The organism is Streptomyces sp. NPDC002817, from assembly GCF_053592055.1.
Genome location: NZ_JBSFUY010000011.1, coordinates 112,066 through 168,269, shown reverse-complemented (window position 1 = coordinate 168,269; position 56,204 = coordinate 112,066). Strand labels below are relative to the sequence as shown.

The window sequence follows — 56,204 nt, the reverse complement described above, 5'->3', positions numbered from 1 at the left end:
TGTGGTGGCCCTCCCTCTGGGTGTCCTGACCGGCTCCGAGTCCGCACGCGTCGTGGCTCTCTTCAACGTCGGCCGCTACAGCACCCCGCGGCATCTCGCTCTCGCGGTCGGCATCACGACCGCGCAGCTCGTGGCGTGGGCCGCCGTGTTCTGGAGGGGCCGCCAGCTGGAGCACGCCACCCGGCCAGAGGTCGTGACCATGCTGGCCATGACCGCGATGGCGGCGTTCGCCGCACTCGGTCTGCTCAGCCGACTGGCCAGCGCCTACATCGACACCCTCAGGAAGGAACGCGACCAGCAGGCCCGCCTCGCCACCGCACAGGAACGCGCCCGCGTCTCCCGCGAGATGCACGACATCCTCGGCCACACCCTCTCCGTCATCGTCGGCCTCGCCGACGGCGCCGCCGCCCTCGCCGAGACCAAACCCGAACGCGGCGCCCAGACCCTGCGCATCATCAGCAGCAGCGGCCGCGACGCCCTCGCCGAACTACGCCGCCTCCTCGCCGTCATCGGCGAGGACAACAAAGCAACCGACCACGCACCACTCGCCCCACAACCCAGCCTCACCGACCTCGACTCACTACTGGACCGGGTCCGTGCGGCAGGCCCCACCGTCACCCTCGACACCCACGGCGACCTCGCACGCCTGCCACCGGGCCTCCAACTGTCCGTCTACCGCATCATCCAGGAAGCCCTCACCAACACCGTCAAATACGCCGCCCCCGACACCTCGGTCCACGTCTCCCTCACCACCGACCCCAACGCCCTCCACGTCACAGTCGAGGACACCGGACCGCCCCGAACTCCCTCCGCAGACCGTCGCCGCGCGAGCGGTGGCCGTGGCCTGGTAGGCATGCGCGAACGTGCCGCCCTCTACAAGGGCACCGTCACCGCGGGCCCCAACGCCGACGGCGGATGGACCGTCCGCGCGCTCCTCGTACCCGACCCGCAGCCCAACTCCCCGGAGAAGTACCGCTCATGACCACCGTACTCATCGTCGACGACCAGGCCCTGCAGCGCATGGGCTTCAGCATGCTCCTGGAAGCCCAACCCGACATGAACGTCGTCGGAGAAGCCACCAACGGCACCGAAGCCATCCGCATGACCGCCGAACTCCGCCCCGACGTCGTGCTCATGGACGTCCGCATGCCCGGCATGGACGGCATCGAAGCCACCCGCCGCATCATCCAGACCGGCGGCCGCTCCCGCATCCTCGTCCTGACCACCTTCGACCTCGACGAATACGCCTACGCCGCCCTACGCGCCGGAGCCAGCGGCTTCCTCCTCAAAGACGCCCAACCCGAAGAACTCGTCGCCGGCGTCCGCGCCGTCGCCGCCGGCGACGCCGTCATCTCCCCCGGCCTCACTCGCAAACTCATCGACACCTTCGGCGACCGCCTCCCCGGCCACTCCCCACAGCAGCAGCGCCGCCTCGACGAGCTCACCCAACGCGAGTGCGAAGTCCTCACCGCCATCGCCAGCGGCTGGACCAACACGGAAATCGCCGAACGCCTCCACCTCGCCGAATCCACCGTGAAATCCCACATCAGCCGCATCCTGACCAAGATCGACGCCCGCGACCGTGTCCAGGCCGTGATCTTCGCCTACGACACCGGACTTGTCCGCCCCGCCTGACCCACCCCACCCGCCCGGCTCGTTCGAAGCCCGGGTCACACCGACACCGCTCCGTGTTCACCAAAACGTCCCCGCAACCCGGCAACCGCAACACAGAACAGGACACCGTAATGGGACAGCTGACACGAACCGGCATGGGCGTGGCCCTCGCGTGCGGAGTACTCCTCACCGCTGTCAGCATCGGACAGAACTCCGACAACAACGGCAGCAAGGACGAGCGCGCGAAAAGCACCAAGAGCACCGAGATGGAGACACTCAAAGGGCCCTACGTGGCACTCGGCGATTCATACACCTCGGGCCCCAAGATCCCTCCTCTGACCAGCACCCCGATCGGCTGCGACCGATCCAGCCGCAACTACCCCTCTGTCGTGGCGAAAGAACTCGGAATCAAGGCAGCCGACTTCCGCGACGTCAGCTGCAGCGGCGCCACCACCGCCGACCTCACCGCTCCCCAGTCCACCGGCAACGGCACCAACCCCGCACAACTCACCGCGCTGACCGCCGGCACAAGACTGGTAACGCTCGGCATCGGCGGCAACGACATCGGCTTCAGCTCACTGATCACCAAGTGCGTCGGTACCGGCACACTGTTCAAACTGGTCGACCGCATCACGGACATCACCGACAAGGCCCCCTGCAAGGAGAAGTACACCTCCGGCAACACCGACCAAGTAACCCAGAAGATAAGCGCCACGGGCGACCGCCTCACCCGGGTACTGAACGAGATCGAACGCCGCGCGCCGAACGCCCGCATCTACGTCGTGGGTTACCCGTCGATCCTGCCCGTCAAAGGCACCGCCTGCGGTCGCGGTCTGCCCATCGCCCCCGGCGACGTCACGTTCCTCCGTCAGAAGCAGCAGGAGCTCAACACCATGCTCGGTCAACGCGCTCAGGCCGCCGGAGCGACGTACGTCGACACCTTCACGCCGTCCGCCGGTCACGACGCCTGCTCTCCGGCAGCCACCCGCTGGATCGAACCCCTCAGACCCAGCAGCCCCGCCGCCATGGTCCACCCCAACGAACGCGGCGAACGCGGCATGGCCACCGCCGTCCTGAGCGCGGTCAGGGGCTAGGAACACCACAGCGGGGAGTCGTGGGGGCCACCGTGCAGGCCGCCCCGGCCTGCTTCCCGTATCCCCGACTCCGGTCGCGCGTGTTTGAGCGGAGCGCGTGTCCGGTCCGCACCGGCTGCCGGTGGGGACAGGCGCCCGGTGCGGGTGGAGGCCCGGTCACGATCCGGAACATTCCGGGATCCGTGGCCGGGTCATCACCCACACACCGCCCCCACCCCCGCCCCGACCATGGCCGGCCGAACGCGTTCAGAGTCCGGTCCGCCGGGAGAACCCCGCATGACCACCGTGCTCATCGTCAACGACCAGACTCTGCAACGTCTCGGCCTGCGGATGTACCTGGAAGCCCAGCCCGACCTCTCGATCGTGGGTGAGGCGACCGCCTGTGGCCAGGCGGTCCGACTCGTCGAAGACCTCCGGCCCGATGTCGTTCTCATCGACATGGGCCAACCGGACGAGGAGTACCTCCAGGCCATACGCTGCATCACCAGACCCGACCACGGTTCAGGGGCTCCTCACTCCGACCGGAGTGGCGGACTCCCCGCCCGGGTCCTGGTGTTGACCCCTTACGACGCTGACGAGTCCGCCTGCGCCGCCCTGCGCGCCGGCGCCAACGGAGTCCTCCTCAAGGACACCCTTCCCAGCGAGCTGACTGAGGCTCTCCGCAGCCTCGCGCTCGGAGGTGCCGTCCTGTCACCCGCTCTCACCCGCGCACTCGTCGCCACAGTCCGCGAGCAGAACCCGGCCGCCCTTCCCGAACATCGACGCAGACTGTCCCACCTCACCGAGCGCGAGTGCGAAGTGCTCGCCGCTCTCGCCTCCGGCTGGAGCAGCACGGAGATCGCCGAACGGCTGTCGATAGCACCGACCACGCTCAAAACCCACATCAGCAGCATCCTGGCCAAGATCGGCGCCCGGGCCCGTGCACAGGCGGTCGTGTTCGCCTACGAGACAGGTCTGGTCAAGCCTCCCAGCCAGCGCCTCCGCCCGAGCGACACGGAGCCCTTTCCAAGCCAGCGGCGCTGACCGCGAGTTGGAACATCCTGCGCAACGACGAAGCTCCTGGTAGACGGGTTCTCGACCAAGATCACCCATGTCCGCCAGGAGCTACGTGTGCCTGTCTACCCGTCCTCGATTGATCCGTCCAGCCGCACCTTGCGGTTCCTGACCGGACAACTGACAGCCAAGCGGCAGGAGATCGGGACACGATGGCGGCGCCTTTCCGCCGCACGTCAGGGCATGCTCGCCCTGGTCCACCTGCGGTGCAGTGACTTACGCGAAGCCGTCGAGGCACTGTCCACCCTCGCCCCATCCCTGGCCGAGGCGATGAGGATGATCCGGGCCAAAGCGTTCGTCATCATCGACGGCACCCTGCTGCCGATCGATCGCATCGCCGCCGGTACCCCGTACTACTCCGGGAAACACAAACGCCACGGCATGAACGCCCAGGTCCTCACCGATCCGATCGGACGGCTGCTCTGGGCCTCGCCGACGCAGGGTACAAGTGCTGGGCTGCCCCCGCACGCGCGCCTACGGTGCGCGCCGCACGCAGCAGGGGTTGACCAAGAAGGACATCATCCGTTGCCTCAAACGCTTCATCGCCCGCGAGGTCTATCACGCCCTCACTCGCACTCACGTCGGCGGCACAGCCTCAGCGACTTGACTTCTATAGGAGCATCAAGGCATATCAAGGCGCCGGCCGACCCGTCCGAGTACCGTTTCGGGGCCGCCGCCCCAAGAGATGGAAGCGCCGCCACAACACCACCCACGCCAAGATCCGCTGCCTCGGCGAGCGGGCCATGGCCACCCTCAAGGGTTGGCACCTCCTGCGGAAGCTCCGCTGCAGCACCAATCGGATCACCGACGTGATGAAGGCCGTTCTCGTCCTTCACCACGCATCAGCGTGAGGTTGGAAAGGGCTCACTACTCCCACAAGACCGCCGACCCGACGCCCGACCAGCGAAAACGCAGTCCTCAACTCCGGAGTGACAACAGCCTCTCAATCTCCTTGTTCAGGCCCGCGGGCGGATCCGCAGCCCGTGCATGCCGCCGTCGACGGCGAGATCGGTGCCGGTGGTGGAGCCGGAGAGCGGGCTCGCCAGGTAGGCGATGGCCGCGGCGACCTCTTCCGCGCTGACCAGACGACGCCGCTGCGCACGCAACGACGAGGAGGGCAGCCACGCATGTCACTGACCGACAAGGCCATCGACCGCATCAGGGACCTCATCCAGTCGGGCGAGCTGCCCCCCGGGGCCAAACTTCCGCCCGAGCAACAGCTCGCCGCGGAGTTGGGTCTGTCCCGCAACCTGATGCGGGAAGCGGTGAAGGCGCTGGTCGTCGCGCGGGTGCTGGAGATCCGGCGCGGGGACGGCACCTACGTGACCAGCCTGGAACCGGAGCTGCTGCTGAGCAGCATCGGGTCCGCGGTGGAGTTGCTGCGTGGCGACACGTTGCTGGAGCTCACCGAGGTGCGCCGACTGTTCGAGCCGGTAGCCACGGCGCTGGCCGCCACCCGGATCTCGGCCACCGAGCTCGGCGAGGTGGAGCGGCACCTGGACGCGATGCGGGCGGCCCGCGACGACGTGGAGCGCCTCAACGAGCACGACGCCGCCTTCCACCGGGCCGTGGTCGCGGCCACCGGCAACGCCACGCTGGCCACCCTCCTGGAGGGCATCTCCGGCCGGACACTGCGTGCCCGTGTCTGGCGGGGACTGGTCGACGACAACGCCGCCGGCCGCACCCTCGCCGAACACGAGGCGATCTACCAAGCGCTGGCCGACGGCGATGCCGCACTCGCCCAGGCGGCGGCGCTGATGCACGTCAGCACCACCGAGCGGTGGCTGCGCGAGCACCTGGAACGGGCCGGTCGGCTCCCCGGAGACGGCTCAGCCGTGTAGGCGCTCCCTCTCCGACCACCGATGCGCCCTATGTTCCTTTTTCCTTCCTCATGTCCCGTTCCCGGGTACCGAATTGCCAGGTCACCGGGCGGGCATGTTCACCTCACCGAGGAGTACCGATGAGATTTCTGCGCGTGGGCCCGGCGGGCTCCGAGCGGCCCGTGGTCCTTGACTCCGACGGCACCGCGAGAGACCTGAGTCCGCTGACCGTCGACATCGACGGAGCGTTCCTGGCCGAGGGTGGCGTGGAACGCGTCCGTGCCGCCCTGGCCGAGAACGTGCTGCCGCACACGGAGATCGCCGGCCTGCGGGTCGGAGCCCCGGTGGCACGCCCCGGCAAGGTGGTGTGCATCGGGCTCAACTACGTCGATCACGCTGCGGAGACGGACACACCGCCCCCTGCCGAACCGGTCGTCTTCATGAAGGCCGCCAACACGGTCGTCGGCCCCGACGACACCGTGCTCGTGCCGCGCACCAGCGAGAAGACGGACTACGAGATCGAACTCGCCGTGGTCATCGGCCGCACCGCGCGCTACCTGGACTCGCCGGAGGCGGCCGACGACGTCGTCGCGGGCTACGCGATCGCCGACGACGTCAGCGAGCGGGCCTTCCAGCACGAGCGGGGCGGGCAGTGGGACAAGGGCAAGTCCTGCGAGACGTTCAACCCGCTCGGCCCCTGGCTGGTCACCCCGGACGAGACCGGCGACCCGCAGGGGCTGGCCATGCGGCTGTGGGTCAACGGCGAACTGCGCCAGGACGGCCACACCAAGAACATGATCTTCGGGGTGCGCCACATCGTCTGGTACCTGAGCCAGTTCATGGTGCTGGACCCCGGAGACGTGATCAGCACCGGCACCCCGGCCGGCGTGGCCTTCGGCGCCAACGACTTCCCCTACCTGGCCGCCGGTGACGTGGTCGAGGTGGAGATCGACCGGCTCGGCCGCCAGCGGCACGTCCTCGGACAGGCCTGATGACCTCCGCGAGCCCGCCCTGGTTCACCGAGCGCGTCCCGCTCGGCCGCTCCGGGGCCACCGTCAGCCGTATCGGCCTGGGCACCGCACCGCTGGCCGGGCTGTTCTCGGCGGTCGGCGACGAGCAGGCCACCGCCACGCTCGACGCCGCCTGGGCGGCCGGTGTCCGGTACTTCGACACCGCCCCGCACTACGGTGCCGGGCTCGCGGAACGGCGGCTGGGATCCTTCCTCGCCGACACCGGCCGCCCGCGCGCCGAGTTCACCGTGTCCACCAAGGTGGGACGGCTGCTCGTGCCGGGCGACCCCGCCCTCGGGGACGAGGCGTTCCACGGCGAACAGGGGCTGGTCCGGGTTCGCGACTACAGTGCCGGGGGCGTCTACCGTTCGCTCGCCGAGAGCCTTGAGCGGTCCGGTCTCGAAGCCTTCGACACGGTCCTGATCCACGACCCGGACGACCACTGGGAGGAGGCGGTCACGGGGGCGTACCCGGCACTGGCCCGGCTGCGCGACCAGGGAGCGGTCCGGGCGATCGGCGCGGGCATGAACCAGACGGCGATGCTCACCCGCTTCGTCACCGAGACCGACCTCGACTGCGTACTCGTCGCCGGCCGCTACTCCCTGCTGGACCGCGGCGCGGCCGACGTGCTGCTGCCGCTGTGCGCCGAGCGCGAGGTGGGCGTCCTGGTCGGCGGCGTCTTCAACAGCGGCATCCTCGCCAACCCGTCTCCGGGCGCCACCTACGACTACGCCCCGGCCCCCGACGAAGTGCTGCACCGCGCCCGGTCCTTGTCCGAGCGGTGCGTGGCCCACGGGGTGCCGCTGGCCGCCGCCGCGCTGCAGTTCCCGCTGCGCCACCCGGCGGTCACCGGTGTGGTCCTCGGCGCGCGCAGTCCACTGGAGGTCACGGAGAACATCGCGCACGCCACGGCGGAGATCCCCGCGGAGTTGTGGGCGGAACTCGACGCCCTGGCGGGGGCCCGGCCATGACACGGATCGACGCACACCACCACGTCTGGCGGCCCCGGCCCGCGACGCCTGTGGCAGAGACGGCTCCGAGAGCGCCCGGGACCGCTTCCGGCCCGAGCCGTCGCGCGCACGACTGGCTGGACGCCCCCGACATGGCAGCCGTACGCCGTGACTTCACCCTCGACGACCTCGCGCCGGAGGCCGCGGCGGCGGGCATCGACCGGACGATCCTGGTCCAGGTCCTCCCCGATGCCGACGAGACCGTGGAGTTCCTGTCCCTGGCGGGGGCGGCGGACCTGGTCGCAGGTGTCGTCGGCTGGGCGGACCTCACCTCGGACCGCCTGACGGACACACTGGCCGCCCTGCGGTCGGGCATCGGAGGTGAACTCCTGGTGGGGGTCCGGCACTTGGTGCAGGGCGAGGCGGACCCGGGCTGGCTGAACCGGGCGGACGTCCGATGTGGACTGGGCAGAGTGGCGGACGCGGGTCTCGCCTACGACCTGCTCACCCTCCCGCACCAACTCCCCGCCGCCATCGCCACCGTACGGGCCCTGCCCGAGCTGACCTTCGTCCTCGACCACCTGTCCAAGCCGCCCATCGCCTCCGGCGAACTGCACCCGTGGGTCTCGCTGATCCGTGAACTGGCCGCCGAACCCAACGTGTTCTGCAAGCTGTCCGGCATGGTCACCGAGGCGGACCGCACCGGCTGGACCGTCGCGGATCTGCGCCCGTACGCCGACGAGGTGCTGGACGCCTTCGGCCCGTCCCGTGTGATGTTCGGCTCCGACTGGCCGGTGTGCCTGCTGGCCGCCTCCTACGAAGAGGTCGTCCGCGCGGCCGAGGAAGTGACCGACCGACTGACCGCCGCCGAACGTGCCGAGGTCTTCGGCGGCACGGCGGACCGTGCCTACCGACTGCGGAAGGAAAACCTGTGAAGATACGTCTGGCCTACGGGCAGTCGGGCCTCGACATCGAGGTGGATCCGCGGACGGCGACCGTCGTCGAACCCGTTCACCCGTTCACCACGAGGCCGCCGCGGACCAAATGGCCGTACTGCGCGAGGCGTTGCGCGACCCCGTCGCCGGGCCCCCGCTGCGCGAACGGGTGCGACCGGGGCAGACGGTGGCGATCTCGGCCTGCGACGGCACCCGCCCCCAGCCGCGCCATCTGATGATCCCCGCCGTCCTCGCCGAACTCGACGGGATCGTCCGTCTGGAGGACGTGGTGATCCTCGTCGCCACCGGCACCCACCGGGGCAACGGTGAGGCGGAACTGCGCGAGATGTTCGGCGACGAGGTCGTGGACGCCGTACGCATCGTCAACCACGACGCCCGCGACCCCGGACAGCTGACCTGGATGGGGACGTACGGCAACGGCGTCCCGGTCTGGCTGAACCGTGCGTGGGCCGAGGCGGACGTCCGCATCACCACGGGCTTCGTCGAACCGCACTTCTTCGCCGGCTTCTCGGGCGGTCCGAAACTCGTGGCCCCCGGCCTGGCCGCGCTGGAGACGGTCCTCGTCCTGCACGACGCGGCCCGCATCGGCGACCCGCGCGCCACCTGGGGCAACATCCACGGCAACCCCGTCCATGACGACGTACGGGCCATCGCCGAGGCGACCGGAGTCACCTTCTCGCTGGACGTGGTGCTCAACCGGGACAAGGACATCGTGGCCGCCTTCGGAGGCGATCTGGCGCCGATGCACGCGGCGGCCACGGCCACGGCGAAACGCATGGCGATGCGGCCGGTCGAGGCGCCGTTCGACGTCGTCGTCACCACCAACTCCGGCTTCCCGCTGGACCAGAACCTCTACCAGGCCGTTAAGGGCATGTCCGCCGCCTACCAGGTGGTCAAACCCGGCGGCATGATCGTCTGCGCGGCCGAGTGCCGCGACGGCTTCCCCGACCACGGCTCCTACCGGGAGGTGCTGGCCTCCGCTCCATCACCGCAGGCGCTGTTCGACGACATCAGCGCCCGCACCGAAACCGTGCCCGACCAGTGGCAGGTGCAGATCCAGGCGCGTATCCAGTCCGGCAGCCGGGTCGTCATGCACACCGGTTTCCTGAGCGACGCCGAACTGGAGACCGCCCACCTGCGACAGACCCGCGACATCTCGGCCACCGTCGCCGAGGCGCTGGCCGCAGCGGGTCCCGGCGCCCGTCTCTGCGTCCTACCCGAAGGACCGCAGACCATCCCGTACGTCGACAGGAGTGGGGCATGAGCGGGGTACTGGACCTGGGCTTCGCCCGGCTGGACCTCGCCCGCGAGGCCCGGCAGGGACTCCCCGAGGTCGTCTACGGACCCGGCAAGACGGTCGAGCAGATCAGCGGCATCGTCACCGGGCTGCTGGAACACAACACCGGTCCTGTCCTCGTCACCCGGATCGAGGCGGAGACCGCCGAGGCCGTCATGGCACGGCTGGATCCGGGCGGGCACGACGAGGAGACGCGAGGCCCGGAGCCGTACGACGGGCAGCGACACGACCCGGGAACGTACGACGGTCAGCCACACGGTCCGGGAACGTACGACGCCGAGGCCCGGCTGCTGTACTGGCGGCCGTCTCCGGCCGTGGACTTCTGCGTGACGGTGGTGGCGGCCGGCACCTCGGACCGGCCCGTAGCCGCCGAAGCCGCCGCCGTGGCCTCCACCGTCGGCCTGGACACCACCGCCATCCACGACGTGGGTGTGGCCGGCCTCGACCGGATCCTCCAGGTGCGTGACCGGCTCCAGGCCGCCGACGCGTTGATCGTCGTGGCCGGGATGGAGGGCGCCCTCGCCAGTGTCGTGGGCGGTCTGGTGCGCGCACCGGTCGTCGCCGTGCCGGTCTCCACCGGGTACGGCGCGTCCCTGGAGGGCGTCACCGCACTGCTCGCCATGCACGCCTCCTGTGTTGCGGGGGTGACGGTGGTCAACATCGACTCCGGCTTCTCGGCCGCGATGGCGGTCCACCGCATCGCCCAAAGCCTTGCGAACACACAAAGGCGTGTGAACACACCCGGAGGTGCCCGGTGATCGCCTGGATCAACCCGTTCACCGGGCTGGCCGGAGACATGCTCCTGGCCGCCCTCATCGACGCCGGAGCACCGCTGGACGCGATCCGGGCCTCGATCGCCGCCACGGGTCTCACCGGCTGGGAACTGACCGCCGAGCGCGTCACCGACCACGGGCTGGCCGCCACCCGGGTCCACGTGGACGTCACCGACCCGTGCACCGAGCGGCAGGCCGCCGAAGTCGTCCGCCTCGCCTCCCGGGCCACCCCCGAACCTGTCGCCGCCCTCACGGTCGCCACCGTGACCGCCGTCGCCGAGGTGGAGGGCCGCCTGCACGGCGCCGACCCCGCCACCGTCCACCTCCACGAACTCGGCGGCCACGACACCCTGGTCGACATCGTCGGCGTCGCGGCGGCCCTGCACGCCCTGGGCGTCTCCGACGTCTTCAGCGCACGGCTCCCGCTGGGCAGGGGGCGGGTGGCCTCGGCGCACGGAGTACTGCCCTGCCCGGCACCCGCCACGCTGGCGCTGCTCGCCGGAGCGGCCGTCATGGGCAGCGATCTGCCCGGCGAAACGGTGACGCCCACCGGCGCCGCACTGCTGCGCGCGCTCGGGGCACGGTACGAACCGCCGCCACCCATGACCCTGGGCCGCACCGGGTACGGGGCGGGCACCCGCCCCCTGTCGGACCGGGCCAACGTCACGTCGGTGACCCTGGGAATCCCCGCCCCGGCAGCTTCGAGTCAAGACCCTCCGGCGGAGGACGTCGTCGTTCTGGAGACCAACCTCGACGACGTCACCGGCGAGATCCTCGGACACACCATCACCCGGGCGATGGAGTCCGGTGCTCTCGACGCCTGGGTGACGCCCGCCGTGATGAAGAAGAACCGCCCCGCGCACGTGTTGCACGTCCTGACCACCCGCCAGGACGAGCGTCGGCTGCGCGACCTCGTACTGTCGGAAACCGGCAGCCTCGGCATCCGCCGCGTCGGCGCCACCCGCACCGCGCTGCCGCGAGACTTCGAGACCGTGCACGTGGACGGCCACCCGGTTCGGATCAAGCACGGTCCGCACGGCGCCAAACCCGAACACGACGACCTCGCCTCCGTCGCCGCGGCCCTGGGCGTACCCCTCCGGACCGTCGCGGCACGCGCACTCGCGGGGAGCGGCCGGGTCGCCGCCCGTCAGCACACCGACCTTCTCGCAGGAGGACAACCATGACCGTCACAGACGAAGGAGCGTCCGCACTCGCACACGCCGACGTCCTCGCAGACCGGCTTGTGGAGCGCATGCGCGCCATCGGCGCCGTCGCCGTGGCCTATTCGGGCGGCGCGGACTCCGCCCTCGTGCTCGCCGCCGCCGTACGTGCCGTCGGCCCGGAGCGGGTTCTCGCCGTCACCGCCGTGTCGGAGAGCCTGGCAGCCGGTGAACTGCCGCACGCCCGCCGCCTGGCCGCAGACCTCGGTGTCACTCATCTCACCCCGCGCACCAGCGAACTGACCCGTCCCGGTTACCGCGCCAACGGCCCCGACCGCTGCTACTTCTGCAAGTCCGAGGTCCTGGACACCATCACCGTGCTCGCCCACGACCACGGATACGAGTTGGTGGCCACCGGAACCAACGCGGACGACGCCCGGGACCCCCACCGCCCGGGCATCAGGGCCGGCCGGGAACGCGGCATCCACACCCCGCTCCTCGACACCGGCCTGACCAAGGCGCAGGTGCGCCTGCTGAGCAGGCACTGGTCACTGCCGACCTGGAACAAACCCGCGACGCCCTGTCTGGCCAGCCGGATCCGCTACGGCATCGAGGTCACCCCGCACCGCCTGGCCCGCGTCGACCGGGCCGAGACGGCGGTGCGCGCGCTCCTGGCCGACGCCGGACTGACTGTGACCGACCTCCGGGTCCGCGACCTGGGTGACACCGCCCGCCTGGAAGTGGACGCCTCGCTCGTCGGCCGGATCTCCGCGCTCCCCGGGCTCGCGGGGGCACTGTCGGACGCGGGCTTCGCCGAGCTGCCCCAACGGGTGGAGCCCTTCCGATCGGGACGGCTCAACTCCGAGTCCTCAGTCCGTGGCGCGGCGCCCGGCTCAGCATTGGATCGGCCAGTCACGCGATGACGAACAGCACCCTCAGCGAGGTCCCTTTCCCTTGACTCGGCAATTCCTCTGCTGTGTCACGGGTCCGGGACGCTGGGAGGCGACAGCCTCAGTGAACAGCGCGATTCGAGAAACGGGGAACCTGCCCGCGGCCCTCACCAGCTTCGCGGGCAGGCGGTTCGAGGGCGCCGAGGCCCATTGAACCCGAAGCCCGGCAACGTCGCAGACTGGGCCGACCTGATCCCGGGCGAAGCCATCGCCGAACAGGTCGAGCGAACCGAGCAGATCTCACGTGTCGGGCGGCCCGATTCGGCCACCGGGCCGGGCACGGGGTGGTGTGCGCCCACCGGAGAAGACAGCGGAAGTCGGGGCGGCATCGGTCATGGCCCCGGAGTGACGCCACCAGCCTCCGGGGCGCCCCGAGGGCCGCTCGCTACTGCGCACTGCCCGCGGGCGCCAAGAACATCGGCGGGCGCTTCCCCGACCACCGGGCTTGCGCCGCGACACCAATTCGTCATCGAGGTCCGCGCCGACGTGGCGAAAGTCGACGCGCCCAGAGAGGCGAGAACGGCAACGCCGATGTCCGCGCGCCCGGTACCGCCGGTGCCGAGGAAGCCGCGGCCAGCGGCTTCGGCCACCGCAGTGATTCCAGAGTCCCGGAGTGCAGTACGTGCAGATCCCCGAGTTCACCGATTCCGTGGCATCTTCAAACCAGACGGGCTTCCGGGCACGGAGTCGAACTAGATGGACGGCCGCTCCGTCTTCACGGGGAAGGCCATAGGCGACCTACCGGATGAAAGCACCTGGACAAGCACAGTGATGAGCCGCATAACGAGCCTGACCTGTATAAACGCCCTCTCGGCAGGTCGCGCCCTTCTTCACGACGTACAGGGTGACGGATGTGGTGAGGGGCAAGCGCGCTGGCGGCGGTAGCTGCGAGCAGACTTTCCCATTCCTTCCGCGCAGGTCCGGAAGCTCAGCCGTGCGTTTTGAGGCCTGTTGGGACAGGCCGTCAGAGCGACGATGATCGCGGCGGTGAGGACCGCGGTGCCTTTCCGCATGGCTCACTCCTGGGTGATGCGCCCGCACGCGGGATGTGTGGGCGCATCGGAGGGCTCAGCGGATCGGGGTGAAGTCGGCGCCCCTGGGGGTGGGTTCGTGGGGCGCGGGGACTGCGCTGTCGAGCTTCTCGCCTTCGATGTCGACGTGCGGCAGGCGCCGGTCGAGCCAGCCGGGCAGCGACCAGGCCCGTTGGCCGAGCAGGGCCAGGACGGCGGGCACGATGGTCATACGGACCACGAACGCGTCGAAGATCACCGCGACGGCCAGACCGAAGCCGAGTGATTTGATCATGGCGTCGTCTCCGCCGACGAAGCCGCCGAAGACACCCGTCATGATGAGCGCGGCGGCGATGACGACCTTCCCGCTGTGCCGAAAGCCCTCGGTGATCGCGGCTCGCGGCTCGGCGCCGTGGACGTACGCCTCACGGATCCGGGTGACCAGGAAGACCTGGTAGTCCATGGCGAGGCCGAAGACGATGCCGACCAGGAGGATCGGCATGAGGCTCATGACCGGGCCGGTGGCCTGCAGGCCGAACAGGTCCTTGAACCAGCCCCACTGGAAGACCGCGACCACGGCGCCGAGAGAGGCGAGGACGGACAGCAGGAAGCCGAGCGCCGCCTTGAGCGGCACCAGAATCGAGCGGAAGACGAGGATCAGGACCAAGAAGGCCAGGCCGACGATGAGCGTCAGGTAGGGGAACATCGCGGCGGAGAACTTCGCGGCGACGTCGATGTTCATCGCGGTGCTACCGCTGACCAGGGCCTGCGCGCCGGTCGCGGTCTGGACATCCTGGGCCTGGTCGCGGATGGTGTGGACGAGGTCGTTGGTCTGTTCGCTCGCGGGCGAGCTCTTGGGGACAACGGTGACCATCGCGGTGTCACCAGCCGGGTTGTACGTGGCCGGGGTGACGGCGGCGACATCCTTCAAGTCCACGACGTGGTCGGTGAGTTGACCGACCGCTGCCTTCGTGGCCGCAGGGTCGCTGTCACTGACGACGAGGGTCAACGGGCCGTTGAAACCGGGGCCGAACGACTCGGCCAGCATGTCGTAGGCCTTGCGTTCGGTGGTGGCGGTGGGCTTGGAACTGTCGTCGGGCAGACCCAGTTCGAGCTTGGTCGCGGGCAGTGCGATCACACCGAGACCAAGGACCGAGAAGAGCAGAACCTTCCACGGACGGCGAAGGACGAAGGCCGCCCAGCGTTCCGCCACCCGCGGCTTCAGGGCGGGGGTCTTCGTACGGATGGGCTTTCGGCGGGAACCACGCCCCAGGACCCGGTCAGGGGCAAAAGCGAGCAGGGCCGGGACCAGGGTGATGGCGACCAACACGGCGACGACGACGGCTCCGGCTCCGGCCATGCCCATGGCCGTGAGGATGGGCAGGTTCACCACGGCCAGACCGACCAGGGCGATGACGACGGTCAGACCGGCGAAGACCACCGCCGAACCAGCGGTCCCGTTCGCCCGGCCGACCGCCTCGCGGGCGTCAAACCCTGCGGCGCGTTCGGAGCGGTAGCGGGAGACGATGAACAGGGCGTAGTCGATGCCCACCGCGATGCCCAGCATGGTCGCCAGCGCCGAGGTGCTGCTGCTGAGGTCCAGGGCGGCGGTGAGCGCGGAGACGGCACCCATGGTGACGCCGACACCGACCACGGCGGTCAGCAGCGGCATGCCGGCCGCGATGAACGAGCCGAAGGTGATGACCAGGATCAGCGCGGCGAGCACGAACCCGAGCGCCTCGGAGGAACTGCCCGACTCGGCGGGTGCCAGCGCGCTGCCGGACGCCTCGACGGTCAGGCCCTGGTCGCGCGATGCCTCAAGGGCGTCGTCGAGACGTTTGTGGTCGGCGTCGGTCAGGTCGGCGGCCTTGGCCTTGTACGTGACCTGGGCATAGCCAGTGGCGCCGTCGGCGCTGATGGTCTTGGCCGCGAACGGGTCGGCGACCGAGGCGACCCGTGGCGACGAGGCCTTCAAGTCCTTGAGCAGCGAGGAGACTTCGGCCCGCAGACCGCTGTCGGCCAGCTTCTCCCCGTCGGGCGCCCGGACGACGACGAGGGCGCTCGCCCCGTCGGCGTTGGCCGCAGGGAACTTCTCGCCGAGCACGTCGTACGCCTTCTGCGCCTCGATGCCGGGCAGGGTGATGTTCGAGTTGCTGCTGCCGCTGCTGCCCGCCGCCGCGGCACCCGCGACGCCGAGTACGACCGCCCAGAGAAGCAGGGTCAGCCAGCGCCGCTTGAATGCGCCGCGCCCGATCCGGTGCAGAAATGTAGCCATGAGAAACAGAGACTCCGTACGTCAAGAGCGAGACGAGGTAAAGAGGGCGGTGCCCGGGCAACTCACCCGGTACCCCGCCCGGCGCGCCGGGGTCCCATAGCCCGCGGCACACACTCCAGGACCACCCCGTACGCCCGGACGCCGAAGGGACCGGGCGCGGCCCGTCGTCGATGGGCCGGGGGTGGGACACGAGTGCCGGGGGAACGCCCGCGCCCTTGAACCATGCTGCGGCAGCCCGCGCCGGCGCGACGTCAGCCCTGGGTACGGACTGCGGCGCGCCGTGTCGGTCATCCGGCCGACACCACGGGAGCGGTTCTGCTTCCTAGGGTGGTGACGTGGACTGGAAGCTTCCGTTTTCTCCTGGTATCCGGCGCGTCATCTCGGCCGCCGCGATGGTGTCCCTGGCCCTGCTGTGGGCGGCCGACATCCTGGTGCTGCTGTTCGTGACCGAGCCGCCGCTCTCCCCCACCACCTGGCTGCCGGTGTTCGTCACCGGCCCCGCGGCCGCGCTCGCGCTGCCCGGTACCCGCTACTCACCGACGTTCCCGGTCCGGTCGGCGGGGGTGGCCGCCCTGTCCCTCACGCTCACCTGCGTGTGCCTGTTCGTGCCGGTGACCGGAACGGACATCGGCTACCTGGAGGCGTTCGCGCTGCTGTGCCTGATCATCCGGACACTCGGCCAGGTCCAGCCCACCCGCACCATGGCCTGGACCGTCGCCGTCCTGGCCGTCAGCATGGTGACGCAGACACTGCGTACCCGGACGCTGGACGGCTTCATCGCGGGCGGTTACACGGTGACGATCATGCTCTCGCTCGGCATCGCCATGGGGTGCGTCCTCCGCGCGACCGAGGCCCGCCGGCAGCGCGCCGTACAGGATGTCCGGCAGGCTGAACGGCTGGCTCTGGCCAGGGATCTGCACGATCTGATCGCCCACCACATGACGGGCATCATCGTGCAGGCAAACGCGGCCAGGACCGTCCACGCGACCGCACCCGAGAAGGTCGAGCCAGCGCTGGAGGCGATCGCCCGGTCCGGTACGGAGACCTTGGAGTCGATGCGCCGGCTGGTGCGGGTGCTGCGCGAGGACAACCATCGGCCCCTGCGGCCGGGCGATCTGCTCGCCGAACTCGGGGATCTCGTCGGCGAGTTCTCCCGGCACCGCCCGGACGCCCCGGCGACCCGGCTCGAGGCGAGCGCCGCGGTCCGCACGAGCCGACTCAGCCCAGAGGTCGAGGCGACCGTGCTGCGAGTGGTCCGGGAGGCCCTCACCAATGTCCTGCGACATGCGCCGGACGAGCAGGTGACTGTACGGCTGGACGCCACCACGGAGTGGCTGCAGCTGACGGTCACCAACAGCGCGAAGCTGCGCCCGGCGGACCGTCCGGCGGGCGGCCGCGGCGGCTTCGGCCTGATCGGTCTGCGCGAACGCGTCGAGGCACTCGACGGCACCTTCCGGGCCGGTGCCACGGACTCCGGTCAGTGGGAGGTACAGGCCATCCTGCCGCGCCCTGTCACAGACGCTGGTCGCGAGAGGTGACCACGCCGTTCTCCCACGCCCAGGCAGCGATCTCGACACGGTTGCGGGCCTCGACCTTGGCCTGGATCCGGGCCAGATACGTCTTCACCGACGAGAGCGACAAGAACAACTCCTCTGCGATCTCCTGGTTGGTGCGGCCCACCGCCACCAGACGGGCGATCTCCGTCTCCCGGCCGCTCAGCCCGGCAGCCTCCCGGTGCTCCTCGCCGCCGCCGAGTCCGTGCGTCAGTCCGCGCAGCAGCCGCACGGTGACTGCCGGCGAGACCAGCGCGTCGCCACGCGAAGCCGCCCGTACCGCCTCCACGAGCAGCGCGGGCGGAGCGTCTTTGAGCAGGAAGCCACAGGCCCCGTTGCGCAGTGCGTCGCGCACGTAGTCGTCCTGGTCGAACGTCGTGATCACGACGACGTTCGTCGCGGATTCCCCCGACCGCTCCTCCGCCAGGATGCGAGTGACCTCCAAACCGTCCATCCGCGGCATACGAATGTCGACCAGCGCCACCGCGGGGCGCAGCCGGCGGGCCAACTCGACGCACTCGACACCGTCGCGGGCGACACCCACGACCCGGATGCCCGGCTGGGCATCGAGAATCATCTCAAAGCCGGCCCGGACCAGCTCCTGGTCGTCGGCGATCACCACATCGATCAGCTCATCGGCCACAGTCGTCCTTACTGTCTCACGAGAGGCGTCCGCAGAGGGACCCACTGCCATATGACCGAACAGGTGGTACCCCGTGCCAGCGAAGCCGGCAAGCCCATCAGGCTAGTACTCCAGTCGCAGTTCACTATCACTGCTGGTCAGAGCTGTGTTCCTGAGTATACTTAGCTGATGCTCCGTCAGGTGCAGTGAGTTCGTGACCTCGGATGCGGCGGGCCGGCAGCGCTGCACAACAGCCTCGCCCCCCCAAGTCGAGGAGCATCGTTCGCTGTACGTTGCCCTAACCAGAGCACGACGCCTCACCATCGCACCTGACCTATCCAGAGTCCTGCCGTGCATGCGGCCATGCCTTGCCCGTTCTTCAATGGCAACGGGTGTCGCGCAGCGCAACGGGCGTCGCCCGCTGACCCGCACCCAATTGGCCCCAGGCGCTCGAGTTCAACGCTACGTAGTCAGCACCAAGTCAGCACGGGAGAGGTGAAGACGGGTGATGACGTGGGATTTTAGTCAGCACCAAACCAGCACCGGCACCAGCACCGCTCAGTCAAATCACCCCGAATCACGCATCTCTGACACTGCCTGTTGCGCCGTCCCTCAGGCCCTCGGTCCGGGGTCTCGCGAGGCGAACGTATAGGCCACGCTCACAATCCAACGCTGAACTATGTTGTCCCGCCACATGTGCGCCTGACCTGTGGGTTTCTACGGTGTGCCGACACGTACCCGTCCCCACCGCACACGAGGAAGTGGCGCACATGGCCTCCGCAGCAACCGCTCCACCGACGCCGAACAACCTGAAGCGCATAGTCGCCGCCAGTCTCATCGGCACGACCATCGAGTGGTACGACTTCTTTCTCTACGGATCCGCCGCGGCCCTCGTCTTCAACAAGCTGTTCTTCCCGGGCTCCGACCCGCTCGTCGGCACCCTGCTGTCGTTCCTGACGTACGCCGTCGGATTCGCCGCCCGTCCGCTCGGTGCCCTCGTCTTCGGGCACTACGGCGACCGGCTGGGACGCAAGAAGCTGCTGGTGCTGAGCCTGCTGCTGATGGGCGGGGCGACCTTCGCGATCGGGCTGCTGCCCACCCACGCGACGATCGGCTCGGCCGCTCCCGTGCTGCTGACCGTGCTGCGCCTGGTCCAGGGCTTCGCGCTCGGCGGCGAGTGGGGCGGGGCCGTACTGCTGGTGTCCGAGCACGGGGACGCCCGGCGGCGCGGGTTCTGGGCCTCCTGGCCGCAGACCGGCGCCCCCGCGGGGCAGTTGCTGGCCACCGGCGTGCTGTCCCTGCTCACCGCCGTCCTCTCGGACAGCGCCTTCACCAACTGGGGCTGGCGGATCCCGTTCCTGCTCTCCGGCGTCCTCGTGATGGTCGGTTTGTGGATTCGTCTGTCTGTCGACGAATCGCCGGTCTTCAAGCAGGCCCTGGCCCACGCCCAGGCCCGCAAGGCCGAGCAGGGGGCCTCCGCGGAGAAGCTCCCGATCGTCTCCGTACTGCGCCACCACTGGCGCGACGTGCTCATCGCGATGGGCGCGCGCATGGCCGAGAACATCAGCTACTACGTGATCACCGCGTTCATCCTCGTCTACGCCACCACCGCGGCCGACGTCTCCAAGCAGACCGCGCTGAACGCCGTACTGATCGCCTCCGCCGTGCACTTCGCGGTGATCCCCATGTGGGGCGCCCTGTCGGACCGGGTCGGGCGGCGGCCGGTGTACCTGCTGGGCGCGGCCGGGATCGGGCTGTGGATGTTCCCGTTCTTCTCCCTGATCGACACCGGCAGTTTCGGCAACCTGATCCTCGCCATCACCGTGGGTCTGGTGCTGCACGGGGCGATGTACGCGCCTCAGGCCGCCTTCTTCTCCGAGATGTTCGCGACCCGGATGCGCTACTCCGGCGCCTCCATCGGTGCCCAGTTCGCCTCGGTCGCCGCTGGAGCGCCCGCGCCACTGATCGCCACCGCGCTCCTGGACGACTACGGCAGCTCCACCCCGATCGCCCTGTACGTCATCGCCGCGGCCGTCCTGACCCTCATCGCGGTGGGAGTGGCCAAGGAGACCCGCAACCGGGACCTCGCCGACGTCGACGCCCCCGCGGAGACGGAACCGGCGAAGGCCGCCACCGCGGACGCCCGCGCCGTCTGATCTCCCCCGGCCGGCCCCCGTGCGCTCATGCGTGCGGGGGCCGATGCCGTGCCGATGCGCGCACTCAGCGCTGAGTCGGTGCGGACAACCGGTGCAGACGCAGGGCGAGCTGGATCTCCAGGGCGCGTGCGGGGCTCTGCCAGTCGTCGCCGAGGAGGCGGCCGACGCGCTCCAGGCGTTGGGCGACCGTGTTCACGTGGACGTGCAGTTCGTCCTTGGTGCGGGCCGGGCTCATGCCGCAGGAGAAGTACGCGTCGAGGGTGCGCAGGAGATCGGTGCCGCGTCGTTCGTCGTAGGTGACGACCTGGCCGATGGTGCGGTCGACGAACCCCGTGATGTCCCGGTCGCCCGCCAGGAGCAGACCGAGGAACCCGAAGTCCTCGGCGGCCGCCCCGTCGCCGGAACGGCCCAGGAGCCGCAGGGCGTCGAGGCAGCGGCGGCCCTCCTCGTAGGCGGCGGCCACGATGTCCGGGCGGGTGGCCAGGTCCTCGACCGGGCCCGATGCGCCGACGGTGACGGCCTCGTGGACGGCCGTGCCCAGGTGGCGTGCGGTGCGGCGGGCCAGGGCGGTCGCGGTGTCGCCGGGTCTCAGGGGCAGCAGCAGGACGGTGCCGCCGTCGCGGGCGGCGGCCAGTCCGTGCCGGGTCGCCGCGAGGTGGGAGGCGGCGGACCACAGACGTCTGCGGGCGTCCGCCTCCTGCTCGGCATCGGCCGCGGTGCCGTCGAGACGGGCGGCGAGGACGACATGGGTGGCGTCGAGGTCGGCGTGCAGCCGGGAGGCTCGTTCGCGCAGCAGGCGCGGGTCACGGTCGCGGGCGTCGAGGAGGTCGTCCAGGAGTTCGCCACGCACACGCTGCTCGGCCTCGGCCGCCGAGCGTCTGGCGAGCAGCAGCAGCGAGGTGACCATCGCGGCGCGCTCCAGGGTGCGCTGGTCGACGGGGTCGAGTCCGGGGTGGCCGTGCAGCACGAGGGCGCCGAGCAGTTCGCCGCCGGCGGCGACGGCCGCGATCCAGTCGTCGCCGTGCCGTACGGCGTGTCCTTCGGCCCGGGAGGCTTCCAGTGCCTCGGCGGGCGTGGTGACGGCCTCGGTGAACTCGACCTTGCCGTCGAGGACTTCGGCGACCGCGGCCGCCACGTCGTGCACCCCGCCGCCGCGCAGCACGAGTTCGGCGAGCCGGTCGTGGACGTCGGAGGCGCGCTCGATGACGCCGCTGCGGTCGCGGATGATCTCGTTGGCCCGCTCCAGGTCGGCGAGGGCCGAGCGGGTCTCGGTGAGCAGGTTCGCGGTGTCGATGGCGGCGGCCGCCAGGGCGGCGAAGGAGCCGAGCAGGGCGATCTGCTCCCGCTCGAAGACCCGGGCCCGCCGGTCGGCGGCGAACAGCACCCCGATGACGTGGTGCCCCAGCATCAGCGGCACGCCGAGGATGGCGACCAGGCCCTCGTCCCGTACGCCGCCGTCGATGGTGCGGGTGTGCTGGAAGCGCTCGTCCTTGAAGTAGTCGTCGGTGACGTAGGGCCGGGCCGTCTGGGCGACGAGGCCGCCGAGCCCCTCGCCCATGCCGAGCCGCAGCTGCTGGAAGCGGGCGGCGACCGAGCCCTCGGTCACGCGCATGTAGGTGTCGCCGCGGGCCGGGTCGTTCAGGCTGAGGTAGGCGACGTCCGTGCCGAGCAGTGACCGGGCGCGCTGCACGATCGCCTGGAGTACGGCGTCCAGGTCGCGCAGTCCCGCCAGGTCGTGCGCGGTCTCGAAGAGGGCGGAGAGTTCGGCCTCGCGGCGGCGCCGTCCCTCCAGCTCCGAGCGCACGCGCAGCGCGACCGGCTTGGCCTGCTCCAGCGCGGCGATCCGCTCGGCCGGCCGGCCCTCGGCGCGGGCGACCAGCACCGGCTGCTCGTAGGCGTCGGCGGATGCGCCCCTGGCCAGCAGCTCGAGGAACGGTGCCTCGGCGCTGCCGGCGGGGCGCTCGGCGGACTGCACGTGATCGCGGGACATGCTCACAGGATTCCTCATCGCACCGTCACCTCGTCAGCCCTGTGGACAACCCGCCGGGGTGCGGCTCAGTGCGCCGTCCAGCCCCCGTCCATCACCAGGGACGTGCCGGTCACGAAGGACGCCTGCGGGCCGCACAGATACGCCACGGCCTCGGCGACGTCCTCGGGCTCGATGAGCCGCTTGACCGCGCTGTCCTGGAGCAGCACCTCGGCAAGGACGCGCTCCTCGGGGATGCCGTGCGCCTGCGCCTGGTCGGCGAGCTGCTTCTCGACCAGGGGGGTGCGCACATAGGCGGGGTTCACACAGTTCGAGGTGACGCCGTGGGGCGCGCCTTCCAGGGCGGCCGTCTTGGAGAGCCCCTCCAGGCCGTGTTTGGCGGCCACGTACGCCGACTTGAACGCCGAGGCCCGCAGCCCGTGGACCGAGGACACGTTGACGATCCGGCCCCACCCCTGCCCGTACATGTGGGGCAGGGCGCCGCGGATGAGCCGGAACGGCGCCTCCAGCATCACGGTGAGCACGGTGTGGAAGACGTCGGGCGGGAACTCCTCGATGGGGCGCACCAGCTGGAGCCCGGCGTTGTTGACCAGGACGTCGGTGCCGGCCGCGGCGAGCTCGGCGGCGTCCAGGTCGGTCAGGTCGAGGACGTGCGGTTCGATGGCGCCCGCGAGGTTCAGGGCCCCGTCGGCGAGCTCCTCCAGCCCCCGCGCGTCCCGGTCGACCGCTCTCACCTTCGCCCCGGCGGCCGCGAGCCGCAGCGCGCAGGCGCGGCCGATGCCACCGGCGGCACCGGTGACGAGGGCGGTGCGGCCGCCGAGGTCGAGCGGGGAGGCGTGGGGGGCCGAGAGGGCGCTGGGCGGGGTCATGGCTCGACCCTAGGCAGCGCCCCTGACTGACCCCATGTGGTCAGCACCCACACTTCATTCGGAACTCATGGGCTCGAACCATGTGGGTTCATCGGACAGTGCTTGCTTGATCCGGAACATCTGGCGTTCGCCCATCGGGGGCAGCGCGTCCACCTCGAACCAGCCGACCGCGAGGGACTCGTCGTCGTTCACCCGTGCCTCGCCGCCGACGGCCCGGCACCGGAAGGTGATGTCCATGAACCGGCACTTGTCGCCGTTGGGGTAGACGACCTCTTTCCCCGACCGGACGAGGACGACCCGCTCGACGACGCAGTGCACGCCCGCCTCTTCGTGGACCTCCCGGACGGCAGCGGCCGCGGGCTGCTCCCCGGGATCGGGGATGCCCGAGATCACCGTCCACTCGTGGTTGTCCGCGCGCTGCCCCAGCAGGACCCGCCCCTCGTCGTCGAAGACGACGGCGCTGACGCCGGGCAGCCACAACAGCTGGTGCCCGGCGGAGGCCCGGATCTCACGGATGAAGTCAGGAGTTGGCATACGCCGACCCTAACCGGCAGATCCCGCCCGCCTGTTGCGCAGGCCCGAACCGATCGCCCAGCCCAGTCCGCCGGCCGCGACCAGCACCAGCAGCATCTCCGGCAGGATGCCGAGCTTCGTGGCCGGTGTCTCGGAGGAGCGCAGCGGCACCTTCTGGACGAGGGAGTCGGCCACGAACATGCCGGTCTTCTGGGTGATCCTCCCGTCCGGCATGATGATCGCGCTGACGCCGCTGGTCACCGGCACCGTGACGGTCCGGCTGTGCTCCACGGCGCGGACCCGGGACATGGCGAGCTGCTGGTAGGTCATCTCGCTGCGGTCGAAGGTCGCGTTGTTGCTGGGCACGGAGATCAGCTGGGCGCCGTCGGTGACCTCGGAGCGCACGGCCCAGTCGAAGGCCGCCTCGTAGCAGGTGACGAGCCCGACCTTGGCATTGGCCATGGTGAACACGCCCGGTTCGGTGCCGCGGCTGAAGTCCTGGCGGACCATGGACGTCCAGTCGCTGTTGATCGCCCCGATGAGCGAGCGCAGCGGGAGGTACTCGCCGAACGGCTGGATCTGGCGCTTGTCGTAGGTGTCGGTCGGTCCCTTGACCGGGTCCCACAGGATCTGCTCGTTGTAGAGCTTGCCGTCCCGCTCGACGACTCCGCCGACCGAGATCGGCGCGTCGATGGCCTTGGCGGCGGCGTCGATGACGGCGCGCGCGTCCTCGTTGGCGAACGGGTCGATGTCGGAGGAGTTCTCGGGCCACAGCACGATGTCGGGCTTGGACATCTTGCCGGCCTTGACCTGGGCGGCAAGCCGCTCGGTCTCGCGCGCGTGGTAGTCGAGCACGGCCCGTCGCTGGGCGTTGAAGTCGAGGCCCGCGCGGGGCACGTTGCCCTGGATGGCCGCGACGGTGACGGTGCCGTTCTCGGCCTTGTCGCTCACCAGCGGGCGGGCGGCGACGGCCGCCACCACGGGAACGGCCACGCTCAGCAGGGCGACCACGGCAGCCGACCGTCGCACCTCTCGGGAGCGGCGCTTCTCCACCCCCAGCCGGACGGCCTCGTACAGCCCGAAGCCGCACAGGACGACCGCGAAGCCGAGCACCGGGGTCCCGCCCGCCGCGGCAAGCGGGAGGAAGACGCCGTCGGCCTGACCGAACGCGATCTTGCCCCAGGGGAAGCCGCTGAACGGCACGCGCGCGCGTGCCGCCTCTCCGGCGATCCACAGGGCGGCCGCCCACAGCGGAAAGCCGGGCAGCTTCGACACTGTCGCGATACCCGCGCCGACCAGCGCGACGAAGACCGCCTCGATCACCACGAGGGCCAGCCAGGGGCCGGGCCCGACCTCCACGCCGGTCCACACCAGCAGCGGCAGCAGGAAGCCCAGGCCGAAGAGGTAGCCGAGGCCCAGACCCGCCTTCCAGCTGCGGCCACGCAGTACCCAGCCGAAGACGGCGAACGCCGGGAGGGCGAGCCACCACAGCGTGCGCGGCGGGAAGCTGACGTAGAGCAGCACTCCGGAGAGGGCGGCGGCGAGAGCCGGGACGAAGCGCGCGAGGCGGGCCGTGCGCGAGGCGGGCGCGGCCGGCGGCGTCTGGTCCGACTCGTCCACGGATGTTGCGGTGACGGTCACTCCGGGAGTGTACGGCGGTCGACCTTGGCGCCGACAGCGCGGTCCGTACGGCAGCGCAGGGCTCCGGTGAACGCTCCTGACGCATCCTTCCTGCGCAACTCGTCCACAAACCGTCCATCAGCCGTTACCGTGTGCCGGAGCCTTTGTCGTACCGCCGGTCAGGCGGCCGTACGGCGGGGGCCCGGCACAGGTCGCGGGGGCGGCCGGTTCGGGGGGTCGGGTGGGGTCCACGGGGATGACGTCTGCGGCCGGTCAGGCCGAGGACGGCGACAGACGAAACGTTTCGGACGCGACGGGCGTGGTGGTGCTCGGGGCCTGCGCCACCTGGTCCCTGATCACGGCGGCCGTGCACCACGGCCGTCCCGAGGGCGTGCTCCTCGCCGTCCTCGCCGTCGCCGCCGGCTATGCGGCGGGACGGATCTGCGGAGCGATCCTGCCGGTCGCGGCCCTCTGTACGGCGGCGGCCGCCGGGGTGGGCCTCACCGCCGCCGCTCCCCATCTCTCCGCCGGGCCCGAGATCGCCGCACCCCTGGGCCACGCCGGCTCCACCGCCGCCGTGCTGACCCTGTCCACGGGCGCCGTGTGCTGTGCCGCGTGGGCCGTGCGGGCGCCGGTCTGGCGGCTCGTGTTGCGGGCGTCGGCCGTCGGGATCGTGGTGACCGCCGCCGTCCTGGGTTCGGCGAGCGGATGCGTCGCCTGCGCCGCGGTGCTGCTGTGCTCGCTCGCCGCGAGCCGTATGCAACACCACCGCGGCGCGGGTTTCGCCGGTCTCGTCCTCACGGCGGCCCTGGTGACCGGGCTGACCTGGGCGGCCGCCGGAAAGGCGGTTCCGGAGGGACTCGCCGTGTCGCTGGAGGGCCAGCTGACCCGGCACCGCATCGAGCTGTGGCAGGACGCGCTGCACATGGCGCACGGGGACCCCGCCCTGGGCGTCGGCCCCGGCCGCTTCGGCGAGCTCAGCACGACGGCGGCCCAGACGCTGCTGCCGGACGGCAAACCGCACTCGGCGCCGTTGCAGCAGGCCGCCGAACAGGGCGTCGTCGGCGTGATCCTGCTCGCCGCGGCCTTCTGCTGGCTTCTCTACACCCTCTGGCGCTCCCCACGCCCCACACCGGTCGCACTCACCGCGGGTGCGGCCCTCACCGCGCTCGCGGCGATCTCCGCGGTCGGCAACGCGCTCAGCTTCACGACGGTGTCGGTGGGCGCCGGCCTCCTGGCGGGGCTGGCCACGGCCCGCCCGCTGGCCGACGAGTCGGCACGGCGCGAGACGGACGAGATCCGCTCCCGGGACGACCGACCGGCTCCGTGACCTAGTGCGCCGTGCCGTGCGTGCGCGAGCGAAGCCGGTCCCTGATGATCTGCACGGCGGCCTCGGCGTCGTCCACCGTGATCGTGAACGTGTGCCCGTCCCACAGGCTCAGCACGATGCCCTCACCACGGCGTACGACGACGGCGGTGCCCTTCTCGGGCCGCCAGCGGTAGCCCCAGCCACCCCAGTGGCGCGGGGTGACGTCATGGTCGACCTCGGCACCCGCCACGTTCGACAGCAGGATGCGGCGGCGCGGCAGGCCCATGTGGCCGCAGCGCACCTCGAGGGACTCCTCGTCGACCTTGAGCGCGACATGCACGAACGCCAGGGTGCCGAAGAGGACGAGCAGGCCGGCCGCGATGCACCCGACGACCGCCATGGCGAGCGGGGCGATGCTCGAGGTCCACGCCGAGTCCACGGCCAGCTCGATGCCGAGCGCCATGCAGGCGGCGCCGACGAGCGCCAGCAACCACTGGACCCGGTTGGTGGCGCGTCCGGTCCAGACGTCGGGATGCGGCGCGTTCACGCCGCGCGGGTGGTCCCTCATGCATATGAGGTTACTCAGGTTTCGCTGCGCGGGTACCTCGTGGCGGAGGGTGAGTGGGCCGGCGGACTGAGCGGGGCCCCTTTCGTCACCCTCGGTCAGCGGGCGGGGCTGACCGCCGAGAGGAAGCGGCCTTCCTCGTACGTCAGCGCGGTGCCGGGCAGCTCGGCCTCACGTCCGCTGAGCAGCACGGTGAGACCGCCGTCGGCGGGTGCCTCGGGAGCGGGCAGCTCGCCGATCCTGCGCAGTGCCTGGGCGACCACGGCTCCGGCGGTGCCGTGCAGAATGAGCGGCGCCCTACCCGGCCGTTGCACCGCCGCGCGGATGCGCTCGGCGACCAGTTCGTAGTTGGTGCAGCCGAGGACGAGGGTCGTGATGTCGGCGGGAGTACGTGCCGCGGCGGCGGCGATCGCGGCCTCGATCGCCGGCTCGTCGGCATGGTGCACGGCGTCCGCGAGCCCGGCGCACGGCACCTCGGCGACGTCCACACCTATGGCGAACCGCTCGATGAGATCGCGCTGGTAGGGGCTGCCCGTGGTGGCGGGGGTCGCCCAGATGGCTAGCGGGCCGCCGCCCGCGGCGGCCGGCTTGATCGCCGGAACGGTGCCGATGATCGGCAGGTCCGGCTCGAAACGGGCCCGCAGCGCGGGCAGCGAGTGCACCGACGCGGTGTTGCAGGCGACGATCAGCACATCGGGACGGTGCGCCGCGGCGGCCTCGGCGACGGCCAGCGCCCGTTCCGTGATGTCCTCGGGTGTGCGCGGCCCCCAGGGCATCCCGTCGGGGTCCCAGGACAGGACGAGATCCGCGTCGGGCCTGAGCCGGCGTGCCGCGGCAGCGGCTGGAAGCAGGCCGATTCCGGAGTCCATGAGCGCGATCTTCACCCGGCCACGATAGACGATGAGCCCTTGCGGGCCGGTCCGGTGGGGGACACTGCGCGAGTGAGCGCCATGACGTGGACCGCCGCCGCTTCCCTCGCCGCCTGGCTGTGGCTGTTGCTCTGCCAGGGCTTCTTCTGGCGTACGGACGTCAGACTGCCCGAGCGGCGGGAACCCGACGAGTGGCCGTCCGTCTGCGTCGTCGTCCCCGCGCGCGACGAGGCCGCCGTCCTGCCCGCCAGCCTCCCGTCGCTGCTGGCCCAGGACTACCCCGGGACGGCCGAGGTCTTCCTCGTCGACGACGGCAGCTCGGACGGCACCGCGGAGCTCGCCCGGGAACTGTCGCGGCGGTACGGCGGCCTGCCGCTCACTGTGGGCTCGCCCGGCGAACCGCCCGCCGGATGGACCGGCAAGCTCTGGGCGGTGCGCCATGGCATCGGCCTGGCACGCGCGCGTGACCCCGAGTACCTGCTGCTCACGGACGCGGACATCGCACACGAGCCGGCGAGTCTGCGCGCCCTGGTCGCGGCGGCGCGCACCGGCGGCTTCGACGTCGTGTCGCAGATGGCCCGGCTGCGGGTGGAGAGCCTGTGGGAGCGGCTGGTCGTGCCGGCCTTCGTCTACTTCTTCGCCCAGCTGTACCCCTTCCGCCGTATCGGGAAGAAGGGGTCCCGGACGGCGGCGGCCGCGGGCGGCTGCGTACTGCTGCGCACGGAGACCGCCGAGCGGGCGCGGATCCCCGACGCGATCCGGCACGCGGTCATCGACGACGTGGCGCTCGCGCGCGCGGTCAAGGGCGGGGGTGGTCACATCTGGCTGGGGCTGGCCGAGCGGGTGGACAGCGTGCGGCCCTATCCGCGGCTGCACGACCTGTGGCGCATGGTCTCGCGCAGCGCGTACGCGCAGTTGCGGCACAGTCTTCCACTGCTGGGCGGAACGGTGGCCGGGCTCGCGCTGGTCTACCTGGTGCCGCCCGTGGCCCTGGTGGTGGGGCTCGTCGTGGGGAGTACGGCGACCGCGGTCCTCGGCGGGCTCGCGTGGCTCGTGATGACGGCGACGTACCTCCCGATGCTCCGCTACTACCGGCAGCCGCTGTGGCTCGCTCCCCTGCTGCCGTTCACGGCGTGCCTCTATCTCCTGATGACGGTCGACTCGGCCGTCCAGCACTACCGGGGGCGCGGTGTGGCCTGGAAGGGCCGCACCTACGCACGTCCGGACACGGTGCCCGACAAGGGCTGACCCGCTACTTGCGGCCGGGGGTCCAGTTCATGCCCCAGCCGTAGGCGTAGTCGACGGTCCGCTGCGGGCTCACCCCGCGCTCGGGCACCAGGTAACGGGCTTCGCGCTGGACGACGAGGTCGGAGCCGGTGTTGGTGATCAGGGCGAGCGCGCAGACCGTCGAGGGGACCGTGCACTCGTCGAGGGAGAAGTCGATCGCGGCGCCGAACTGCGGCTGCAGGGTCACGGTGGCGTGCAGGTCGGCGAAGGAGCGTGCGCCCTCGTAGATCGTGACGAAGACCAGGATGCGCCGGAAGGCCTGCTTGTGGTCGAGATTGACGGTGAGGTTCTCGCCGCTCGCGACGGCGCCGGTGCGGTCGTCGCCGTCGAGGTGGACGAACGGCGGCTGGTGCAGCGCTCCGAAGGCGTTGCCGAGGGCCTGGACGACGCCCTTGCTGCCGTCGGTGAGCTCGTACAGGGCGCACAGGTCCAGGTCGAGGTCGTTGTGCGTCGCGACCGGGCGGCCCAGCTTGCTCGCCCAGCCCGAGAACTGCTTGCGGACCTCCCAGTTGAGGTTCACACGCATCGCGCCCGAGGTGCCGCCCTGTTTGGTCAGTGAGACCGACGGGGACGCCTTGGTGAGCGTGACCTTGGTGAGGCGGACCGGTTGCGCCGGGGCTGCCGGAGGGGCGGCCGGTGGAGGCGGCACGGTCACCGGCGGGGCGGTGACCGCAGGGGCCACCGGTGCGGGCGGGGCGGCCTGCTGCGGTTCGTCCACGCTGATGCCGAAATCCGTGGCCAGCCCTTCCAGCCCGCTGCCGTAGCCCTGGCCGACGGCACGGAACTTCCAGTTGCCCTGGCGGCGGTAGAACTCGCCGAGGACGAAAGCGGTTTCGACGCTGGCGCCGGTGCTGTCGAAGCGGGCGATCACAGCGCCCTGGGCGGCGTCCTTGACCTCGATGTAGAGGCCCGGCACCTGTCCGAACGACCCGCCGTCGCTGGAGGCGGCCAGGACCACGGTCTCGACGGCGGGCTCCACGCGCGCGAGGTCGACAAGAAGTGTGTCGACCACTCGGCCACCGGTGTTCTGCTTGCCCTCGTGACGGACCGCGCCGGAGGTGTGCGCCGGCTGGTTGTAGAAGACGAAGTCGTCGTCGGAGCGGACCTTTCCGCCCACGAGGAGCAGCGCCGAGGCATCCGCGTCGGGTACGCCCGGTCCTGAACTCCAGCCCAATTCGACCCGCAGTGCCGTCGTCGGCACCGGAGCATTGGACCCTTTCGACATTGACATGTCCGCCCCCATCACGTGTCACCGCGCCGGCATGTCCCGGCAGCCCATTGGTTCTCTACAGGGCCAACCTATTCCCCGCGACAGCGAACTCCCATCCGATGCACAGGAAGATCGCCCGCCAACCCTCGGTAACCCGCCCGGAACTCGGCCTTTACGGGATCTGAACCCCTGCCGCTGCCCCTTTTCCCCACCTTCGCTCGCATTGGGGATCCGAGGTCACTGCCGACACGGAAAACAACCCTCTTATCGGTCTCCCCAACCAGCACATCGTGGGCTTAACTTATGTGCCATGACCTCCCCCCGCTCCACTTATGGCGGCGGCTACTACTCCGCCTCCTTCCCGGACACTCCGATCTACGACTCGCTCGTGGCCGAGCGGGGTACCCCGCAGATCGCCCCGATCCGGGTCCCGGCCGAGTACGCCATGCCGAGCAGCAGCAACCTGCCCGCGCTGCCGTCGGCACTGCCCGCCCTCCCGGCGGGTCCCTCCCAGCCCTCCTACGGCTACCCGCAGGCGCAGCAGCCGGCTCCGCTGCAGCAGGCGCCCGCCGCGTACATCCCGCAGCAGGCCGGCGCCCCGCGCGGCTATCCCGGCCCGCAGGCACAGCAGCCCCGTCCGGCGGCGGCGCAGGGCATGGGCTACGAGGCGATGCGCCCCGCGGCTCCCCGCCCCGCTCCGGCTCCGTACCAGGACCCGTACAACAACCAGCAGTACCGCGGCTACTGAGCCGACCCCTGGACCGTCCGTGCCTGCTGGCACGATGGGTTCATGGGTAATGCGCGGCTTCAGTCGATTCATGTCCATCCGGTCAAGGCGTTCCGGGGCCTCGCGCCCGGGGAGGCCGACGTGGAGCCCTGGGGGCTGGCCGGGGACAGGCGCTGGGCGCTGATCGACGACGGGGGAAAGGTCGTCTCGCAACGCCGGGAGCCGCGTGTCGCGCTTGCCGCCGCCGAGCTGCTGCCCGGCGGCGGCGTCCGGCTGTCCGCGCCCGGCATGGAGCCGCTGGAGGTCCCCGTGCCGCGCCCGGTCGGCACCGTGCCGGTGGCGATCTTCCGGGACAAGGTGGAGGCGGTGCCCGCCGAGGACGCGGCCGTGCACGCCTGGTGCAGCGACTATCTCGGCGCGGACGTCCGTCTGGTGCACATGGACGATCCCGCCACACGCAGGCCCGTCGACCCGGAGTACGCCCTCGAGGGAGAGACCGTCTCCTTCGCCGACGGCTTTCCCCTGCTGCTCACCACGACGGCCTCGCTCGACACCCTCAACTCCCTGATCGCGCAGGGTGATCACGCCGACGAGGGCCCGCTGCCCATGGACCGGTTCCGGCCCAACATGGTCGTGTCGGGCACCCACGCCTGGGCCGAGGACCACTGGTCGCGGCTCGCGATCGGCGAGGTCGTCTTCCGGGTGGCCAAGACCTGTGGGCGCTGTGTCGTGACCACCACCGACCAGTCCACCGCCGCCCGCGGCAGGGAGCCTCTGCACACCCTGGGACGCCACCGGCGCCTGGGCGGAAAGCTGGTCTTCGGGCAGAACCTGGTGGCCCGGTCCCGTGGCACGATCCGGGTCGGCGACCCCGTCACGATCCTCGATCGGTAGAGACCCGCTCAACGCCTGATGCGCGGGAACCCACCGCGGGGGACCGCGCGTTGATAATCGTGAGAAGTTCATGAGAGGTCCGGCTGGTGATTTCGCTCTCTCTTTGACCGGGCCTGCGCGTGAACATCTCCGCCAGGGGTTATCACGGAGCGGGAAGGGGGTGCGGACGGTGCGAGCGATGAGCGGGCTCTGGCGCTGGCGGCACAATCCGCTGCGCCGTGCGACCGATCTGGCCGAGGCCTGGGTCGCCCTCGCGGCCATGGTGCTCATCCTGGTCGTCGCGCCGGTGGCCGGCGCCGTGGTCGGCGGCCTCGCCCAGGACTCCCTCCAGGAATCGGTCCGCAACCAGCGCGTCACCCGTCATGTGGTGACGGCGACCGTGACCCGCAAGCTGGACCGGTCCCCGCTGGACGCCGACCCCGAGACCTCCACCGGGCGGGAGATGCGCACCCGTGTCCTCGCCGACTGGACCGCGCCGGACGGCACCGCACAGCACGGCCCGGTGCTGGCGAACCTCAAGGAACCGCACCAGGGCGACCACTTCACGATATGGACGGACGACCAGGGCCACATAGTGGCCCGGCCGCTGGACTCCGCGACCGCCACGACACATGCCGTACTCGCCGGGTTCGGCGCGGCCCTGCTCGGCATCGGACTCGTCGAGAGCGCCCGCCGGTTGATCGTCTGGCGCATGGTCCGTCGCCGGTACGCCCGTTGGGACCAGGCCTGGGACCGGGCGGGCCCGGACTGGGGCAGGACCGGCACCGGCAGCTGACAGCCTTCCGGCTCTGGTCAACCCACCGCCTGCGCGCACGCTACGGTGGACCGGCCGAACTTCTTCGGCAGCACGAACCCGCGAGCGAGCGAGCCGCAGGGACGTGCCGATGTCGGGCACTTGACGTCGGTACCGGTGTCCCGACGGCCCGCGAGCCATGAGTACCGCAAAGTGGGGGCACGGCAACGCCATGGCACAGGGCACGGTCCAGGTGACGCACACCGGCACCTCGCGGTGGCGGCGCCGCACGGGTGAGTACGCATCGCTCGCCGCCGCCCTGGAGGCCGCGGCCGACGGCGACGTCCTCATCGTCGCCCCCGGCACCTACCGGGAGAACCTCGTCGTCCAGCGGGCGGTGACCCTGCGCGGGCCCGAGGGCTCCCCCGGCTCGGTGCGCATCGCGCCCCTCGACGGAGTGCCGCTGACCGTGCGCGCCTCGGCGGTGGTCCAGGACCTGCATGTGGAGGGCCAGGACGCGGCCGCACCGGCGCTCCTCGTCGAGGAGGGCACACCGGAGCTCACGGACATCCGGATCGTCACCCGGTCCGCGGCCGGGATCGAGGTGCGCGGCGGTGCCCGGCCGACCGTGCGGCGTTGCACCGTCGACAACCCGGCCGGGATCGGCATCGCCGTACTCGACGACGGGGGCGGCGTGTTCGAGGAGTGCGAGGTCGTGGCGGCCGGTCAGGCCGGCGTCGCGGTCCGCGGCGGGGCCCACCCCCGCCTCGAGCGCTGCCGAGTGCATCACGCCTCGGGCGTGGGCCTGTCGGTGACCGGTGAGAACTCCGCGCTGGAAGCGGTGGGTTGCGAGGTCTACGAGGTCCGTGGCAGCGGTGTCCAGATCACCGACAAGGCCACCGCGCACCTCACCGACTGCGATGTGCACCGCACCACCGGGGACGGCGTCACGCTCGACACGGACGCCGTGCTGACCCTGGCCGACTGCAGCATCCACGACATCCCCGAGAACGCGGTGGACCTCAGGTCGCGTTCCGTCCTCACCCTCACCCGCACGACGGTGCGTCAGTTCGGTCGCAACGGCCTGTCGGTGTGGGATCCGGGCACGCGCGTGGACGCCAACCAGTGCGAGATCTTCGACAGCACCGGCGACTATCCCGCGGTGTGGGTGAGCGACGGGGCGACCGTGGTGCTGGACTCGTGCCGGGTGCACGACGTGCCGGACGCACTGTTCGTCCTGGACCGCGGCTCCCGCGCGGACGTCGTCGACAGCGACCTCTTCCAGGTGCGCAACACCGCGGTGTCGGTGAGCGACGGAGCCACCGCGCAGCTCGACGACTGCCGTATCCGGGACGCGGCGACCGGCGCCTGGTTCCGCGACCACGGCAGCGGCGGCACCCTCAACAACTGCACGGTGGACGGCACCCAGACCGGCGTGATCGTCACCAAGGGTGCCGACCCGACGATCGAGCGGTGCACGGTGGACTCCCCCGCCGAGGCCGGCTTCTACGTCTCGGCGGGCGGCCGGGGCAGCTTCCTCAACTGCCGCGTCACCAACAGCGGCGGCTACGGCTTCCATGTGATCGACGGCTCCCGTACGACGCTCAGGAAGTGCCGCACGGAGCGGTGCGCCCGGGGCGGGTACGAGTTCGCGGACGCCGGCCCGGACACGGGATCCGGCGTCGGCCCGGTCGTCGAGGACTGCACGAGCGACGAGAGCGCGGGTCTGCGCCCGTCGGCCGACCCGCAGCCCGCCATGCAGACGGCGAGCCAGTCCCCCGGTCTGCTCGGCGCGATCCCCGGACAGCGCACCACCGAGCCGGAGCAGCCTGCCGCCCCCGCCGGGCCGGAGCAGCCCTCGCGCACCTCCCAGGCCGTCATGGGTGAACTCGACGCCCTGGTGGGCCTGGACAGTGTCAAGCGCGAGGTGCGGGCCCTCACCGACATGATCGAGGTCGGCCGGCGCCGCCAGCAGGCCGGCCTCAAGGCGGCCTCGGTCAAACGGCACCTGGTCTTCACCGGCTCCCCCGGAACCGGCAAGACGACGGTCGCCCGCCTCTACGGCGAGATCCTCGCCTCCCTCGGTGTCCTGGAGAAGGGACATCTCGTCGAGGTGTCCCGTGTCGACCTGGTCGGCGAGCACATCGGCTCCACCGCGATCCGCACCCAGGAAGCCTTCGACAAGGCGCGCGGCGGTGTGCTGTTCATCGACGAGGCGTACGCGCTCTCCCCCGAGGACTCCGGCCGCGACTTCGGCAAGGAGGCCATCGACACCCTGGTGAAGCTCATGGAGGACCACCGGGACGCGGTCGTGGTGATCGTCGCCGGCTACACGGCCGAGATGGAGCGGTTCCTCTCGGTCAACCCCGGTGTGGCGTCCCGCTTCTCACGGACCATCACCTTCGGCGACTACGCCCCCGACGAGCTGCTGCGGATCGTGGAGCAGCAGGCCGACGAGCACGAGTACCGACTGGCGTCGAGCGCGCCGGAAGCCCTCCTCGAGTACTTCACGGCCATCCCCAAGGGCCCCGCCTTCGGCAACGGCCGCACCGCCCGCCAGACCTTCGAGGCCATGGTCGAGCGGCACGCGAGCCGCGTCGCCCAGGTCGCTGAGCCCAGCACGGACGATCTGACGCTGCTGTACGCGGAGGATCTGCCGGAACTTCCCTGACCTGAGCGGCTACCGCGGCGCCGGTACGTCCGGACGCAGTCGGCCCAGCAGCTTCGTCCGCTCCTGAGCGAAGGCCGGGTCGGCCTGGTAGTCGGAGTGACCCAGGATCGGCGTGGGCAGCGGATGCTGCTCGGTGCGGCCGTAGGCCAGCGGGTCCCTCAGGGGTTCGTGGTCGACCTCGGGGCCGCACTCGCCGGACAGCCGGACCGGGCCGCCGATGGGGTCGGTGGGCCGGTACAGGTTGCGCCAGCAGGCGACGTCGTGGTGCAGGGCGCTCAGCGCGGCCGGCCCGAAGTGGGCCGGGAACCAGCGGCCGTAGAGCCGCTCGAGCGGTGAGCCGTACGTCAGCAGCGCGACCCGCCTGCGGTCGGCCGGTGTCAGCTGCCAGGCCGCTGCGGCGGCGAGGACACTGCCCTGGGAATGTCCGGAGATCACCAGGCGGCCGCCGGTGGCGCGCGTCCAGGTGGCTATCCGCCAGGTCAGGTCGGGCACCGCGCGCTCGGCGTAGCAGGGCGGCGAGAAGGGGTGGGCGGCGCGCGGCCAGAACGTGCCGACGTCCCACAGGATGCCGATGGTGCGGCGTGCGGAGGGGTCCTTGTAGGCGCGCCGGCCCCAGGTGACGAACAGTATGAAGCCGAACCCGATGAACCAGGAGCCGAGCGCCTGCGCGGTATCGGCGGCGCCCTGGACGACGGCGTACGTCCGGTCCGCCGCCTCGCCCGGTGTCCTGCCGGTGGCGAGGGCGCCCACCAACGCGCCGGCGCCCAGGAGCAGGGTCGTGGCGGAGGTGACGGCGACGATCAGCGGGGCCCGGTCGGTGAGCGTGGCCAGCGCGCGGGCGTTGGCGATACGCCGGGTGCGGGCGCGGTCCTTGGGCTTGTCCGGGTAGTCGGTGTCCACGGCGGCCAGCTCGGTGCGGCGCAGCCGCCAGGTGCACCGTCCCAGCCAGCCGCACAGCACCAGCAGGACGACGATGAGCGGCGGGATCACCGACGCCTGCCAGGTCAGCAGGACGGGTGGTCCGGTCATGGTGGTTCCGGTGCCGTCCAGCCAGTCGGCCACGCGCTGGGACACTCCGCCGGACATCACCCCGCCGAGGGCGCAGGCGAGCATCGCGACGGCGGGACCGCCCAGGCCGCGCATGGCGGCGCGCGGGTCGGGGTGGGTGCGGTGCAGGGTATGGGCCACGACGGCCATGACGATCACGATCAGTCCCTGGACCAGGGCGATGCCGCCGAACGTGGCGTCGCCCGGCAGCCGCCCCTGCGACTCCCATCCCGGGCGCTCCCAGCCGGCGTACAGCATGGTCAGGGCGAGCAGGCAGAGCGCGGCGAGCGGCAGACGTCGTACGAGATGCTCGTCGAGTTCCCGGTCGAGGCGGTTCTCGCTGCGGCCGCGGCGGCAGACCACCCAGACGACCATGACCGCGCCGCCGGCCAGCGACACCATCAGGAGCCGGCCCAGCGCGTCGAGCAGGGCGGGTCCGTCGGGACGGCGGTCGAAGCGGGCCGCCGCGGAGCCGACGGCCGCGGCGACGGTGAGCAGGGCGGCGGCGGTGTGGGCGGCGCGCAGCCGGGCCACCAGCCGGCGTCCGTACCAGAAGCCGGGGCGGCCGAGGGCGGTGCGTGCCGTGTCCTCGTCGGGCTCGGCCGGGCGGGACATCGGCGCCTGCGACTCGTAGGCGTTCCAGGTGCGGTGGGACAGGTACCACAGCAGGCAGGTGAGCACGGCGGGGAGCAGGGCGGCGAGGGCGAGCCTGCGCCCTGGGCGGCTCCACCAGCCGCCGTCGGAGACGGTCGGCGACAGGAAGCCCAGCCAGGAGTGCCGGTCGGCACACGCGCGTGCGCCCGCGCACTGCCATGCGGTGAGATCGAGGGCGACCTCGCAGACGGCCGCGACCAGCAGCACCGTCAGCGACAGTCCCGCCAGCCGCACCAGCAGCCCGTACAGCCGGACCGTGCGGGTGCGGCCGCGGGCGGCGGGGCGCATCCAGTGGGCGAGGTTGACCACCATGAACGGGAGCAGCAGCAGCCACAGGGCGCGCGAGGCATTGCCGGAGGTGAGGTTGCACCAGACGTACGCCTCGGGCACCGGCTCGCGCCGCGGGCTGTCGGTCCCGGCGTCCTCGGCGCGCCGGAACACGGCCGCCGTGTCGTCGCCGGTGATCCGCACCGTCCGCGGATCGTCGAGCATCTTCTCGGGCGTCGTACCGCCCACCCCGTGGACCAGCAGCTCCAGCGCGGAGCCCTCCGGCCCGCCCGTCGAGGCACGTTCCTGCACATGTTCCACTGTTTCGCTCTTCCCCCGTGACGCGCCGTCCGCATATGTCGGTGCGGGCTCAAGGATCTCCGCTGAGGCCGCGCCGTACACCTCTCGTCACGGAATCTCCCCGTTCTGTGTGACGGTCGGGGCGCAGGATAAGGCCGAAGTGACATGCGCGCGTCGTGACGGTCGGTGGCGCGACCGGTACCGTGCCGTGCGAGGATGGGGCGTCCATGCACCTGGAACGGGGAGAATGTCCTCGTCGGAGCAGGTGTGCGGGGCGTGTCGGACGGGTTGAGGCGAAAGGACCGGAGCGTACGTGAGCGAGAATCAGAACCTCCTCGCGGAGCAGCGGCGCGCCCTCATCCTGGACGAGGTCCGGCGTCGCGGCGGCGTCCGGGTCAACGAGCTGACCCGCAAGCTCGGCGTGTCGGACATGACCGTGCGCCGTGATCTCGACGCGCTCGCCCGGCAGGGCGTCCTGGAGAAGGTGCACGGCGGCGCTGTTCCGGTGGTCGAGGCGAGCACGCACGAGCCGGGCTTCGAGGCCAAGTCGGGCCTGGAGCTGACCGCCAAGGAGGACATCGCGCGAGCGGCGGCCGAACTGGTCGCCCCGGGCTCCGCGATCGCCCTTTCGGGCGGTACGACGACGTACGCGCTCGCCCACCATCTGCTCGACGTGCCGGACCTCACGGTCGTCACCAACTCGGTGCGGGTGGCCGACGTCTTCCACGCGGCGCAGCGCACCACGGGCCCCCGTCAGGGTGCGGCCACGGTCGTGCTGACCGGCGGTGTGCGTACGCCGTCCGACTCACTGGTGGGCCCGGTGGCCGACCAGGCGATCGCGGCGCTCCACTTCGACGTGCTGTTCCTCGGGGTCCACGGGATATCGGTCGAAGCCGGTCTGTCCACGCCGAACCTCGCGGAGGCGGAGACCAACCGCCGTCTGGTGCAGTCGGCTCGGCGGGTCGTGGTGGTCGCCGACCACACCAAGTGGGGCACGGTGGGCCTGAGTTCGTTCGCGGCGCTGGAGCAGGTCGACACGCTGGTGACGGACGCGGGACTGCCGACGGCGGCGCGCGAGGAGGTCGCCGAGCATCTGCGGCGGCTGGTGGTGGCCGGTGAGCCCGGTGGGGCCACAGACAGCTGACCGGGCGTCAGTTAGGGTGTCACCCCTCTGTCGTCACCTGGGGGTGTGACCGTGGCTCACCAACTGCGCGCCGTGGGGCTCGACTTCATCGAGGTCGCTCCCGTGCGCATGGTCTTCGCCCGGGAGATGTCCGCCGGCCCGGAGGCCGTCTACCGGGCCCTCGCCGATGATGTGCCGGGCTGGACGGAGTGGTTCTCGGCGGTCACCTACGCCCGACCGACCGGCGACGGCTCGACGCGCGAGATCCGGCTCAGGGGCGGCGGACGCTTCCAGGAGACGATCCTCGCGGCGAAGGAGCCCGAGGTGTACGCCTACCGCGTCGACGTGGCGAACACCCCCGGCATCCACGCCTTCGCCGAGGAGTGGCGGCTCACCCCCTCGGGAACGGGCACTCTGGTGCGCTGGACGTTCGCCATCGACGGCACGGCCCCGATCCGCTTCGTGGCGAAGCTCGGACGTGCCGGGCTGGGGCGGGCGTTCCGGGGCGCGGTCGCCGCACTGGACCGGCGTATCGCTGCCTAGCAGGGCCAGACGCCCGTCTCGAGCAGCGACTCGATCGCCGCCGCGTACGGCTGGATGTCCAGACCCTGTTCGGCCAGCCACGCGTCCGAGTAGTACTTGTCGAGGTACCGGTCCCCGGGGTCGCACAGCAGTGTCACCACGCTGCCCCGCCGCCCCTCGGCCACCATCTCGGCGACGATCTTCAGCGCGCTCCACAGACCGGTGCCGGTCGAGCCGCCCGCCTTGCGGCCGATGGCCTGTTCCAGTGCCCGTACGGCGGCGACGCTGGCGGCGTCGGGGACCTTCATCATCCGGTCGACGGCGCCGGGCACGAAGCTCGGCTCCATGCGGGGCCGGCCGATGCCCTCGATGCGGGAGCCGCAGTCGCAGGTGACGTCCGGATCGCCGGTGGTCCAGCCCTCGAAGAAGCAGGAGTTCTCCGGGTCGGCGACACAGATGCGGGTGTCGCGCTGGGTGTAGTGGACGTATCGGGCGATGGTCGCCGAGGTGCCGCCGGTGCCGGCCGTGGCGACGATCCACGCGGGTTCCGGGAACCGCTCCAACTCCAGCTGACGGAAGATGGATTCGGCGATGTTGTTGTTGCCGCGCCAGTCCGTGGCCCGTTCCGCGTAGGTGAACTGGTCCATGTAGTGGCCGCCGGTGTCCACCGCGAGCCGGGCCGATTCCTCGTACATCCTGCGCGAGTCGTCCACGAAGTGGCACCGGCCGCCGTGGAACTCGATGAGGCGGATCTTCTCGGCGCTGGTCGTGCGCGGCATGACGGCGATGAAGGGCACGCCGATCAGTCCGGCGAAGTACGCCTCGGAGACGGCCGTCGAGCCGCTGGACGCCTCGATCACCGGGCGGCCCGGCCGGATCCAGCCATTGCACAGGCCGTAGAGGAACAGGGAGCGGGCGAGACGGTGCTTGAGGCTGCCGGTCGGGTGGGTCGACTCGTCCTTGAGATACAGGTCGATGCCCCACTTCTCCGGCAGCGGGAAGCGCAGGAGGTGCGTGTCGGCCGAGCGGTTGGCATCGGCCTGGACCTTGCGTACGGCCTCTTTCAGCCAGTCACGGTAGGCGGCGTCGCTGTGGTCGACGTCGAGGGTGGCGCCGGTCCGGGTCTGCTGGGGGGTGCTCACGGCGGGGCTCCTTAGGCTTCGCGCCGACGGCGGATCGCGCCGTCGACGCATCGATCATATGCACCTTCCGCACGCTTCTCACCTGCATAAACACACCTTTGAGCACCCCAAAGGCCACCCTGGGGGCCGGGCTCCGCAGCGCCATGGGGGCGCATTCGGACGAGTGCTCCGGGCTCCCGTACCGGGGGTCGCATGCGCACTGGTGCTCGACGCCGGGTGCGGGCAGACTGCACCGAACGGGACGCGCCGGTCCCGGACGGGGGCGCACACTGGATCACGTAACGAGCCGGATCATGGGCCGGCACACCGAGAACGCACTAGGGGGCGGGGAGCATGGCGGAGCCGGAGTTCACGGCCACGGGCGTGCGGATCGGGAAGCGGCTGCGTTCGCTCACCCGGGCCGGACAGGTCCGGATCAGCGACGGCAGGCTGGAGTTGCTCACCAGCTACGGCAGCGAGATCGACAGCGCACCGGTGCAGGCGGTGCGGGCGTCCAAACCCTGGTTCGCCGCCGACGACCGGGCACTCGCCGACCTCAACGGCAAGCGGTATCTGCTGACCCTCGGCGATCACGACCCGGCGCCGGGCGAGCCGGGTCCACCCGCGGCACGCCGGTTCATCGAGGCCGTACGGAGGGCCGCGGGACGCAACGGGTGAGGCACCGCGAGTTGCGGGACCCCACCCCCTGAGTCACGCTGTTCTCACGTCACTCTGGGTTTACCGGCGATAACGCTGCGAACCAGCCCGCCGGGCATGGCAGCAGGCAGCCGTTTCACCAGGCGCCTTGCTGGATCGATCCGAACTCCGTGTTCTTCCGGACCTCTTCAGTCGGGGAGTCGCAGCCGTGATCAGTCACCCAAGCAGGCACTGCACGGTGGAGCTCCAAGCCCTGCCGTCGCGGATCGGCCAGGTCCGCAGAATCGTCTCTGCGCAGTTGCGCTACTGGCATCTCGACCCCCTCATAGACCGGGCGGCGCTCGGTGTGACGGAGCTTTTGACCAACGTCCACCGGCACGCCCAGCCCGACAAGATGTGCACCGTGGAGATCGAGCTGGTCCTCGACCGGCTCATGGTCTCGGTGCACGACCACGACCCGCGTCTGCCGGTCGTGGAGGACATGCCCGACAACCTCCTGGAAGCCGACACGCTCGCCACCCGCGGGCGAGGGCTCGCCATGGTGGCCGCTGTCAGCGAGAGCTGGGGCGTGCGGCCGGACGGGGAGGCGGGCAAGGTCGTGTGGTTCGCGCTTTCCGCGCCGGCTGCCGTGAAAGCCGGGGCGGGGCGTCCTCCGCGGCGTGTCGCGGAGAAGACACCTCGGGTGTTCGCCGAGGTCGACGCTCTCAGGACCGAACATGCTCCCGCCCGGCCGGCCGTTGTCGGCTGACCGGGCGGTGACATCGTGCAGAAGCCCCTGTCTCACTCGGTGGCGATCGCCCGCAGTACGTCCAGGCGTGCCGCGCGACGGGCCGGGCGCAGGCCCGCCAAGGCACCCGCAGCCAGGCCCACCAGGGCCACGATCGCGAGTTGCAGCGGCGGCATCGCGAAGGCGAAGTCGCTGTCGCTCGCGCCGTCGGAGGCCTTGACCAGGACCCAGCCGAGGAACCCGCCGAGCGCCAGGCCCCCGGCCGTGCCGAACGCGGCCACCAGGACCGACTCCCAGCGGACCATGGCCCGCAGTTGGGAGCGGGTCTGGCCGACCGCCCTCAGCAGGCCCAGTTCCCGGGTGCGTTCGTGGATCGCCAGGGTCAGGGTGTTGGCGATGCCGAGGAGTGCGATGAGGACCGCCAGGGCCAGCAGGGCGTAGACCAGGGTGAGCATCATGTCGATGCCGCCCGCCGAGGACTGCGCGTACTCGTCCCGGGTCTGCACCTCGGGGTTGCCGTAGCGCTCGGCCACCTTCTCCACCGCGGCCTTGCCGGTGTCCGTGCTCACGCCGTCCTTGAACGACACGGCGACGAGGGTGTCGGCGTCCTGGGTGCGGTGCGGTTCCCAGGCCGCGCGGGTGATGACGTACTCCCCCGCGAGTTCGGACCGGCCGTAGACGGCACGGACCGTGAAGGTCTCCTTCTTGCCGTCGGTGAACGTCAGCCGGGTCGTGTCGCCGGTCTTCAGCCCCTGCTTTTCGGCCTCGTTCTCGGTGATGGCGATGCCGTCCGTGCCGAGGTCGCTCAGGGAGCCCCGGATCGCGCCCAGGTCGAAGGTGCGCTCCAGCGCCAGGGGGTCGGTGACCGTCAACGCCCTTCCCCTGCCGTCGACTTCGGCGACTCCGCGACCGAGTCCGACGGCCGTGTCCACCTCGGGGAGCTTGTCGACGGCGCCGGCCAGACGAGGGCTCAGGCCGCTGCCGCCCGCGCCGAACGCCGGGGTGCTCACCGCGATGTCGCCCGCGAAGGAGCGGGAGACGGTCTGGTCCATGGTCGCCTTCAGGGACGCGGCGAACACGGTGAAGAGAGAGACGACCGCGACGCCGATCATCAGGGCGCTCGCGGTGGCGGCCGTGCGCTTGGGGCTGCGCAGGGCGTTGCGGCGGGCGAGGCCCCCGGTGACTCCGCGCAGTCGGTCGAGGGGGCCGCCCAGCACGCGTACGGCGGTGGTGGAGGCGACCGGGCCCAGGACCACGAACGAGGCCAGAGCCAGGACGGCACCGGTGCCCGCGAGCCACAGGGACGGGGAGACGAGGACCCCGCTGATCGTCACGCCGAGGGCGAGGGCGGCGAGGCCCATGCCGGTGACGGCGCGGACGCCGGAGGCGCCCGAGGCGTCGACGGCGGTTTCGCGCAGTGCCGCCATGGGGGCGGTGCGGCCCGCCCGTACGGCGGGCAGGAGAGCCGAGCCGAGGCAGACCACGATGCCGACCGCGAGCGGCAGCAGCATGGACAGTGCGCTGACCACCAAGTCGCCCTCGGGGAACGGGAATCCGATCGCCGGGAACAGCGCCTGGAGGCCCGCGGCCACGCCTATGCCGCCCGCCAGACCCGCGAGCGACGCCGTCACCGCGACCGCGGTCGCCTCCACGAGCGTCGACGCGGTGACCTGACGGCGGGAGGCGCCCAGGGCGCGCAACAGGGCGTTCTCGCGAGTGCGTTGGGCGACGACGATCGCGAAGGTGTTGTGGATGGAGAAGGTCGCCACCAGCAGGGCGACGCCGGAGAAGACGAGGAGGAAGAGGGTGAAGATGGTCAGGAACTGGCTGGAGATCATCTCGGTGTTCTCGTCGGCCGACTTCTGACCGGTGATCGCCTCGACTCCTGTGGGCAGTACGGGAGTCAGCCGGTCGACGAGCTCCTGCTGGCTGACGCCGGGACCGGCGCGCACCTGGATGGTGGCCGCCTCGCCGGGCCGTGCGGTGAGGTACTTCTCGGCGTCGGCCTGCGTCATGCCGGTGAACGTCACCTGGGCCATGCCGTCCTCGCCGCCGAAGGTCGCCAGGCCGACGATCGTCACCTCGACCGGGTCCGGCGTTCGCAGAGTCGTCGTGTCGCCGATCTTCAGGTCGCCGCGCTTGGCGGTGCTCCGGTCGATGACGACCTCGCCCGACTCGGCGGGGGCGCGGCCCTCGGCGAGCTGGTAGGCGTTGAGCTCGGGGTCGGCGATCCAGTTGCCCGCGAGGGTGGGCGGACCCTGCCCGCCGATGGGGTCACCGTTCGCGTCGACCAGTTGGCCCGCGCCCTGGATGCTGGGGGCGGCGGCCGCCACGCCGGAGACGCGCTCGACGGTCTTCACCAGGTCGGTGGCGACCGGCTGGCGTACGCCCTCGCTCTCGCCCGGTGTGGTGATGGCGTCGGCGCTGCGGACCACGGCGTCCGTGCCGCTGGTCGCCCTGCCGAACATCGTGTCGAAGCCGGCGCGCAGGGTGTCGCCCATGACGAGAGTGCCGGCCAGGAAGGCGACACCGAGGAACACCGCGAGGAAGGTTCCGGCGAAGCGGCGCTTGTGGGCACGCAGGGAGGACACGCTCAGGCGGACGGAGGCGTTCATGACGGCCCTCCGAGGGGTGAGGTGGTGTCGAAGGCCTTCATGCGGTCCAGGACCTTGTCGGCGGTCGGTGCGGTCATACGGTCGACCAGGCGCCCGTCCGCGAGGAAGACGACCTCGTCGGCGTGGGCGGCGGCCACCGGGTCGTGGGTGACCATCACGACCGTGCGGGACGTCTGGCGTACGGCACGGCCGAGGAGGCCGAGGACCTCGCCGCCGGAGCGGGAGTCCAGGTTGCCGATCGGTTCGTCGGCGAAGACGACGTCCGGCCGGCCGGCGAACGCCCTTGCCACGGCGACGCGTTGCTGCTGGCCGCCGGAGAGTTCCGAGGGGCGGTGATGGAGGCGGTCGCGCAGGCCGACGACGTCGACCAGTGCGTCGATCCACTCGCGGTCGCCCTTGCCGCCCGCGAGGTCGAGGGGGAGCGTGATGTTCTCCTCGACGGTCAGGGTGGGCACCAGGTTGAACGCCTGGAACACGAAGCCCACACGGTCGCGGCGCAGCAGGGTGAGGCGGCGGTCGTCGAGGGAGCCCAGTTCGGTGTCGCCGATGTGGGCGGTGCCCGAGGTGAGCGTGTCGAGACCGGCCGCGCAGTGCATCAGGGTGGACTTGCCGGAGCCCGAGGGCCCCATGATCGCGGTGAAGCGGCCGACCGGGAAGTCGACGCTCACCCCGTCCAGGGCCCTCACGCCGGTGTCGCCGGTGCCGTAGACCTTCACGGCGTCGACCACCCGGGCGGCCGACCGGACGGCGGTCGTGGTCGTCATCCCGCACCGCCCTTGCCCGTGCGGCCGAACTGCTCGTCCAGGACGGACAGCCGACGCCAGTACTCGTCCTCGTCGATCTCGCCGGAGGCGAAGCGGCGGCCGAGCATGGCGATGGGCGAGTCACCGGACGGACCGGTGTCGGCCGTCGCACGCCACGGGCCGCGGCGGCCTCGCCGGCCGCTGCGGCGCAGGACGGTGACGGCGCCGGCCACGACGGCCGCCCAGATCAGCGGGAAGAGAAGGATCCACGGGCCGGGCCCGCCGTCCCAGTGCGCCAGGGTCTGCATCTCGGGTCATCTCCCTAGTGGTGTGTTCCGGTGATGTCTCGAGACTGGCCCCGGGGAGGGGTGCGGGTCGTCGTACGGCCAGCGGCGGTGCGTGTACCTCCCGGGGAGTACGAGGGGTCGTTCCGGCTGCTCCGCAGGGGGTCGACTTCTGTAACTACTAGTATGTACAGTGAGGGCATGAGCACCCCGGAGCGTCTGATCGAGTCCACCCGAGAGCTGCTGTGGGAGCGCGGTTACGTGGGCACCAGCCCCAAGGCCATCCTGGAGCGTTCGGGCGCCGGGCAGGGCAGCATGTACCACCACTTCAAGGGCAAGCCCGACCTCGCGCTGGCCGCGATCCGGCGCACGGCCGCGGAGTTGCGGGCTACCGCCGAGGGAGTACTCGGCGGCCACGGCACGCCCTACGAGCGCATCGAGGCGTATCTGCTGCGCGAGCGCGATGCGTTGCGCGGCTGTCCGGTCGGGCGGCTGACGATGGATCCGGACGTCATCGCGAGCGACGAACTGCGCGAGCCGGTGGACGAGACCCTCGACTGGCTGCGTGAACGGATCGCCGGGATCGTCGAGGAGGGCAAGGAGCAGGGGCAGTTCGCGGCTTCGCTCGACGGCGAGGCGATCGCGGCGACCGTCGTCGCCACCGTGCAGGGCAGCTATGTCCTCGCCCGCGCCTCGGGCTCCCCCGCCGCCTTCGACGCGGGCGTCCGGGGACTGCTCTCCCTTCTCTCACCACGGCATTAGGAGTTCACGCACGTGCACATCACGAGGAAGCGTCCCGACACGTGGCAGGGTCCGGCGGAGAACTTCACCGGCACGGTGTGGCTGGACGAGATCGCCGCGCCCGAACCCCCTTCACGGCTGCGGATGTTCAACGTCCACTTCGCCCCGGGTGCGCACACCGCCTGGCACCGCCATCCGCACGGCCAGGTCCTGCACGTCCTGGAGGGCGAGGGACTGGTGCAGCGCGAGGGCGGCGAGGCCGAGCCGATCCGGGCGGGCGACACCGTGTGGATCGAACCGGGCGAACGGCACTGGCACGGCGCCGGACCGCGCACCTTCATGACCCACCTCGCAGTCGTGGAGACCACCGAGGACGGCACGACCACGCACTGGGAAGCGCACGTCGACACGGCGGAGTACCCCACCTGAGGAGGCACGCGATGCATGCCATGCAGTACGAACTCACCCTGCCCGCCGACTACGACATGGACGTGATCCGCGGCCGTGCGGCCCGTGTCGGGCACCTGCTCGACGAGTGGGAGGGCCTCGGGCTGAAGGCGTACCTGATGCGTGAGCGCGGGGTGCACGGCTCGCCGGTGAACCAGTACGCGCCGTTCTACCTCTGGGACACCGTGGCGGGCATGAACTCCTTCCTGTGGGGAGGCGCCTTCCAGAGGCTGAGCGATGACTTCGGACGGCCGTCCGTCCGGCAGTGGACGGGGCTGGCCCACGAGGAGGGCGGCGCCGGTTCACCGGCGCAGGTCGCCGTGCGGAGGCGGCAACCGGTGCCGGACGGGGTGGAGTTGGCGGAGGTCATGGAGGACGCGGTGCGTGAGGCCGGGCGGCTGGCGGCGCAGGACGGGGCGGTACTGGCGACGGCCGTCGTGGACTCCAGCCGTTGGGAGGTGCTCCATTTCTCGTTCTGGGCCCATGACACGCCCAAGGTCGAGGGCGATGTGTTCCAGGTGCTGCACCTGTCGGCGCCGGGGCTCGCCGGGCTGCCGCGGGGGCGCCAGTGGTGAGCGAGGTCCGTACGGTTGTCGGGGATGTGGGGCCGGAGCGGCTGGGTGTGTGCGACGCGCACGACCATCTGTTCTTCGGCAGTCCTCGGTTGCCCGGGCAGGAGTTGCGGGACGTGTCCGCGGCCCGCGCGGAGTTGACGGCTTTCCGCGCCGAGGGCGGGCACAGCGTGGTGCAGTGGACGCCGTACGGGCTGGGGAGACGGGCCGCCGATCTGCCGCCGCTGTCCCGGGAGACGGGGATCCTGGTGGTGGCCTCGACCGGGCTGCACCAGGCCGTCCACTACGACGACCGGACCCTCAGGGAACTGCGCGGCAGGCTCGCCGAGGTCTTCGTCGCCGAACTGACCGACGGGATCGGCACGTCGGGCGTCCGCGCCGGACTCATCAAGGTCGCCGGCGGTTTCCACGCCCTCGACGCACACGCCCGCTGGACGATGACCGCGGCGGCCGAGGCGCACCACGCGACCGGTGCGCCGATCGCCGTCCACCTGGAGCTGGGGACCGGCGCGCTCGACGTACTGGACCTGCTGTGCGGTGAGTTGGGCGTGGCGCCGTACCGGGTGGTCCTGGGCCATCTGAACCGCGCCCCCGACCTCGTGGTGCACCGGCAGGCCGCGGCGTCCGGCTGTTACCTGGCCTTCGACGGTCCCTCACGTGCGAACCACGCCACGGACTGGCGGATGCCGGACGCCGTACGGGCCCTGGCCGAGGCGGGCCACGGTGATCGGCTCCTCCTGGGCGGCGACACGACGACCGCGGCGGCACGTTCGGTGAACGGCGGTCCCGGGATGCCGTATCTGCTGCGTCGGGTGCGGCCGCGGTTGGCGGCGGAACTCGGCGCCGAACTGGTCGGACGCATCATGGGCGAGAATCCTGGGCGGGCCCTCGCCGTCGAGTGGCACTGACCGGAAGAGAGAGCGGGAGTACGGATGGCACTGGAGATGCGCGAGAGATGCGAACGCTGCGAGACGGCCGAACTGCCGCCGGACGCCCCGGCCCGTATCTGCTCGTACGAGTGCACCTTCTGTGTGCCCTGCACCGAGGCGATGCGGGGCATCTGCCCCAACTGCGACGGCGAACTGGTCCCCCGGCCGCGTCGCGTCTGAAAGGACGACCACTGACATGCCGTTGGTCCGCATCGACACACTGGGCACCGACCCCGGCCGGCTCGACGCCCTGGGCCGTGCCGTGCACGAGGCGATGGTGGAGACCATCGGCATCCCGCCGGACGACCGGTTCCAGGTACTGACCGGCCATGACGGCGTGAACGGCACACTCCGCCACGACGAGTATCTGGGGGTGCGCCGCGACGACGGCATCGTGTACGTGGCCATCACGATGCGCGCCGGGCGCACCCCGCGCCAGAAGCGGGCCCTGTACCGCCGGATCGCCGAACTCGCCCACGCCTACGCGGGGACCGAGCCGCGGAACGTGTTCGTCACCGTGACCGAGAACGCCTCGATCGACTGGTCGCTCGGTCACGGTGTGGCGCAGTACGAGCCCGGGGAGTAGGACCTGTACGGCGGATCAGCTGGCCGTCGTGGGCTTCCAGTCCCGGGCGAGGAGCCCGAGCAGCACCTCGTCCATGAACTCGCCCATCACCCAGGCCGCGGAGCGCAGCACGCCCTCGCGGACGAACCCGTTGCGCTCGGCCGAGCGCAGCATCGCGGCGTTGTCCGACAGCGTCTCGATCTGGAGCCGCTGCAGGCCGCGCACGATGAAGCCGTAGTGGCACAGCACCGCGACCACGTCGGTGCCGTAGCCCTTGCCGCGAGCGGACGGCCGCAGGCCGAGACCGATGTGCGCGAACCGGTTGTGGTTGTCGATGCCCCACAGAGTCGCGGTGCCGACCAGGGTGCCGCCGTCCAGCTCCACCACGGAGAAGGGGACGTGCCCTTCCTCCTTGTCGTCCACCACGAGCCGCGAGTCCTTCGAGCCCGGCGAGATCGGCCGCCACGGCCGGCCTTCGGCCCGCGCGGAGTTGACCACGTCGTCGTAGAGCTCGGTCCGCAGGATCGGGATGTCGTCCTCGTGGCGGGCCCTGAGCCCGACCTTGGCGCCTTTGAGCATGCAGGCTTCCTATCCGACCGGGATCACCGACGGCAAACCATTTCCTCCTACGCCACCGAGATGTCCACCGACGGCCTCAGCTTGGCCGCCGCGGCCAGGGCATCGTGCACCGGGTGGGCGTCGAAGGCCGCCAACAGGGCAGCGTCCGAAGGGAGTTCGGCGGCCGGGAAGGCGATCTGCTCGTAGGCGGTCTGGAAGCGCGGGCCCCAGCGGCGGGCGCCGAGGCGGGCCGTGCGGGAGCAGTTGTCGACCATGTGGGCGACATCGCGGGCGTGCATGTAGGGCAGGAGCGAGTCCACGGCCTCGATGACGGACTCGTTGACGATCTCGGACCAGGGGTGGCCGCGGTCGGCGAACTCGTCGATCTGGGCCGTCATGGTGGCGACGAAGACGCCGGCGGTGAACGGGTCCACGGGCAGGTCGCGTTCGGCCCGGCGGGTGTGCGCCCGGTCGCTCACCGACCACATCGGCGAGCCGCCGATCCGGCTCATCTCGCGGGCGCCGAGCCGCCGTTCGGCCAGGATCACACTGCGCAGCTCCGTGCCGTCGGCGACCTCGTCGTAGATCTCCGCGACGATCTCGCGGGCGGGGCCGTACGTCGCCGTGTACGCGCGGTCGAACACGTCACGGGCGGCTGCGTCGAGGTTCTCGCGGACCGCCCGCAGGCCGGCTCGGGAGATGGTGCGGGCGATCGGGCCGGTCACGTTCTCGCAGGAGCGTTCGTACGCCGTCACCTCGTCGTGCCCGGCGAGACGGTGACGCGTGAAGAGGCTCTCGACGATGCCGTGGACGGCGCCCAGCAGGATGGCGCGTTCGCCGACGATGTCGGAGAGGTACTCGCTGTCGAGCGTGGTGCGGAAGGTGTACGGCGAGCCGAGCGCCACCGACCAGCCCAGCGCGAGGTCGACGGCCCGGCCGTCGGGGTCGGCGTGGACGGCGTAACTGCTGTTGATCCCGGCGCCGTTGATCTCGGCGCCCTGCTCGTAGAGGCGCCGCACCGAGTCGCCCATGCCCTTGGGGCACACCGCGAGCACCGCGTGCCCCGGCGGGAAGTCGCCGCCGGTCTCACGGAGGTGGCCGAGCAGGAAGCCGTGCGAGAGACCGATCGCGGCGCCCGGCCTGAGGGCCGCGAAGATCTCCTGGTGTTGGGCGGCGAGTGCGGCGTCCGCGATCAGCAGGATCACCAGGTCGCTGTCTGCGGTGACGGCGAGCCAGTCACCGAGGGTGCCGTCCTCCTCGGTGAAGCCGTGGGCGCGGGCGTCGGCGGCCGAGCGCGAGCCGGGGCGCAGTCCGACGGCCACCCGGATGTCCGTGCCGGCGAGCGAGTCGCGCAGGTTGAGGGCCTGGGCACGGCCCTGCGGGCCCCAGCCGATGACGCCGATGCGGCGGACCCCGGCGAAGGCCTGCGGGAGCAGCGGGAAGAGGTGCCGGCCGCCGCGCAGGATGGTCTCGGTGCCGCCGGGCACGTCCATCGTCTCGAGGGAGAAGACACGGGAGCTGTACGTGGTCGAGGTCATGGTCGAGTTGTAGGCTCCGGGCGAGTATTGCGGCAAGCGCAACATCTGAAGCGGGGTGTTGCACCGAATGAAAGATGCAGGTCACGGCATGCGTGAAGACCATCGGGACCTGCGTCTTTTCCTGCATCTGGCGCAGACACTGAACTTCGGGCGGACCAGTCTCGACTGTCACGTCAGCGCGGCGACGCTCACGCGGACCGTGCAGCGGCTGGAGGCCGGGCTCGGGCACCGGCTGCTCGACCGGGGCCCGCGCGGGGTGTCGCTGACGGCGGAGGGGCACAGGTTCCGCGCATACGCCGTCGAGGCCCTGGAGTTGTGGCGCTCCTATCGTGAGGAGCACCCCGATCCGGCCGAACTCAGCGGCCGGCTGGCCGTGTTCGCCACGGTGACCGCCTGCCAGGCACTGTTGCCGGACCTGTTGGCCCCGTTCCGTGCCGCGCACCCTCAGGTACGGCTCGACCTGCGCACCGGTGACGCGGCGGCGGCGCTGGCCCGGCTGGACGAGGGCGAGGTGGACGTGGCCGTGGCGGGGATCCCGGCGCGGCTGCCGGAGCCGTTGGTGGGCCGGACGGTCGCGGTCACCGAGCTGGTCCTGGTCACGGCCCGGGACCGGCCCGACCCGGACCTCGCCGGACCCTTCGTCCTCCCCCACCGCGGCCTGGTCCGCGACGCCGCCGACCGCTGGTTCCGCGCCCGCGGCGCCGCGCCCGAGGTGGCCTGCGAACCGGACGGCCACGAAGGGCTGTTGACGCTCGTCGCCCTCGGCTGCGGCACGGGGGTGGTCCCCCGTCTCGTACTGGAGCACAGTGCGGTGCGCGACCGGCTGTCGGTGGTCGCGGCGGATCCCGCGCCGGAACCGTTCCCCATCGGGCTGTGCGTACGGCGGGCCGATCTGCGCCGACCGCTGGTGGCCGCGCTGTGGAGCCTCACGGCTCCCTGAGCCCGCCCGGATTCATGGCTCCCTGCGGTCCAGGCGCCCGATGCGGGCCACGTTCTCCCGGTCCTCGGCGTCCTCGCTGGCCTCGGCGGTGAACCAGGCGTCGAGGATCTCCTTGAGCAGCGGCTCGGAGGTCAGGCGCAGGCTGAGGGCGAGCACGTTGGCGTCGTTCCAGCGACGGGCGCCGTCCGCGGTGTAGGCGTCGGTGCACAGGGCGGCCCGTACGCCCGGGACCTTGTTCGCGGCGATCGACGCGCCCGTGCCGGTCCAGCAGCACACGACCGCCTGGTCCGCCGCCCCGGTGGCGACGTCCCGGGCCGCCGCCTCCGAGCACGCCGCCCACTGGGGGTCGGAGCCGGGGCGCAACGCCCCGTGGGCGACCACTTCGTGACCGCGTGCGCGCAGCTCGGCGACGAGGCCGCGGGCCACGGGTTCGTCCATGTCCGAGGAGACGGAGATCCGCATGGCCCCGAGCCTACGCGCCGAGCGCGCGGGCGAGCAGGTCGCGGCGGTTGTGGGTGCCCGTCTTCGCGAACACCGACTTCAGATGGTCCTGCACGGTGTGCTCGGAGACGTACATGGTGGCGGCGACCGTACGGCTGTCGCCGCCCTTGGCGAGCAGGCCGACGAGTTCGGTCTCCCGGGCGCTGAGGGCGTGGGCCCGGCAGAAGACGGACAGCCGCTCCGCGGGTGAGGACTCCTCGATGGTGACGGCGACGGCGCCTGCCATACGTGCGGCGCGCAGGGTGAGCCAGAGTCCGTCGGCGAGGTGCACACGGGCCCGCGGCGGATGGTCGTCGACCCCGGCCTCCACGGCCAGGAGCTGGGCGGCGACGTTGTAGGCACCCGCCGGCACGGTCGGGCGGCCGTGCTCCGGAGGGACCAGGACACGCAGGTAGGCGTGGGTGCCCGGGGTCTGGCCGACGACTCCCATGTCGGGCGACAGCACCAGCACCAGGGGTTCGGAGCGGGGCTCGTGGGACGGTCGTACGACGAAGGTGGCGGCCTGGCTGCGGCGTAGCGCCGTCGTGATCGGCGCCGTGAGGTCGGAGAGGCGGGCCGCCTCCGCCGGGGTGAAGTCGCGGTCGCGGCGCCACAGGTCGAGGAAGCCCCAGGTGCCGTGGCGGTCCCGGAAGACGGCCGAGGCGATGTCGCGGATGCCGTGGTGGCGCAGGAGCTCGTTCCAGAGCGGGCTCACCGAGCGGTCGGGCAGGTCGCTGAGCAGGGCGACGTCCCGCAGCTCCGTCCAGCGGTTCGCCCGTGTCAGGTACTTGAGGCGGATCGCCCGGGGCAGCTCCCGCAGGACGGGGACGTCGGCGATCGGGGCACAGCCGACCGAGGTCTCCGGGTCGGTGAGGAGAAACGCGTACGCGTCGAATCCGATGGTGGCCCGGAACTCGTCGAGGAGCCGCAGGCGCAGTTCCCGGGCGTCGCCGCCCGCCTCGCACAGCCGCACGACGCGGTCCCGTCCGGACATGGTCCGAGCGTATCCCCACCTTTCTGGGATGTACGGCACCGTGCGGTCCGGCGCAGCCTGGTGGCGAGCGCCTGGGAGGAATCATGCCGACCCTGCACATCGAGCATCCGATCACGGACTTCGCCACCTGGAAGACGGCTTTCGACCGCTTCGCGGGCGCGCGTGCCGACGCGGGCGTACGGCGCCATCGCGTCCAGCGGCCCGTCGACGACCCCGCCTACGTCGTCGTGGACCTCGATTTCGACGACGTGGCGGGTGCCGAGCGGTTCCTGGGATTCCTGAAGTCGACGGTGTGGGGCTCGCCCGAGAACGCCCCGGCACTGGCCGGGGCGCCTCGGACACGGATCCTGGAGACCGCCGAGGATCACCAGGGCAGCGAGCCGTCGACGTCGACGTAGCCGCCGGTCGGGCCGTCGGGGCCCAGCCGGGCCATGCGGACGATGATCTCGGCGCCCTGTTCGACGGTCTGGGTGCCCGTGCGGCCGTTGAGGTCGGTCGAGGTGAAACCGGGTTCGACCGCGTTGATCCGTAGGGCCGGGAACGCCTTCGCGTACTGCACGGTGATCATGTTGACCGTGGTCTTGGACGACGGGTAGGCCAGGGCCTGGTAGAAGTGCGCCGGTGAGTCCGGGTCGGACAGCCGGGACAGCGAGGCCAGGCCGCTGCTCACGTTCACCACGACGGGGGCCGCGGACCGCTGGAGCAGCGGCAGGAAGGCGTGGGTCACACGGACGACGCCGAAGACGTTGGTCTCGAACACCGTGCGCATCTCGTCGGCGGTGGTGTCGGCGGCGGCCGGGATGGCGTTGTTCTCGCCCCGGACCTCGATGCCGGCGTTGTTGACCAGGACATCGAGCCCGCCCTCGGCCTCGATGGTCTTCGCGGCGGCCTGGACGGAGGCGTCGTCGGTGACGTCGAGCTGGACGAAGCGGACGCCGAGCCGTTCGGCGGCGCGGCGGCCGCGCTCGGTGTTCCGGGCGCCGATGTAGACGGTGTGGCCTGCGGCGACGAGTTGGCGGGCGGCCTCGAAGCCCAGGCCCTTGTTGGCTCCGGTGATGAGTGTCGTAGTCATGGCTCCACCGTCCTGCCGGACCGGCAGGACAGCCAGAAGACCCTTCTTCCTGGGACTCGCAGTACCAGGCACGGTGTCGGCCGGCGCGGTTGACTGGAGGCATGACGACGACGGAACTGGGGCAGGCGCTGCGGCGCTGGCGCGACCGGGTCGCCCCGGGGACCGCGGGGCTGCCGGCCGGTGGTCAGCGGCGGGCGGCCGGGCTGCGGCGTGAGGAGCTGGCGCTGCTGGCGGGGATCTCGGTCGACTACGTGACCCGTCTCGAACAGGGCCGGGCGGCCAGTCCTTCGGGGCAGGTCGTGGAGGCGCTGGCGCGGGCACTGCGGCTGTCGGGGGACGAGCGGGGGTATCTGTTCCGGCTGGCCGGGCTGGTGCCGCCGGGTCCCGAGACGGTGCCCGGGTACATCACGCCGAGCGTGCAGCGGCTGTTGGACCGGCTGGTGGGCACCCCTGTCGGGGTCTCCGACGCGGCGATGACACTGCTCGTGGCCAATCCGATGTACGCGGCGCTGATGGGCGACCCCTCCGGTCTGCGCGGCTTCGAGCGCAACGGGGTGTGGCGCAACTTCCTCGGCGCGCCCGGCCGGGTCCGGCACGCTCCCGAGGAGCGGCGCGCTTTCGAGGCCGGCATGGTCGCCGAACTGCGGTCGACCGTCTCGCGGTATCCCGCCGACCCGCAACTGCGGCGCCTGATCGCGGAGTTGCGGGCGGGCAGCGAGCGGTTCGCCGAGCTGTGGGACGCGGGTGCGGTCGGCCGGCTGGAGGCTTCGCGCAAGACGATCGAGCATCCGCAGGTGGGCCTGGTGACATTGGACTGCGATCTGCTGCGGGTGGAGGGCTGCGATCTGCACATCCTCGTCTACTCGGCCGAGCCGGGGACCGAGGCCGCCGAGAAGCTGGAGTTGGTCTCCGTGCTCGGCATCCAGTCACTGGTGGGTTAGCGCCCCCAGCGGGTCGTCCAGCACCGGCTGCCACGCCAACTCGGCGGCACCGACCAGGCTGTTGTGGTCGAGGGTGCACGCGAGGATCGGTACGCCGCCGCTCTGCCCCCACAGGCTGCGGTCGGCGACGACCGCGCGCAGCCGGTGCGGGTCGGCGTCGAGGAGGGTGCGGTGCAGGCCGCCGAGGATGATGCGGTCCGGGTTGAGGATGTTCACCAGGCCCGCGAGGCCAAGGCCGAGGCGGTCGATGAGGGCCTCGGTGGCGGTGCGGACGGCCGGGTCGTCGTAGTGGTCGCGGATCAGTTCGTTGGACTGCTGGAGCAGGGACACCTCGGGTCCGGGCTCGCGGCCCACGGCGTCGAGGAAGGCGAGCGGGTCGGCCTCGACGTCCAGGCACCCGCGGCTGCCGCAGTGGCAGGGACGGCCCTCGGGGTTGACGGTCAGATGGCCGACTTCGAGCGCCAGGCCCGAACTGCCGGTGTGCAGACGGCCGTCGAGGACCAGCGCCCCGCCGACGCCCCGGTGCCCGGTGGCCACGCACAGCAGGTCGCGGGCGCCGCGGCCCGCGCCGTGCCGGTGCTCGGCGAGCGCGGCGAGGTTGACGTCGTTGCCCGCGAAGGCCGGTCCGGCGATACCGGCGGCACGGACGCACTCCGCGAAGATCCGGCGGACGGGGGCGCCCACGGGCCAGGCCAGGTGCAGCGGGTTCAGCGCGGTCCCGTCGGGCTCCGCGACGGCGGAGGGGACCGCGAGACCGGCGCCCACACAGCGCAGGCCGGTGGCGCGCAGCAGCTCGGCGCCCGCCTCGACGACCGAGGCG

The 56,204-nt window shown here is 71.3% G+C and carries 53 protein-coding genes and 2 pseudogenes (2 of these 55 only partly in view); 34 read left to right on the top strand and 21 right to left on the bottom strand.

The window, feature by feature from the left end; translation table 11 throughout:
* The 5 genes and pseudogenes from ACWD3I_RS22570 to ACWD3I_RS22550 all read left to right on the top strand — a co-directional run.
* Positions 1-982, top strand: the 3' portion of a protein-coding gene (locus ACWD3I_RS22570) for a sensor histidine kinase (protein ID WP_365414254.1). It extends 326 nt beyond the left edge of the window; the window shows 982 of its 1,308 coding nt (coding positions 327-1,308); its start codon lies beyond the left edge, outside the window; its stop codon occupies positions 980-982.
* The gene (locus ACWD3I_RS22565; RefSeq protein ID WP_451084145.1) at positions 979-1,635 is read left to right on the top strand and encodes a response regulator; all 657 of its coding nucleotides are present in this window, start codon (positions 979-981) and stop codon (positions 1,633-1,635) included. Before ACWD3I_RS22570 ends, ACWD3I_RS22565 begins: the two co-directional genes overlap by 4 nt.
* Before the next feature lie 110 nt (positions 1,636-1,745).
* The gene (locus ACWD3I_RS22560) at positions 1,746-2,708 is read left to right on the top strand and encodes an SGNH/GDSL hydrolase family protein (RefSeq protein ID WP_365392600.1); all 963 of its coding nucleotides are present in this window, start codon (positions 1,746-1,748) and stop codon (positions 2,706-2,708) included.
* Positions 2,709-2,984: 276 nt separating this feature from the next.
* A complete protein-coding gene (locus ACWD3I_RS22555; RefSeq protein ID WP_365392603.1) occupies positions 2,985-3,731 on the top strand; it encodes a response regulator transcription factor in 747 nt (248 codons plus the stop codon).
* A gap of 87 nt (positions 3,732-3,818) precedes the next feature.
* A pseudogene (locus ACWD3I_RS22550) lies at positions 3,819-4,612 on the top strand (IS5/IS1182 family transposase).
* Between the two features lie 105 nt (positions 4,613-4,717).
* Here ACWD3I_RS22550 and ACWD3I_RS22545 read toward each other — a convergent pair.
* Positions 4,718-4,873: pseudogene (locus ACWD3I_RS22545) on the bottom strand (SDR family oxidoreductase); the annotation flags it as partial.
* Between the two features lie 15 nt (positions 4,874-4,888).
* On the opposite strand from ACWD3I_RS22545, the gene ACWD3I_RS22540 reads away from it, so the two are divergent.
* The 8 genes from ACWD3I_RS22540 to larE all read left to right on the top strand — a co-directional run bounded on the left by ACWD3I_RS22540 (position 4,889) and on the right by larE (position 12,650).
* Positions 4,889-5,602, top strand: a complete 714-nt coding sequence (locus tag ACWD3I_RS22540) for a FadR/GntR family transcriptional regulator (RefSeq protein ID WP_365392605.1) — start codon at positions 4,889-4,891, stop codon at positions 5,600-5,602.
* A 119-nt stretch (positions 5,603-5,721) separates the two neighbouring features.
* The gene (locus tag ACWD3I_RS22535) at positions 5,722-6,573 is read left to right on the top strand and encodes a fumarylacetoacetate hydrolase family protein (protein WP_365392607.1); all 852 of its coding nucleotides are present in this window, start codon (positions 5,722-5,724) and stop codon (positions 6,571-6,573) included.
* Positions 6,573-7,562, top strand: coding sequence for an aldo/keto reductase (locus ACWD3I_RS22530; protein ID WP_365392609.1), 990 nt, complete (start codon positions 6,573-6,575; stop codon positions 7,560-7,562). The genes ACWD3I_RS22535 and ACWD3I_RS22530 overlap by 1 nt, the downstream gene beginning before the upstream one ends.
* Positions 7,559-8,476 carry an amidohydrolase family protein gene (locus ACWD3I_RS22525; RefSeq protein WP_365392611.1) on the top strand — a complete coding sequence of 306 codons (918 nt, stop codon included), beginning with the start codon at positions 7,559-7,561 and terminating at the stop codon, positions 8,474-8,476. The genes ACWD3I_RS22530 and ACWD3I_RS22525 overlap by 4 nt, the downstream gene beginning before the upstream one ends.
* 109 nt (positions 8,477-8,585) lie before the next feature.
* On the top strand, positions 8,586-9,761 hold the full coding sequence (gene larA, locus ACWD3I_RS22520) for a nickel-dependent lactate racemase (RefSeq protein WP_365392614.1): 1,176 nt from the start codon (positions 8,586-8,588) through the stop codon (positions 9,759-9,761).
* Positions 9,758-10,552 carry a nickel pincer cofactor biosynthesis protein LarB gene (gene larB, locus ACWD3I_RS22515; protein ID WP_365392616.1) on the top strand — a complete coding sequence of 265 codons (795 nt, stop codon included), beginning with the start codon at positions 9,758-9,760 and terminating at the stop codon, positions 10,550-10,552. The genes larA and larB overlap by 4 nt, the downstream gene beginning before the upstream one ends.
* Entirely contained in the window at positions 10,549-11,751 is a 1,203-nt protein-coding gene (gene larC, locus ACWD3I_RS22510; protein WP_365392618.1) for a nickel pincer cofactor biosynthesis protein LarC, read from the top strand. Before larB ends, larC begins: the two co-directional genes overlap by 4 nt.
* Positions 11,748-12,650, top strand: a complete 903-nt coding sequence (gene larE, locus ACWD3I_RS22505; protein WP_365392620.1) for an ATP-dependent sacrificial sulfur transferase LarE — start codon at positions 11,748-11,750, stop codon at positions 12,648-12,650. The genes larC and larE overlap by 4 nt, the downstream gene beginning before the upstream one ends.
* A gap of 1,095 nt (positions 12,651-13,745) precedes the next feature.
* On the opposite strand, the gene ACWD3I_RS22500 is transcribed toward larE, so the two are convergent.
* A complete protein-coding gene (locus ACWD3I_RS22500; RefSeq protein ID WP_365392622.1) occupies positions 13,746-15,962 on the bottom strand; it encodes an MMPL family transporter in 2,217 nt (738 codons plus the stop codon).
* A gap of 335 nt (positions 15,963-16,297) precedes the next feature.
* On the opposite strand from ACWD3I_RS22500, the gene ACWD3I_RS22495 reads away from it, so the two are divergent.
* On the top strand, positions 16,298-17,500 hold the full coding sequence (locus ACWD3I_RS22495) for a sensor histidine kinase (RefSeq protein ID WP_365392624.1): 1,203 nt from the start codon (positions 16,298-16,300) through the stop codon (positions 17,498-17,500).
* Here the strand turns inward: ACWD3I_RS22495 and ACWD3I_RS22490 are convergent.
* A complete protein-coding gene (locus ACWD3I_RS22490) occupies positions 17,475-18,158 on the bottom strand; it encodes a response regulator transcription factor (protein WP_365392627.1) in 684 nt (227 codons plus the stop codon). The genes ACWD3I_RS22495 and ACWD3I_RS22490 overlap by 26 nt on opposite strands.
* 749 nt (positions 18,159-18,907) lie before the next feature.
* On the opposite strand from ACWD3I_RS22490, the gene ACWD3I_RS22485 reads away from it, so the two are divergent.
* A complete protein-coding gene (locus ACWD3I_RS22485; protein WP_365392630.1) occupies positions 18,908-20,293 on the top strand; it encodes an MFS transporter in 1,386 nt (461 codons plus the stop codon).
* Positions 20,294-20,357: 64 nt separating this feature from the next.
* Here the strand turns inward: ACWD3I_RS22485 and ACWD3I_RS22480 are convergent, their stop codons facing one another.
* The 4 genes from ACWD3I_RS22480 to lnt form a co-directional block, all read right to left on the bottom strand.
* Entirely contained in the window at positions 20,358-22,283 is a 1,926-nt protein-coding gene (locus ACWD3I_RS22480; protein WP_365392633.1) for a helix-turn-helix domain-containing protein, read from the bottom strand.
* 65 nt (positions 22,284-22,348) lie between these two features.
* Positions 22,349-23,149 carry a 3-hydroxybutyrate dehydrogenase gene (locus ACWD3I_RS22475; protein WP_365392635.1) on the bottom strand — a complete coding sequence of 267 codons (801 nt, stop codon included), beginning with the start codon at positions 23,147-23,149 and terminating at the stop codon, positions 22,349-22,351.
* A 54-nt stretch (positions 23,150-23,203) separates the two neighbouring features.
* On the bottom strand, positions 23,204-23,683 hold the full coding sequence (locus tag ACWD3I_RS22470) for an NUDIX hydrolase (RefSeq protein WP_365392638.1): 480 nt from the start codon (positions 23,681-23,683) through the stop codon (positions 23,204-23,206).
* A 9-nt stretch (positions 23,684-23,692) separates the two neighbouring features.
* A complete protein-coding gene (gene lnt, locus ACWD3I_RS22465; RefSeq protein ID WP_365392641.1) occupies positions 23,693-25,303 on the bottom strand; it encodes an apolipoprotein N-acyltransferase in 1,611 nt (536 codons plus the stop codon).
* A 235-nt stretch (positions 25,304-25,538) separates the two neighbouring features.
* Between lnt and ACWD3I_RS22460 the strand changes: the two genes are divergently transcribed.
* Entirely contained in the window at positions 25,539-26,612 is a 1,074-nt protein-coding gene (locus ACWD3I_RS22460) for an O-antigen ligase family protein (protein WP_365392644.1), read from the top strand.
* A gap of 1 nt (position 26,613) precedes the next feature.
* Here the strand turns inward: ACWD3I_RS22460 and ACWD3I_RS22455 are convergent, their stop codons facing one another.
* Together ACWD3I_RS22455 and ACWD3I_RS22450 are read right to left on the bottom strand one after the other, a co-directional pair.
* Positions 26,614-27,159 (bottom strand): hypothetical protein, encoded by a 546-nt coding sequence (locus ACWD3I_RS22455; protein ID WP_365392646.1) that lies wholly within the window; start codon positions 27,157-27,159, stop codon positions 26,614-26,616.
* A gap of 95 nt (positions 27,160-27,254) precedes the next feature.
* Positions 27,255-28,040, bottom strand: a complete 786-nt coding sequence (locus tag ACWD3I_RS22450) for a glutamate racemase (RefSeq protein ID WP_365392649.1) — start codon at positions 28,038-28,040, stop codon at positions 27,255-27,257.
* Between the two features lie 66 nt (positions 28,041-28,106).
* Here ACWD3I_RS22450 and ACWD3I_RS22445 point away from each other — a divergent pair, with 66 nt between their 5' ends.
* Positions 28,107-29,273, top strand: a complete 1,167-nt coding sequence (locus ACWD3I_RS22445; RefSeq protein WP_365393210.1) for a glycosyltransferase — start codon at positions 28,107-28,109, stop codon at positions 29,271-29,273.
* 4 nt (positions 29,274-29,277) lie between these two features.
* Here ACWD3I_RS22445 and ACWD3I_RS22440 read toward each other — a convergent pair whose 3' ends face one another.
* Positions 29,278-30,537, bottom strand: coding sequence for a TerD family protein (locus ACWD3I_RS22440; protein ID WP_365393213.1), 1,260 nt, complete (start codon positions 30,535-30,537; stop codon positions 29,278-29,280).
* Positions 30,538-30,832: 295 nt separating this feature from the next.
* Here ACWD3I_RS22440 and ACWD3I_RS22435 point away from each other — a divergent pair, with 295 nt between their 5' ends.
* The 4 genes from ACWD3I_RS22435 to ACWD3I_RS22420 all read left to right on the top strand — a co-directional run bounded on the left by ACWD3I_RS22435 (position 30,833) and on the right by ACWD3I_RS22420 (position 35,547).
* Positions 30,833-31,270 (top strand): DUF6643 family protein, encoded by a 438-nt coding sequence (locus ACWD3I_RS22435; RefSeq protein ID WP_365392652.1) that lies wholly within the window; start codon positions 30,833-30,835, stop codon positions 31,268-31,270.
* Between the two features lie 42 nt (positions 31,271-31,312).
* Positions 31,313-32,143, top strand: coding sequence for an MOSC domain-containing protein (locus tag ACWD3I_RS22430; protein ID WP_365392655.1), 831 nt, complete (start codon positions 31,313-31,315; stop codon positions 32,141-32,143).
* Between the two features lie 169 nt (positions 32,144-32,312).
* The gene (locus ACWD3I_RS22425; RefSeq protein ID WP_365393216.1) at positions 32,313-32,918 is read left to right on the top strand and encodes an Rv1733c family protein; all 606 of its coding nucleotides are present in this window, start codon (positions 32,313-32,315) and stop codon (positions 32,916-32,918) included.
* Positions 32,919-33,108: 190 nt separating this feature from the next.
* Positions 33,109-35,547, top strand: a complete 2,439-nt coding sequence (locus ACWD3I_RS22420) for a right-handed parallel beta-helix repeat-containing protein (RefSeq protein ID WP_365393219.1) — start codon at positions 33,109-33,111, stop codon at positions 35,545-35,547.
* A 9-nt stretch (positions 35,548-35,556) separates the two neighbouring features.
* Here the strand turns inward: ACWD3I_RS22420 and ACWD3I_RS22415 are convergent, their stop codons facing one another.
* Positions 35,557-37,836, bottom strand: a complete 2,280-nt coding sequence (locus tag ACWD3I_RS22415) for a hypothetical protein (RefSeq protein ID WP_365392658.1) — start codon at positions 37,834-37,836, stop codon at positions 35,557-35,559.
* Positions 37,837-38,128: 292 nt separating this feature from the next.
* On the opposite strand from ACWD3I_RS22415, the gene ACWD3I_RS22410 reads away from it, so the two are divergent.
* Together ACWD3I_RS22410 and ACWD3I_RS22405 are read left to right on the top strand one after the other, a co-directional pair.
* Positions 38,129-38,959 carry a DeoR/GlpR family DNA-binding transcription regulator gene (locus tag ACWD3I_RS22410; protein WP_365392660.1) on the top strand — a complete coding sequence of 277 codons (831 nt, stop codon included), beginning with the start codon at positions 38,129-38,131 and terminating at the stop codon, positions 38,957-38,959.
* Positions 38,960-39,010: 51 nt separating this feature from the next.
* On the top strand, positions 39,011-39,481 hold the full coding sequence (locus ACWD3I_RS22405; RefSeq protein ID WP_365393222.1) for an SRPBCC family protein: 471 nt from the start codon (positions 39,011-39,013) through the stop codon (positions 39,479-39,481).
* Here the strand turns inward: ACWD3I_RS22405 and ACWD3I_RS22400 are convergent.
* Complete coding sequence (locus ACWD3I_RS22400) at positions 39,478-40,602, bottom strand: L-cysteine desulfhydrase Cds1 (RefSeq protein ID WP_365392663.1); 1,125 nt, start codon at positions 40,600-40,602, stop codon at positions 39,478-39,480. The genes ACWD3I_RS22405 and ACWD3I_RS22400 overlap by 4 nt on opposite strands.
* Positions 40,603-40,935: 333 nt before the next feature.
* Here ACWD3I_RS22400 and ACWD3I_RS22395 point away from each other — a divergent pair, with 333 nt between their 5' ends.
* Positions 40,936-41,259 carry a hypothetical protein gene (locus tag ACWD3I_RS22395; RefSeq protein ID WP_046258139.1) on the top strand — a complete coding sequence of 108 codons (324 nt, stop codon included), beginning with the start codon at positions 40,936-40,938 and terminating at the stop codon, positions 41,257-41,259.
* 187 nt (positions 41,260-41,446) lie between these two features.
* Positions 41,447-41,986 (top strand): ATP-binding protein, encoded by a 540-nt coding sequence (locus ACWD3I_RS22390; protein ID WP_365392666.1) that lies wholly within the window; start codon positions 41,447-41,449, stop codon positions 41,984-41,986.
* A gap of 32 nt (positions 41,987-42,018) precedes the next feature.
* On the opposite strand, the gene ACWD3I_RS22385 is transcribed toward ACWD3I_RS22390, so the two are convergent.
* The 3 genes from ACWD3I_RS22385 to ACWD3I_RS22375 are packed head-to-tail and all read right to left on the bottom strand — an operon-like array spanning position 42,019 to position 45,631.
* The gene (locus ACWD3I_RS22385; RefSeq protein ID WP_365392669.1) at positions 42,019-44,580 is read right to left on the bottom strand and encodes an ABC transporter permease; all 2,562 of its coding nucleotides are present in this window, start codon (positions 44,578-44,580) and stop codon (positions 42,019-42,021) included.
* Positions 44,577-45,344, bottom strand: a complete 768-nt coding sequence (locus ACWD3I_RS22380; protein WP_365392671.1) for an ABC transporter ATP-binding protein — start codon at positions 45,342-45,344, stop codon at positions 44,577-44,579. Before ACWD3I_RS22380 ends, ACWD3I_RS22385 begins: the two co-directional genes overlap by 4 nt.
* The gene (locus ACWD3I_RS22375; RefSeq protein ID WP_365392673.1) at positions 45,341-45,631 is read right to left on the bottom strand and encodes an SHOCT domain-containing protein; all 291 of its coding nucleotides are present in this window, start codon (positions 45,629-45,631) and stop codon (positions 45,341-45,343) included. Before ACWD3I_RS22375 ends, ACWD3I_RS22380 begins: the two co-directional genes overlap by 4 nt.
* 177 nt (positions 45,632-45,808) lie before the next feature.
* Between ACWD3I_RS22375 and ACWD3I_RS22370 the strand changes: the two genes are divergently transcribed.
* Genes ACWD3I_RS22370 through ACWD3I_RS22345 form a run of 6 tightly spaced genes read left to right on the top strand, consistent with a single transcriptional unit; the run spans position 45,809 to position 48,882 of the window.
* A complete protein-coding gene (locus ACWD3I_RS22370; protein WP_365392676.1) occupies positions 45,809-46,369 on the top strand; it encodes a TetR/AcrR family transcriptional regulator in 561 nt (186 codons plus the stop codon).
* Positions 46,370-46,381: 12 nt separating this feature from the next.
* Positions 46,382-46,777 (top strand): (R)-mandelonitrile lyase, encoded by a 396-nt coding sequence (locus ACWD3I_RS22365; protein WP_365392678.1) that lies wholly within the window; start codon positions 46,382-46,384, stop codon positions 46,775-46,777.
* 11 nt (positions 46,778-46,788) lie between these two features.
* On the top strand, positions 46,789-47,370 hold the full coding sequence (locus ACWD3I_RS22360; RefSeq protein WP_365392680.1) for a DUF4865 family protein: 582 nt from the start codon (positions 46,789-46,791) through the stop codon (positions 47,368-47,370).
* Entirely contained in the window at positions 47,367-48,275 is a 909-nt protein-coding gene (locus tag ACWD3I_RS22355) for a phosphotriesterase family protein (RefSeq protein ID WP_365392682.1), read from the top strand. The genes ACWD3I_RS22360 and ACWD3I_RS22355 overlap by 4 nt, the downstream gene beginning before the upstream one ends.
* 24 nt (positions 48,276-48,299) lie before the next feature.
* The gene (locus tag ACWD3I_RS22350; RefSeq protein WP_365392685.1) at positions 48,300-48,476 is read left to right on the top strand and encodes a DUF1272 domain-containing protein; all 177 of its coding nucleotides are present in this window, start codon (positions 48,300-48,302) and stop codon (positions 48,474-48,476) included.
* A gap of 16 nt (positions 48,477-48,492) precedes the next feature.
* Complete coding sequence (locus ACWD3I_RS22345) at positions 48,493-48,882, top strand: tautomerase family protein (RefSeq protein ID WP_365392687.1); 390 nt, start codon at positions 48,493-48,495, stop codon at positions 48,880-48,882.
* Positions 48,883-48,897: 15 nt separating this feature from the next.
* On the opposite strand, the gene ACWD3I_RS22340 is transcribed toward ACWD3I_RS22345, so the two are convergent.
* Positions 48,898-49,440, bottom strand: coding sequence for a GNAT family N-acetyltransferase (locus tag ACWD3I_RS22340; RefSeq protein ID WP_365392690.1), 543 nt, complete (start codon positions 49,438-49,440; stop codon positions 48,898-48,900).
* A 47-nt stretch (positions 49,441-49,487) separates the two neighbouring features.
* Entirely contained in the window at positions 49,488-50,957 is a 1,470-nt protein-coding gene (locus ACWD3I_RS22335) for a ketol-acid reductoisomerase (protein WP_365392692.1), read from the bottom strand.
* Between the two features lie 88 nt (positions 50,958-51,045).
* Here ACWD3I_RS22335 and ilvY point away from each other — a divergent pair, with 88 nt between their 5' ends.
* Positions 51,046-51,897 (top strand): HTH-type transcriptional activator IlvY, encoded by an 852-nt coding sequence (gene ilvY / locus ACWD3I_RS22330; protein WP_365392694.1) that lies wholly within the window; start codon positions 51,046-51,048, stop codon positions 51,895-51,897.
* 12 nt (positions 51,898-51,909) lie between these two features.
* Here ilvY and ACWD3I_RS22325 read toward each other — a convergent pair whose 3' ends face one another.
* Both ACWD3I_RS22325 and ACWD3I_RS22320 read right to left on the bottom strand, forming a co-directional pair.
* Positions 51,910-52,359 carry an RpiB/LacA/LacB family sugar-phosphate isomerase gene (locus ACWD3I_RS22325; RefSeq protein WP_365392698.1) on the bottom strand — a complete coding sequence of 150 codons (450 nt, stop codon included), beginning with the start codon at positions 52,357-52,359 and terminating at the stop codon, positions 51,910-51,912.
* Positions 52,360-52,369: 10 nt separating this feature from the next.
* Positions 52,370-53,371, bottom strand: a complete 1,002-nt coding sequence (locus ACWD3I_RS22320) for a helix-turn-helix transcriptional regulator (RefSeq protein ID WP_365392700.1) — start codon at positions 53,369-53,371, stop codon at positions 52,370-52,372.
* Between the two features lie 83 nt (positions 53,372-53,454).
* Here ACWD3I_RS22320 and ACWD3I_RS22315 point away from each other — a divergent pair, with 83 nt between their 5' ends.
* The gene (locus ACWD3I_RS22315; protein WP_365392703.1) at positions 53,455-53,769 is read left to right on the top strand and encodes a hypothetical protein; all 315 of its coding nucleotides are present in this window, start codon (positions 53,455-53,457) and stop codon (positions 53,767-53,769) included.
* Here ACWD3I_RS22315 and ACWD3I_RS22310 read toward each other — a convergent pair.
* Positions 53,736-54,443, bottom strand: a complete 708-nt coding sequence (locus ACWD3I_RS22310) for an SDR family oxidoreductase (RefSeq protein WP_365392706.1) — start codon at positions 54,441-54,443, stop codon at positions 53,736-53,738. The two genes, ACWD3I_RS22315 and ACWD3I_RS22310, sit on opposite strands and share 34 nt — an antisense overlap.
* Positions 54,444-54,544: 101 nt before the next feature.
* Here ACWD3I_RS22310 and ACWD3I_RS22305 point away from each other — a divergent pair, with 101 nt between their 5' ends.
* Complete coding sequence (locus ACWD3I_RS22305) at positions 54,545-55,384, top strand: helix-turn-helix transcriptional regulator (RefSeq protein ID WP_365392709.1); 840 nt, start codon at positions 54,545-54,547, stop codon at positions 55,382-55,384.
* Here the strand turns inward: ACWD3I_RS22305 and ACWD3I_RS22300 are convergent.
* On the bottom strand, positions 55,370-56,204 hold the 3' portion of the coding sequence (locus ACWD3I_RS22300) for an ROK family protein (protein ID WP_365392712.1). Its footprint extends 410 nt past the window's final position; only the last 835 of its 1,245 coding nucleotides appear in the window; its start codon lies beyond the right edge, outside the window; the stop codon is at positions 55,370-55,372. The two genes, ACWD3I_RS22305 and ACWD3I_RS22300, sit on opposite strands and share 15 nt — an antisense overlap.

Coding starts and splice junctions, on each gene's coding strand:
- ACWD3I_RS22565 (WP_451084145.1), top strand. CDS start 979: ATGACCACCGTACTCATCGTCGACGACCAGGCCCTGCAGCGCATGGGC.
- ACWD3I_RS22560 (WP_365392600.1), top strand. CDS start 1,746: ATGGGACAGCTGACACGAACCGGCATGGGCGTGGCCCTCGCGTGCGGA.
- ACWD3I_RS22555 (WP_365392603.1), top strand. CDS start 2,985: ATGACCACCGTGCTCATCGTCAACGACCAGACTCTGCAACGTCTCGGC.
- ACWD3I_RS22540 (WP_365392605.1), top strand. CDS start 4,889: ATGTCACTGACCGACAAGGCCATCGACCGCATCAGGGACCTCATCCAG.
- ACWD3I_RS22535 (WP_365392607.1), top strand. CDS start 5,722: ATGAGATTTCTGCGCGTGGGCCCGGCGGGCTCCGAGCGGCCCGTGGTC.
- ACWD3I_RS22530 (WP_365392609.1), top strand. CDS start 6,573: ATGACCTCCGCGAGCCCGCCCTGGTTCACCGAGCGCGTCCCGCTCGGC.
- ACWD3I_RS22525 (WP_365392611.1), top strand. CDS start 7,559: ATGACACGGATCGACGCACACCACCACGTCTGGCGGCCCCGGCCCGCG.
- larA (WP_365392614.1), top strand. CDS start 8,586: ATGGCCGTACTGCGCGAGGCGTTGCGCGACCCCGTCGCCGGGCCCCCG.
- larB (WP_365392616.1), top strand. CDS start 9,758: ATGAGCGGGGTACTGGACCTGGGCTTCGCCCGGCTGGACCTCGCCCGC.
- larE (WP_365392620.1), top strand. CDS start 11,748: ATGACCGTCACAGACGAAGGAGCGTCCGCACTCGCACACGCCGACGTC.
- ACWD3I_RS22500 (WP_365392622.1), bottom strand. CDS start 15,962: ATGGCTACATTTCTGCACCGGATCGGGCGCGGCGCATTCAAGCGGCGC.
- ACWD3I_RS22485 (WP_365392630.1), top strand. CDS start 18,908: ATGGCCTCCGCAGCAACCGCTCCACCGACGCCGAACAACCTGAAGCGC.
- ACWD3I_RS22480 (WP_365392633.1), bottom strand. CDS start 22,283: ATGTCCCGCGATCACGTGCAGTCCGCCGAGCGCCCCGCCGGCAGCGCC.
- ACWD3I_RS22475 (WP_365392635.1), bottom strand. CDS start 23,149: ATGACCCCGCCCAGCGCCCTCTCGGCCCCCCACGCCTCCCCGCTCGAC.
- ACWD3I_RS22470 (WP_365392638.1), bottom strand. CDS start 23,683: ATGCCAACTCCTGACTTCATCCGTGAGATCCGGGCCTCCGCCGGGCAC.
- ACWD3I_RS22460 (WP_365392644.1), top strand. CDS start 25,539: ATGACGTCTGCGGCCGGTCAGGCCGAGGACGGCGACAGACGAAACGTT.
- ACWD3I_RS22455 (WP_365392646.1), bottom strand. CDS start 27,159: ATGAGGGACCACCCGCGCGGCGTGAACGCGCCGCATCCCGACGTCTGG.
- ACWD3I_RS22445 (WP_365393210.1), top strand. CDS start 28,107: ATGACGTGGACCGCCGCCGCTTCCCTCGCCGCCTGGCTGTGGCTGTTG.
- ACWD3I_RS22440 (WP_365393213.1), bottom strand. CDS start 30,537: ATGTCGAAAGGGTCCAATGCTCCGGTGCCGACGACGGCACTGCGGGTC.
- ACWD3I_RS22435 (WP_365392652.1), top strand. CDS start 30,833: ATGACCTCCCCCCGCTCCACTTATGGCGGCGGCTACTACTCCGCCTCC.
- ACWD3I_RS22430 (WP_365392655.1), top strand. CDS start 31,313: ATGGGTAATGCGCGGCTTCAGTCGATTCATGTCCATCCGGTCAAGGCG.
- ACWD3I_RS22420 (WP_365393219.1), top strand. CDS start 33,109: ATGGCACAGGGCACGGTCCAGGTGACGCACACCGGCACCTCGCGGTGG.
- ACWD3I_RS22395 (WP_046258139.1), top strand. CDS start 40,936: ATGGCGGAGCCGGAGTTCACGGCCACGGGCGTGCGGATCGGGAAGCGG.
- ACWD3I_RS22385 (WP_365392669.1), bottom strand. CDS start 44,580: ATGAACGCCTCCGTCCGCCTGAGCGTGTCCTCCCTGCGTGCCCACAAG.
- ACWD3I_RS22380 (WP_365392671.1), bottom strand. CDS start 45,344: ATGACGACCACGACCGCCGTCCGGTCGGCCGCCCGGGTGGTCGACGCC.
- ACWD3I_RS22375 (WP_365392673.1), bottom strand. CDS start 45,631: ATGCAGACCCTGGCGCACTGGGACGGCGGGCCCGGCCCGTGGATCCTT.
- ACWD3I_RS22370 (WP_365392676.1), top strand. CDS start 45,809: ATGAGCACCCCGGAGCGTCTGATCGAGTCCACCCGAGAGCTGCTGTGG.
- ACWD3I_RS22360 (WP_365392680.1), top strand. CDS start 46,789: ATGCATGCCATGCAGTACGAACTCACCCTGCCCGCCGACTACGACATG.
- ACWD3I_RS22350 (WP_365392685.1), top strand. CDS start 48,300: ATGGCACTGGAGATGCGCGAGAGATGCGAACGCTGCGAGACGGCCGAA.
- ACWD3I_RS22345 (WP_365392687.1), top strand. CDS start 48,493: ATGCCGTTGGTCCGCATCGACACACTGGGCACCGACCCCGGCCGGCTC.
- ACWD3I_RS22340 (WP_365392690.1), bottom strand. CDS start 49,440: ATGCTCAAAGGCGCCAAGGTCGGGCTCAGGGCCCGCCACGAGGACGAC.
- ACWD3I_RS22335 (WP_365392692.1), bottom strand. CDS start 50,957: ATGACCTCGACCACGTACAGCTCCCGTGTCTTCTCCCTCGAGACGATG.
- ilvY (WP_365392694.1), top strand. CDS start 51,046: ATGCGTGAAGACCATCGGGACCTGCGTCTTTTCCTGCATCTGGCGCAG.
- ACWD3I_RS22325 (WP_365392698.1), bottom strand. CDS start 52,359: ATGCGGATCTCCGTCTCCTCGGACATGGACGAACCCGTGGCCCGCGGC.
- ACWD3I_RS22320 (WP_365392700.1), bottom strand. CDS start 53,371: ATGTCCGGACGGGACCGCGTCGTGCGGCTGTGCGAGGCGGGCGGCGAC.
- ACWD3I_RS22315 (WP_365392703.1), top strand. CDS start 53,455: ATGCCGACCCTGCACATCGAGCATCCGATCACGGACTTCGCCACCTGG.
- ACWD3I_RS22310 (WP_365392706.1), bottom strand. CDS start 54,443: ATGACTACGACACTCATCACCGGAGCCAACAAGGGCCTGGGCTTCGAG.
- ACWD3I_RS22305 (WP_365392709.1), top strand. CDS start 54,545: ATGACGACGACGGAACTGGGGCAGGCGCTGCGGCGCTGGCGCGACCGG.